Origin of the sequence: Bacillus marasmi (assembly GCF_902168435.1) — a bacterium.
Lineage (GTDB): Bacteria > Bacillota > Bacilli > Bacillales > Cytobacillaceae > Bacillus_BU > Bacillus_BU marasmi.
Genome location: NZ_LR656168.1, coordinates 57,672 through 115,342, shown reverse-complemented (window position 1 = coordinate 115,342; position 57,671 = coordinate 57,672). Strand labels below are relative to the sequence as shown.

Sequence of the window (57,671 nt, the reverse complement as noted above, 5' to 3'; positions counted from 1 at the left end):
GGTGGCGTGAAAATTGATGGAGCAGCGGAATATGCAGGTGGCTACGATGTTGAAATCGCCAAGAGAATTGCTGAAGGTTTAGGCAAAGAATTAGTCATCGTCAAAACAGAATGGGATGGACTTGTTCCGGCTCTAACTTCTGGAAAAATTGACGCGATTATTGCGGGTATGTCACCAACTGCAGAACGTAAAAAGACAATCGATTTCACTGATAACTACTATAAATCCGATTTGGTGATGGTTGTTAAAAAGGGCGGAAAATATGAAAATGCTAAAAAGTTAGCTGATTTTAATGGCGCAAAAATCACTGCACAATTGAATACCTTCCACTACTCAGTAATTGGTCAAATTACTGGTGTCCAAAAACAACCGGCAATGGATAACTTCCCAGCAATGCGTGTGGCGCTTGAGTCTGGAGTAATTGATGGATATGTGTCAGAGCGACCAGAAGGAGTAAGTGCATCCTCTGCAAATGATAACTTTGTCATGGTTGAATTTGAAGATGGCTTTGAAACCTCTGATGATGATACTGCAATCGCCGTAGGAATTGCTAAAAACAGCGATTTAACGAAGAAGATTAATGAGATTCTGGCAGGGATTTCAGAAGAAGAACGCCAAGAAATCATGGACAATGCTATTAAAAATCAACCAGCAGCTAAATAATAATACGAGCGAAACCGGGTGCAAAAGAACGCATTCGGTTTCGTAATTATAGGAGGAAAAAATGAGCTTTGAGTGGGTAGTACAAATTGTCTCGGAAAACTGGCCAATGTTTTTACGCGGTGCTGGTGTTACATTGTTAATTTCGATAATTGGAACGATTATCGGATCGCTAATTGGTTTATTGATTGGAATGATTCGTACGATTCCAAGCCCTGAACGTGGACCGAAGAAAATCCTGTTAAAAGTGGTTAATGCTATTTTATCTATTTATATTGAATTTTTCCGGGGTACACCAATGATCGTTCAAGCAATGGTCATTTATTATGGTTCGGCGTTAGCGTTTGGGGTTGATATGGATCGTTTATATGCAGCGGTGTTCATTGTTTCTATTAACACGGGGGCTTACATGTCAGAAATTGTTCGTGGTGGGATTGTCTCAATCGATAAGGGACAATTTGAAGCTGCCCAAGCGATTGGAATGACTCACTTTCAAACGATGTATAACGTCGTACTTCCGCAGGTTATTAGAAATATTTTACCGGCAACTGGGAATGAATTTGTTATTAACATTAAAGATACGTCAGTTCTTAACGTGATTTCTGTTTCTGAATTATTCTTCCAAACGAAATCGATTGCTGGGAACAATTTTAGATATTTTGAATCGTTCTTTGTGGCGTGTGTGCTGTATTTTGTCATGACCTTCACAGTTACGAGAATTTTACGATGGATTGAAAGAAAGATTGATGGTCCTGAGGATTATATTTTGATGGCGAATCAAATGCAAGTGGAAACGCCTGAGGATATGGCGCGGCGTGCGCAAAATCATAATGGAAACCGATAGTAAAGGAGGGATTGCGAGTTGGAAAAAGTAATTGAGATTCAGCATTTGAACAAGGCATTTGGTTCGCATGAAGTATTAAAGGATATAAATTTCTCCGTAAATAAGGGCGAAGTGGTTTGTATCATCGGTTCATCTGGTTCAGGAAAATCAACCTTACTCCGTTGTGTCAATCTCCTTGAAAAGCCAAGTGGCGGTCAAATTATATATCATGGGGAAGATATTTTAGACGATAAGCATGATGTTTACGAATACCGTAAAAATCTAGGAATGGTGTTCCAGCACTTTAATCTTTTTAATAACCACAATGTCTTAAATAATTGTGTCGTTGGACAAATAAAAGTATTGAAGCGCTCGAAGCAGGATGCCGAAAAAGTGGCAATGAAATATTTAACATTGGTGGGAATGGAGCGATTTGTTAACGCTAAGCCGAAGCAGTTATCGGGTGGACAAAAGCAGCGGGTGGCAATAGCTAGAGCTTTGTCGATGGAGCCTGATGTCATGCTATTTGATGAACCGACCTCAGCGCTTGATCCGGAAATGGTCGGAGAGGTTCTAAAGGTTATGAAGGACTTAGCTCAATCGGGCTTAACGATGCTCATCGTTACCCATGAAATGGAATTTGCCCGTGAAGTCTCAGACCGTGTCGTGTTCATGGACAAAGGTGTCATTGCCGAAGAAGGTCCTCCAGAACAGATTTTTAACAACCCTACTGAGGAACGGACAAGAGAGTTTTTGAAGCGGACATTAAAAGCATAGAAGTTTACCAAGGGGGTTATCCATTAAAATGGGTAACTCTTTTTTTTACGATGGGTGTGAGGGCGGATGACCCGGTAGAGGTCGCTATGGAACAAAAACAAGAAGAAATTAGCTAGAAGTGTCCCATAGAGATACTCTATGTGCCAAAACGAAAGGGAAATTGGCTGGAATCGTCCCATAGAGAGTCTTTATGAGCCAAAACGAAAGGAAAATTGACTAGAATCGTCCCATAGAGTTGCCCTATGAGCCAAAACGAAAGGGAAATTGGTTGGAAGTGTCCCATAGAGATACTCTATGTGCCAAAACGAAAGGGAAATTGGCTGGAATCGTCCCATAGAGAGTCTTTATGAGCCAAAACGAAAGGAAAATTAGCTAGAAGTGTCCCGTAGAGATGCCCTATGAGCCAAAACGAAAGGGAAATTGGTTGGAAGTGTCCCATAGAGATGCTCTATGAGCCAAAACGAAAGGGAAATTGGTTGGAAGTGTCCCATAGAGTTGCCCTATGAGCCAAAACGAAAGGGAAATTGGTTGGAAGTGTCCCATAGAGTTGCCTTATGAGCCAAGAGGAAAGGGAAATTGGCTAGAAGTGTCCCATAGAGATGCCTTATGAGCCAAAAGGAAAGGGAAATTGACTAGAATTGTCCCATAGAGATGCCTTATGAGCCAAAACACTATGAAAAATTTCACTAAGTGTCTTATAGAGTTGCAGTATGGGACAATGCACTATGAGGATAAGCAAAAAGTGTCTTTTAGAGAAGGTTTCTAGAGTTTACTTACACCTTGCGCCCTACATATCTTTTCATAAAAATGTAATATAATAGAAGCTTAGGAATACGTAATAGTATAAAGACGAGAAAACGAAACAATGAGGGATTTCTTATGAAAGAGGAGTTAATGATAAAAAATGAAACAAGCTATATAGTCGCAGAGCAGAAGGCTGCTCATTATTTCCAATGTCTGAAGGAACAGGTTATGCAAAAATCCTATATTCAGACCTTAACAAAAGATATCCACTCATGGAAACACAGCCATCTCCAAAAAATTCCTTTAATGTCCTTATTATCAAAAGGGATAGGGGAAGCAAATTCTGATGATTATCAGCTTTATATACAGTGGCTTAATTATCGGGGGAAATTGGATAGCTATCTAGAACGAAGTATAGCTTACTTATTTATGCGAGACCTTGGGAAGGAATTGAATTCACCTGAAACCCAAGCACGCGTCAGTCAGGTAGCAGCATATTTGAAGAAGCAACTGACACAACCTCAAAATAAAGAAAATCGCATCCTAAAAGAACCCTTCAGCATGGTGTCCATGTACCGGAAAGCACAACAGGACGGCGTTGAATTATCCTTTAATTGGTTAATGGGTAAATTAAAGACGGTATCTATGCAAATTCCCGAGGGATTGGATCCCGTCCATGCACAGCGGAAGTTGATAAAAATCATTGGCGGTGTTTACATTCATGCCGTTGAAGAAATGGACCCTCAATTAACGCCAGAACAGCGGGCAAGAAAGCTTGATGAGGCGGTTCGGCTTGGATATTGCTATGGTTTGACCTACCCCTTCATAGATGACCTATTAGATTCCCAAGTATTAACAAATGATGAAAAGCCACAGTACTCTGCGATGATTCGTTCGGCTTTAACAACGCGTATTGTGCCTGCATTGGCTGACTGGCCAGGCTTAAATGCAGACTTACTTGGCTTTATCCATCGTGAGCTGCAGCAAGCTTTTGAATATATAAAATCTCATCTGCAAGAAGTTCAATTGGATTCATTTTTCGAACAAGCCTATGTGTTCTTTCAAGCTCAGGAATTTGATCGCAACAAGAATTTAGCTAATCCGAACTATAGCGATGAAGAGCTGTATGTACCAATCATATTAAAATCGTCAGCGTCTAGATTAATTGCTCGTTCTGTACTAAGTGCCCCAGAGGATAAGGGGTTTGAGCAGCGAACCTTTGCGTATGGAATATATAATCAACTTGCTGATGATTTCACGGATATGTTTAATGACCTGGAGGCCGGAGCTGTTACACCATTTACCTACTATATTACACATCATGAAACCCGCTCCGATTTAATCAATCCATATGAATTATATTGGACCGTTATCTCCTATTTAATCCACCATGTTTACCAATCAGATTCCAAGGTTCGTGAGGTTATTTTAGCTCGGGCAATCAATGGATTGAAGCGGTTTAAAGAACGGAATGGAACCGAGAAGTATCAGGAAGTGATGGAGCTATTTTTCTCGGGAAGCCCAAGCTTTCGCAAGCTAGTCCAAACCATGGTAAATAAGGCTGTCGATATTGATTTCTTTGACAAATTGCTCCGAGACCACATGATTACGATTTTACAAAGAGAGCGTACAGAGCAGGAGCAATTTTTTGATAAAATAAAGACCGTTCGAGCTCAGATTAATCATTTGTTAAAAATCGAGCAAAATGGGGCTGATGCCTTGCTTGCGGAGCCAATTATCGATGCGGCAAATTATAGTCTTGAGAGTGACGGGAAACGGTTAAGGCCGATCATGACTTGGGTAATCGGGGTGGAGGAATATGGACTAAATGAATCTGCCATCATTCCGCTATTGAAATCATTAGAGTACATGCATACAGCGTCACTGGTCTTTGATGATTTGCCAGCACAGGATAATGCTTCAATTCGGCGTGGGCGACCAACCCTTCACAAAGTTTACAATACGGCGATAGCTGAATTAACAGGTTTATTTTTAACGCAAAAGGCTGTTGAGGAGCAGGCCGAACTGCAGGGCTTTGCCGCTGAAACGGTGCTGAAATTAATACATTATTCTGCTCATACTGTAGGCGATATGTGTCGTGGCCAAGCAATGGACCTCTATTCAAAGGGGAAGTGGTTGACGGTTGATCAGCTGAATGAGATGTGCTTTTATAAAACCGGAATTGCCTTTGAGGCCTCATTAGTCATGCCGGCTATTCTCGCAGGCGTAGAGTCGGCTGAGCTTAATGCTTTGAAAACTTTTGCCCGTCACGCAGGAATCGCCTTTCAAATTAAGGATGATTTACTCGATGTTGAAGGGGAACTCAGTCAGTTAGGGAAACCTATAGGTAACGATGCGGCAAACAATCAGTCGACTTTTGTGTCGATTCTCGGTGTGGATGATGCCAAAAAAGCTATGTGGGAGCATTATTGTTTAGCCATTGAAACGTTGGAGAGTGTGCCGAGAAATACTACGTTTTTTAAGCATTTAATGAATTACATTGTGAATCGAGATCATTAGAGTTATTTTTTGGGGGGCAGGTGAGGTTTGCTACGTCAGTCCATTAAACATGTGCACTTAGAGAAAATTGAGTTTCTCTAGGTGCTTTTTTTGTGTTCATATCTATTAGCTTTTTGTGCTCAAGTCGAAGCGATCAAAGGACGGAACGGTCACGTAGCCGAGCTCTATGTGCCCAAACTGTAGCGACAAACCTCGAAAAGGTCACGTAAACGAGCTCTACGTGCCCAAATTGAGTCGCCAAACAAAAAAACGGTCACGTAGCCAAGCTCTACGTGCCCAAATTGAGTCGCCAAACAACAAACCGGTCACATAGCCGCTCTCTACGTGCCCAAATCGAAGTGAAAAACCCCGGACCGGTCACGTAGCCGCTCTCTATGTGCCCAAATCGAAGCGAAAAACCCCGGACCAGTCACGTAGCCGCTCTCTATGTGCCCAAATCGAAGCGAAAAACCCCGGACCGGTCACGTAGCCGCTCTCTATGTGCCCAAACCGAAGCGCCAAACACCAAACCGGTCACGTAGCCGCTCTCTATGTGCCCAAATCGAAGCGAAAAACCCCGGACCGGTCACGTAGCCGCTCTCTATGTACCCAAATCGAAGCGAAAAACCCCGGACCGGTCACGTAGCCGCTCTTTATGTGCCCAAATCGAAGTGAAAAACCCCGGACCGGTCACGTAGCCGCTCTCTATGTGCCCAAATCGAAGCGATAAACACCGAAATGGTCACGTAGCCGCTCTCTATGTGCCCAAATCGAAGCGAAAAACCCCGGACCGGTCACGTAGCCGCTCTCTATGTGCCCAAAACGAAGCGAAAAACCCCGGACCGGTCACGTAGCCGCTCTCTACGTGCCCAAATCGAAGCGAAAAACCCCAGACTGGTCACGTAGCCGCTCTCTATGTGCCCAAACCAAAGCGCCAAACACAAAACGGTCACATAAAAGAAGTTTGAATAACAGCATCTATAAATATTTCCTAAGGGAATAATAAGCAAGCTCAAACAGAAACTAAAATTGCTACAGAGATTCAGTTCGTTAATAAGGTTTTGATAGTGAAAACCTGTTACAATCAAGACAAATGGCGAAAAGGGGATAGTATGATCAAAAAGCAATTAGTAGTGGAGCAAGGCTGGAACTTTGATAACAGCTATGCCAAGCTCCCCAATACATTTTATACAAGTCTTAATCCGACACAAGTAGCTTCTCCAAAGCTGGTGATTTTCAACGATGCATTAGCAGCAGAACTAGGATTAAACCAACAAGAGTTGGAGGGAAAGGTCGGAGCGGAAATTTTTGCTGGAAACATCATTCCCGAAGGTGCTGCTCCGCTTGCTCAAGCATACGCTGGCCACCAATTTGGCCATTTTACACGATTAGGTGACGGGCGGGCACATTTACTTGGCGAACATATCTCGCCTTCGGGGAAACGATACGATATTCAGTTGAAAGGCTCAGGAAGGACACCTTACTCACGTGGGGGTGACGGTCGCGCCGTCCTAGGTCCAATGCTTCGCGAATACATCATAAGTGAAGCGATGCATGCGCTCGGAATTCCGACTACCCGTAGTTTGGCGGTCGTTACCACCGGCGAGGAAGTGATTCGTGAAACAATCTTACCTGGTGCCGTATTAACTCGGGTTGCAGCGAGTCACATCCGTGTAGGCACTTTTCAATATGCAGCGGCTTGGTGCTCTGAAGATGAACTACGCAAACTTGCGGATTATACAATCCAGCGTCACTATCCAGAGCTTGAAGGTGAATCGGAGTCAAACCGATATCGGCGCCTGCTTCAGACGGTTATTCAACGCCAAGCGGAGTTAATCGCCAAATGGATGCAGATTGGATTTATCCATGGTGTGATGAACACTGATAATATGACAATAAGCGGTGAAACAATAGATTATGGACCGTGCGCTTTCATGGATATTTATGATCCTGCTACTGTGTTTAGTTCAATTGACCGTGATGGGCGATACGCTTATGGGAATCAGCCATATATTGGTGGATGGAACCTCGCCAGGTTTGCTGAAACATTGTTGCCGTTATTACATGCTGATGAAAATAAAGCGGTGGAAATCGCACAGGATGAGATTTCAAAGTTCAATGAGCTATTTAGTCAAAATTGGACAAAGGGTATGCGAGCAAAATTAGGCTTATATAGAGAAGAAACTGGGGATGAGGCACTAATTGAAGGCATCCTTAGCCTAATGAAAAAGCATCGTGCCGACTTTACCAATACGTTTCGCTCGTTAACTTATAATCTGCAGAGTGAAGCGATGTTTGGCAGTTCAGATTTTGGCAAATGGCATGAACAATGGCAAACGAGATTGGAGAAGCAACAGGAATCAAAACAGGATGTACAGCGGTTGATGCGAAGCGTAAATCCGGTCGTCATCCCTCGCAACCACCGAGTTGAGGAGGCATTAGAGGCTGCAACGAATGGTGATTACAATGTGATGATGAAACTGTTGAATGTTTTGACTCGACCTTATGAGTACATCGCCAATCATGATGAATATTGCCAATTGCCCGCACCGTCAGCACGACCTTATCAAACGTTTTGTGGTACTTAATCATGTCCGTGAGCACCTTTTAATTTAGGTGCTTTTTTATGCATGAACATTTTATAATTATTATTTTTTAAAAAATATTAAAATAGAACTATGCAATAAGAATGGCTATGAGTATAAAATCAACAAACTGAGGAGGAATGGTCATTGGAAATTGGAATTAGTACGTTCGTAGAAACAACACCTGATGTTAAGACAGGCAAGGTCATCAGTCATGCTGAGCGCTTGCGTGAAGTAGTTGAAGAAATTATCTTGGCAGATAAAGTGGGATTAGATATTTTCGGTGTTGGGGAGCATCATCGTGAGGATTTTGCAGCTTCCAATCCAGCAATCGTTCTCGCAGCAGCTGCACCGCAAACACAACGAATTCGCTTAACTAGTGCGGTTACCGTGTTGTCTTCAGCGGACCCTGTCAGAGTGTTCCAGGATTTTGCCTCGCTTGATGGGATTTCAAATGGAAGAGCAGAAATAATGGCAGGAAGGGGCTCCTTTATCGAATCATTTCCGTTGTTTGCTATGATTTAAAGGATTATGATGAGCTATTTGAAGAAAAGCTAGAGCTATTGTTGAAGCTACAGGAGTCTGAGGTCGTTTCCTGGCGTGGCGGACACCGTCCACCGATTCATAACCGGGGTGTTTATCCTCGGCCAGTTCAAGATCCATTGCCAATTTGGATTGGCAGTGGCGGTAACAGTGAATCGGTCGTTAGGGCTGGATTGCTAGGACTTCCGTTGGTATTGGCTATCATTGGTGGCAGTCCGGTTCGCTTTGCTCCTTTGGTTAAACTTTATTATCGTGCCGCGGAGAAGGCAGGACATGATATTACGAAATTAAAGGTTGCGTCACATTCCCATGGTTTTGTCGCAGAAGATAATGAGACGGCTGCTGATAAATTTTTCCCATCCACTCAGTATGTTATGAATGTGCTAGGTCGGGAACGTGGTTGGGGCCATTATGATCGATCGAGCTTTGATGCAGCGCGCAGTTTTGATGGTGCTTTATATGTAGGTGATCCGCAAACCGTTGCAGCAAAAATCATCCATCTTCGCAAGGAAGTGGGGATCACAAGATTTATGCTTCACGTGCCAGTCGGATCAATGCCTCATGCGGAAGTCATGCGGGCGATTGAACTATTAGGAACCGAGGTAGCCCCAATTGTCAGGGAAGAAGTGGGGAAATGGGAAGCTGAGCAATGATTGAAGGGGTTAATTCATAGGGACAATCTCCCTGTAAAAATCCGGAAAAGTGTCCCTGTGGATTCATAAGGACACTTTTCTTTAAAAATAAAGCAGAAGTGTCCTTATAAAAGCTTCATACGGACAAAACATCTCGAAAATTCCCCTGAATTGTCCCTTATATTCTAAAAAAATGTTAATCACGAATCCGCCTTATTAATAAAGACGAAAATACCACAATCCACAAACAGCCAATTACCATTGAAATCCTCTCGAATAAGCCACCAGGTCCGCCAACAAAAGTCTCAGTAAAGTCCAAAACCACAAAACCAACACATATTATAATACTCAAAAGGATGAGAGACCCAGAAATAATCGAATAAACCGAAAACCACTTGGAAAACCGAAAAGCCATCACAAAACAGGTAGCGATTAACGCCTCAAACATCACAAAGCTGCTAATGAAATGAAAAATGCCTATTAATGAGAGATGAGCCTGAGTTTCTGGAGGATAATCCAACATAGGGTCAATGACAAAGACACCACATAATAATAATCCAATTCCTAGTAATAAGATTAGTCTTGGTCCCCAACTAGTACGTTTACCACGTAAGCATTTTCTTGCTAAGATTCCTAAAAAAGTAATATTAATCCCCATAACAATTAGATTAACAATTCCAATCCAGCCTCGTTCACCCAGGCTCAAATGACTAATCCAATGATAGTATGGATCATAGTCTGGTCGAGTTGCTCCATCAATTAAAAACACAGTTACAAAGAATATTGGACTTAAGATTCCGCAAATAAAAATAGCGGGAGCTAAAGTGCTGGATTTCATTAATACCACCCAGACCGTTTTTATCTTACCTTTCCCGGATATTCTCGATTCGATTCATTAACCTCGTGTTTCCAATTGAAACCAAAAGGATTATGGATGTATCACAACAGGCGTACCATTCGGAACAATTGAAGCCAATTCCTCAACATCTTTGTTATACATACGGATACATCCCTTCGAAACAGCCTTGCCAATTGAACTTGGATCATTGGTTCCGTGAATTCCGTAGCTTTCTTTTGATAAACTTAGCCACATTGTTCCGTAAGGTCCACCTGGATTTGGGGCTCTATTTACGATGATAAAATTCCCTGTCGGAGTGTTATGGAGCATTCGCCCGACCGCTATAGGATATTGTTTTTGTAGCACGCCATTCCTAAATAATTTAAGCCATCGTTGATTAACGGAAACTTCAATTCGATATGGGATAGAGTTTATTGGTGGGAAGCCTGGAATCTCAATTTGCTGACCAGGGTAGAGGGAATTTGGATTTATTGAAGGATTGGCTCTTATTATTTCAGACAGCGGTGTCCGGTAATCTCTTGAGATCTGATAAAGTGTTTCACCTGTCTTAACTATATGAATCAATGAAAACACCTCCATTGATTTTATTTGATATGTTCATTTTATAAAAATCAACAAGAGAAGGTGCAAAGCTATAATTAGGTCAATGTTTTGAAATCCCAATCGAAGGGCAAGAGTTTGTTTCCATAAACGGTGGTCCACAATAATGAAAAAAGGATAAAAGGAAATGTATGATTTCAACATTTCCCTTTATCCTTTTTATATTTCGCTTAAAGCACTTTCAGGATCGTGAAAACCGTGATAATCTTCGCCCTCAGGTTCATCTGTTTCAATAGTCCAGTCAGCCTGAGCAGGTGCCAATTCACCGTTATGATTTTTTAAAAAGGGAGCATGAATGTGATAAGTTCTGCCTGCCTTTTTGGCTGTAAATCCAATAAAATACTGATTACCAGGTCCCTCCTCCTCATATATTCCAATGTCATCTAATCCGAACTTATTAATGTAAGTTTGGAAGGATTGCTGCAAATCGGTGATAATTTCTTCCCTCGATAGAAATTGCATCCACTTCACTCCTCAAGTATTCAATCATACCCATTAATATGGCTATTTTTCATAAAAATAATCGCTATGAAATCGGAGGGCAAAGCAAAGACTATACTAAGCAAAGAATAATAAGTGTCCAATTAGAAAAGAGTAACGAGAAAAGTGATACGTCCCTCGTTACTCTTTTTTCAGCTTTAGCTATAATGAAACAGTTTCCTCTGATGAAGTTTGGGCTAAACGCTGTTTTCGTGATTTTTTAAAATAAAGCATTTCATAAATACAAGGAATAACTATTAGTGTTAATAGCGTTGCCATCGCTAAGCCGCCAATTACGACAACTGCTAAGCTTTGTGAAACTAGGCTTCCGGCTGCCGCCTGTTTAAACAGCAATGGAAGCATGGCGCAGATGGTTGCTACTGCAGTCATCAGAATTGGTCTCATTCGTGTGGATGTTGCTTCGATAAGTGAATCGCGAATGGTCATGGTTTGTTCGTTTTGCTTCACGCGATCAAGTAAAACAATGGCGTTAGTCACAACAATTCCAATTAACATTAACGCACCTAATAGGGCGGTAATGTCCACAGAGATTCTGCTGACGATGATTCCTAGCACTGCCCCAATTGCTGCAAGCGGAAGTGAGAACAAAATAGCAATTGGTGTTTTAATTGATTTAAAGGTGATGACCATGATTAAGAAGACAATCCCAATCGAAACAAGCATGATAATAAATAGATCAGTGAAATCATCAGCTTGTTGCGCACTCGCACCACCGACGATTACTTCGACGTCGTCCGGGAGGTCAATTCCTTTTTTATCTTTCATATCTCCGAAAATTTCTAAATTGATCTTTGTTGAGATTTCCGATAGTTTGGCAGGGTCAACTGCCGCTGTAACTTGCAGATATGTTTCGCCGTCCTTATGGAATTGATTGGTTGAGCTTTCTTCGCTTTGTAAGGTGGCTATTTCAGAAACTGGTGTCATACCTGTTTCAGTCATGATTGGAATATTTCTAAGGTCATCTGGTGTATTTGTATCAAGAAGTGGCTCCAAGACAACTGCTGTTTGATTTCCATTTACGTTAATTGTGCCAAGTGGAGTGGTGTTAAGCATAACACCAAGCTGTCCGGCGATTTGCTCGGTATTTCCTTTAGTAGGATCTACTTTTAAAGAGTAAACCGTTTTCTTCTCATCTTGGTTTGTTGTTACCTTCTCAATGCCCTTTATATCGGTTATTTTTTCTTTAACTGTGTTGGCAACCTTTTCAAGTGCAGCTTGATTTTCTCCAATCACATCGATCGTAATATTGGCTCCGCCCCCACCCATCATAAATGATGCGGAAGCAACCTCTAAAGCAGCACCTGGATATTGATCCTTTTCCTTTTCAAGCTCCTCCAGCACCTTGTCGGTATCATCTTTATCCTTTAATAAAATACTAAAGGATGCTTCGGTTGGGGAACCAATCCAGCCATATTGAGCAGAATCAGCTGATGAACCTAATTGTGTATAGATATCCTTTACTTCATCCAACTCTTTAATTGTTTTTTCAAATTGTAATGTTTTTTGTGTTACTTCCTCAAACGGTGTTTCATTTGGATAGCTTAATGTTGCGTATACATAGTCAGCTGATGAGTTGTCAACGGCGCCCTTAGGTATTGTAAAATAAGCACCAATGGAACCGGCGAATAATAGTATTGAAATCGTAAAGACAGCCCACTTATGATTCAATGACCATGTAACAAGCTTCGGAAAGCGAACAGCAGGCTTGTGCTCTGGCATTTTTGTATTTTTCATTAGTCCGGCACTCATTAATGGAACCACTGTCAAAGCAACTAATAGTGAAGCAAGCAAGGAATAAGTAACGGTAAGTGCAAAAGGTAACAAGAACTCTTGTAGACCACCATTTAATAGACTCATTGGCAAGAATACGGCAACCGTTGTTAATGTGGATGCGGTAATGGCTACTCCTACCTGTTTTGTTGCCTCAATTACCATTCCGACAGAGAATTTCTCAGTTTGCATGCGGCGGTAAATATTTTCAATAACAACAATACTGTCATCAACTAAACGTCCAACAGCTACAGCAACGCCACCGAGTGTTAGGATGTTTAACGTGACTCCAGACCATGATAATAAGATTAGGGTGAAGCAAAGTGATAGTGGAATCGAAACAATCGTTATGAAGGTCGTTCGAATATTCCGTAAGAAAATCATGATAACAATTGTTGCAAATAAAGCTCCTAGCAACACTTCTTTAATCATCGTGTGTACTGAGGTCTCGACCATATCAGCTGAAGCTACATAAATCGTTGATTCCTGCTCGTCATATTTCTTATTAATTTCTTTTGTTACCTGTTCAATTTCTTTGCTAATGGCGACCGCATTTGAATTGCTATCTTTTGTAATCGAGATATCTAGGGCATCTTTCCCGTTAAAACGACTGACATAATTGCTACTTTTCTTTTCTTCGATTTTTGCGATATCTGCAAGTGTAACATTTGCTGTTACTGGGAGACTTTTTAATTTTTCGAGACTGTTCAAATCACCAATTACCTTAATATTGCTTGTTTTACCATCGATAATTTTCTCGCCGATAGCGATAGCAGTATTCTGTCCCTGAAGAATTGCCATGACGTCTTGCAGTGAAACTTGCTTTTCAGCCATTTTATTATTATCGATTTTTACAGAAATGGCTGAGGCATCTGCTCCATAAAGCTCAACCTGTGCTACGCCATCAATGTCTTTATATAAAGGCTGGATCTTTTCTTTGAAAAATTCAATGTTTTCAGGAGTGATTCCATCTTCAAACGTAACAGCGATGTTGGATATCGGAATCATCGAGGTATTCAGCTGAGATACGATTGGTTTGGCTATGTATGGAGGCAGATTCACTTTGCCTAGCGCCTCTTGTACATCCTGCTTGGCTTGCTTCATATCGGAGCCAGCCTCAAAGAAGATATCAACTTTTGAAAATCCATCTCCAGTTGTTGAATAGGTGGATTTTTTTCCTTTAATTCCGGTAACAGCATTTTCGATTGGCACGGTTACTTCTGATTCCATCGTTTTTGAATCTGTTCCTTGCCCCATTGAGATAATCGTTACTTGTGGGTTATCAGCAGATGGAAGAAACTCCATTGGTAACCTGAAATAACTGATCACTCCCACTATGAGAATTAAGAGCGTCATTAAAGTTATTGCGGATTTGTTTTTAAAGGACCATTTGGTGAGTAAAGACACGTAATCATCGCCTCCTTGAAAGGTATAGTTGTACTAAATAATATCACGGGTACAGTGATAATTTGACTTAATTTACAAAATTTTACATATAAATTTACATCATAGCTAGCTTATGACATCATTCCTTTCTGAAAAGATATTTGGTCAAGGTGTATATCTTGTTGTTTGGCGCTCTTAGGTTTTGTCTCACTGAGCACCTTTTACATTTATTTATTTCGTGTACCAAATATTACATAATTTTCTAAATTTGTAGAGACTGAATTTTCTCTAAGACTTGAGACGTAGTTGGAAATCGTGCCATGGCTACTTTATCGTTGATACTTGTTTATTTTAAAATTGAATTAATTTGTTCGTTTTTCTCAGAACGATATAATAAGAGTGCAATTATCATGATTTTTATATATGACCTCATATTTGATTTTTTGGGAGTGTTTTTATGGATTTACAATTACATGGGAAAAACATTTTAATCACAGGTGGTTCAAAAGGGATTGGTAAAGCAATCGCAGCGGAATTTGTTCGAGAGGGGGCTAATGTTTCAATTGTTGCGCGTGACCTGAAGGCTTTGGAGGACACTCGGATCGAAATGGGTGGGAATGTTTCCATTTTTCAAGCGGATTTAACTAGAGCGGTTGAGCGTGAAAAGCTGATGGCTAATTATATAAGTGAAAAAGGAACAATTGATGTGCTTATTAATAATGCGGGTGGCAGTAATGGCGGTAATGGGGCTGAAACGGCAATGGAGTTGTTTTATGAAGCAATGGAGCTGAATTATTTCTCGGCTGTCCACATGAGTAAATTAGCAGCAGAGGTGATGAAGGACGCAATGAGTGGCGCGATTATTAATATCACTTCGATTTTTGGTCGAGAAAGCGGTGGAAAGGTGACCTACAATAATTCCAAAGCTGCGTTAATCAGTTTTACAAAATCGTTTGCTGATGAGATGATTCCTTTTGGAATTCGCGTTAATAGCGTCGCGCCAGGGAGCATTCTTCATGATACAGGTAACTGGAAACGGCGTCTTGAGGCAGATCCTGAGGGAATTGGTCAATTTGTTAAAAACCAAATTCCAGCTGGTCGGTTTGGGACAGCCGAGGAGGTCGCCCATGTCGTTACCTTTTTAGCATCACCGAAAGCATCATGGGTGGTTGGTGCTAGTATCAACGTTGATGGCGGCCAATCGAAAATGAATTTTTGATAAATAAAAACTCATCCTCGGGCAAAAGGATGAGTTTGTTTATATTCGTTCAGCTCCAGCGCCTAGGGGGCTTCTGCTTTTGTTTTTTAACCGTTAACGTATGCGATAATACCTTCTTCGTCATCTAATACGAGTTCAATTCCTGCGAATGGGTCGCGGTTTAAATATTCATCAAGCCACAAACGTAAAGCCTCGATGATATTTGCGGCAATTAGGATTTGCTCGCGTCCGTCTACCCACGCCTCAGCAGAAAAGCCGTAATCATCGTCAAACATTAATTCCACTTCAACTTCTTCAGGCTTTACTTGTTTTTTGCGGGATACATAAACGCATAATGCATTGATGATATCCTGCTCAAAAATGACTAATTTCTCCATTGATTAGCAGCCTCTTTTTTCTTCTTATCCTTAATCATTGTGTAGATTTTACGGATAATACTAAAGAGAATAATAATCGCAAATACGTTAACCATCAGACCAAGAATAGAGCCAAGCAAGCCCATGCCACCAAATAAGCTACCAAATAACAAACCAGCGAGTCCACCGAGCATAAGCCCTTTCATCAGTCCGCTTGGTTTAAACTTCTTCGCACTAGAAGTTGTTGATTTTGTGCTGTTTGTGTTCGTGTCTTGCTTTTTATTTTGAAATAAAGAATTGTTATTTTTAGTTGTACTGTTGTTTGTGTTAAAGCTTCTCTTTCCTGATTTATAGCCTTTTGCCTCGACTGTTGTTGTTTGATCTTGGAAAACGATGTTTCCGACAGGTGAGAAGATTAACGCTGCTGTCAGAACGGCTGCTAGAAATTTTTTCAATGAATATTCCCTCCATGCTTTTTAATAAAAATAATTGAAAGTTGTCTACTAGTAATCTAGTAAGATTCACCTTCAAAACTAGGTTTGCAATGTATTTACGTTTTGGAACAATAAAGGTTTCATTTTTTTGCAAAAAAATGAAAACGTCCCAGAGAGGATTCGAACCTCCGACCTACAGTTTAGGAAACTGTTGCTCTATCCTGCTGAGCTACTGGGACATAAATTTTATTATAAGACTTTTGGAGCAGATGGTCAAAATAATGAATCGATCGTGTTTTGAAAAAATATAACCAATTTGTATGCAAAGCGCTTGATTTGAGAAGGATATTAGGAGAACAGGAGGGATTCAGGTGAGCTTAGAAGTATTTAATGGAAGCAATGGTGGAGAAATGGATAATTTAGAGGATGTAATAAAGCATTCCATCGAAATCGAAGAGGATTTAATGAGAACTTATTTAATTACGGCTGAAAGAATCCACGATGATGCCGAGCTAAAGGAACGCCTCGAAAATTTTGCGCAAGGAAATGCCAAACGTACGAAACAGTTAATGGATGAGTTAAAAGAATTAAAACAAAAATAAACGAAAGCTGAAGGGATGAACGGATCCCTCAGCTTTTTTTATGGATAATCGTAATTGTCAGATTTTGAATGCGATTTTTTAAAATATTGTTATAGCGTTATATTATGCTAATATGATAATATGGTAATATGTTAACGTACTAAAGCAAATCGAACTAATCATAATTTTATTAAAAGGTGGTAGTCATACTAATGAAGCGTTTGGCGATTATGTTATTTTCTCTCGTAGCAATCTTCGGACTCCTTGTGGGATGTTCAGATTCCGATTCATCTAAGAACGGTGATAAGGATAAAGGCGAAAAAATAGTAATTGGAATTGATGATGCATTTGCACCAATGGGTTTCCGTGATGAAAAGAATGAAATTGTTGGCTTTGACATTGATTACGCAAAAGCAGCAGCTGAAAAAATGGGCGTAGAAGTTGAATTTCAACCAATCGATTGGAAAACGAAAGAGTCTGAGCTTAGCTCTGGACGAATTGACTTAATTTGGAACGGTTACACTATTACTGACGAACGTAAAGAAAAGGTACTTTTCACAAAGCCTTATTTAAAAAATGATCAAGTTGTCGTAACTTTAGCTGACTCAAAAATTGAGAAGCTTGCTGACTTAGAAGGAAAAGTGGTTGGTCTTCAAGCGCTATCCTCAGCGGCTGATGCATTAAACGCAAATCCTATTAACGAAAAAATCAAAACCGTAACAGAATTCAAAGATAATGTCCTAGCATTAAGCGACTTAAAATCAGGTCGTATCGATGCAGTTGTCATTGATGAAATCGTCATTAATTATTTCATGACAAAAGAAAATGAAAAGTTCAAAGTAATGGATGAAGCACTTGCACCAGAGGAATATGGAATTGGTGTGAAGAAAGGCAATGAAGAATTGCTAGAAAAGCTTCAAAAAGCGCTTGATGAAATGAACGAAGACGGTACCGCAGCTGAAATTTCGAAAAAATGGTTTGGTGAAGACAAGGTTTTAAAATAATAGAAACGATGAAGCAGAACAGGATTTCCACCGGGAACCCTGTTTTGTTTTGAATGATGAGGTTAACTAAGTTCGCCTATTGGATGGCGGCTTGCCTATTTCTTTTTGGAGGAATCCTGTATGTCTTTTGATTACATTCGTACCATTCTTATGCCGATGCTTGAAGGCGCGCAAATGACGGTTCTTTTGTTCGTCATTTGTATCGTCTTATCTATTCCGCTTGGATTTATTTTAACATTGGCGGTGCGCAGCAGTATTAAGCCTTTTGCCTGGCTCGCACAAACTTATATTTATGTCATGCGTGGAACGCCGCTGTTGCTTCAATTATTGTTAATATGCTTTGGTCTGCCGATGATTCCGGTTATTGGAGAATACTTGGTGTTTGACCGATTTGTCGCAGCCTGTATCGGCTTTATTTTAAACTACGCAGCGTATTTTGCGGAAATCTTCCGCGGCGGCCTGCTAGCAATCGATAAAGGTCAATACGAAGCAGCAAAAGTACTTGGCTTTAACAAATGGCAAACAACGACGAGAATCATCCTTCCGCAAATGTTTCGAATTGCCTTACCCGCAGTTGCGAATGAATCAATCACGCTCGTGAAGGACACCGCGCTTTTGTATGCAGTTGCCGTACCGGAATTATTGCATTTCGCCCAAACCGCGGTAAATCGTGACTTTACGATTGTGCCGTTCTTTGTGGCGGGGGTCATTTATCTAGTAATGACGTTAATCTTGAGCGCATTCTTTAAATGGATCGAAAAGCGGTATACATTCCAATAAGGAGGAGGGAACAAAACATGGCGATCATTGAAGTATCGAATATGAAGAAATCGTTTGGCGACGTCGAAGTCCTCAAACAAATTACCTTTGAAGTAAATAAAAATGATGTAGTAGCCGTCATTGGTCCCTCCGGTTCAGGGAAAAGTACGATGCTGCGCGGATTGGTTCATCTCGAGGAAATAAATGGTGGAACAGTTAAAGTAGACGGAGATTACCTCGTCAAGGACGGCGTTTACTCGAAGCCACAGGAGCTAAAGCGGATTACAACAAAAATGGGGATGGTGTTCCAGCACTTCAATCTATTTCCGCATTTGACGGTAAAAGAAAACCTTGAACTTGCCCCGAAACTAGTCAAGAAGGAAAGTTCGGCTGAGATTTCTAAACGGAGCTCGGAAATTTTGCGAAAAATCGGTCTAGAGGAGCGTGCCGCAGCCTATCCTGCTAATTTATCAGGCGGTCAAAAACAACGGGTCGCAATCGCCCGCGCATTAATGATGAATCCGGAAATTTTGTTATTTGACGAGCCGACATCAGCGTTGGATCCCGAGTTAACTGGTGAGGTTCTTCAGGTAATGAAAAAGCTCGCAGAAGAGCATATGACGATGATCGTCGTTACGCACGAAATGGGATTCGCCCGTGAAGTTGCCAATCGTGTTATGTTCATGGATAACGGTGAAATCATTGAATCAGGTCATCCTGATGAGTTTTTTGTGAATCCTAAGTCGGAACGGACAAAGGCGTTCTTGCAGCGGAGTTATAAATGATTTTTTATCGTTGATTTTGAAGCACTCCAAGGTGGGGTGCTTTTTTTATGGGAGAGATTTGTGTTTTGAAAATTCACATAATGTTCATGTGAATAGCTATCTTTATTTTTATAAAATAAAAACAGAAAGGATGTGGAATATGGCTTATAAGAATCGTGAAGAATCTAAGGAATTAAAGATGTTAAGGTTATTAAATGCAAGAATGGAATTAACTACTCAAGAAAAAAACCGCTATCTATTTATGAAAAAAGGCTTTGATGGTGAGGTTCAATTCGATCAAGTATTAGAAAGGGCCGGACTCGATAATAGGTTTTATGTGCTGAATGACTTGCTATTAAAGTGTGACGGTACAATCTTTCAAATTGATTCAACGCTCATTACCCAACATTCAATCATCCCCTTTGAAATTAAAAACTCCGATGGAAATTACTATTACCAAGACAACAATTTTTATAGCTGCAAAACGAAAAGTGAAATCAAAAATCCTCTACATCAACTAGACCGCATTCAAACAATGCTACGAAAACTATTGCGTAAAAATGGATTTTCGCTTCATGTCGAAGGATATGTTGTGTTTATTAATCCAGAATTCTATTTATACCAAGCTCCCCTTGATGAACCCATTGTATATTTTCCACAATTAAATAATTTTATTAAGGAATTAAATTCGAAGCCAGACGTTCTTAATGACAGTCATCGGAAGTTAGCAGATTTTCTTTTGAAAGAGCATATTACGGATTTTCCTATAAGGGATTTACCGCGGTATTCTTGGGATTCGCTGCGCAAAGGGCTTATGTCAGCTTGCTGTGGTTCGTTGGCTGTTAATGTTAGTGGGTCTATGATGGAATGTTTGCATTGTGGAACCGTGGAAAGTGTTGAGTCAGCGGTTGTGCGGAGTGTGGAGGAAGTGCGGCTGTTATTTCCGGAGATAAAAATAACAACAAGTATAATTTATGAATGGTGTAACAAGCTGTATTCCAAAAAGGTAATTAGGAAAATTTTAATAAAGCATTTTAGCTTAATTGGATATGGTAAATGGGTCTATTATGAATAGTATGGGATGGGTTACATATGAGTTTTCTTTTATGTGCAGGATTTTTGGAGAGTGATTGGAGATAGGACACGTAGAGAGATTCTACGTACCCGAATTTCGGGGAGAGGATAGAAAATGGTCACGTAGAGAGATTCTACGTGCCCGAATTTCGGGGAGAGGATAGAAAATGGTCACGTAGAGAAGGCCTACGTGCCCGATTTTTGGGTAGAGGATAGAAAACGGTCACGTAGAGAGATTCTACGTGCCCGAATCACGGAAAGTGAGTGGAAAACGGTCACGTAGAGAGATTCTACGTGCCCGAATCACGGAAAGTGAGTGGAAAACGGTCACGTAGAGAGATTCTACGTACCCGAATTTCGGGGAGAGGATAGAAAATGGTCACGTAGAGAGATTCTACGTGACCGATTTTCAGGGAGAGGATAGAAAACGGTCACGTAGAGGGATTCTACGTGACCGAATTTCGGAAAGTGAGTGGAAAACGGTCACGTAGAGAAGGTATACGTGCCCGAATCATAGAAAGTGGATAGAAAACGGTCACGTAGAGGGATTCTACGTGACCGAATTTCGGAAAGTGAGTGGAAAACGGTCACGTAGAGAAGGTATACGTGCCCGAATCATGGAAAGTGGATAGAAAACGGTCACGTAGAGAGATTCTACGTGACCGAATCACGGAAGGTGGATAGAAAACGGTCACGTAGAGAGATTCTACGTGCCCGAATCACGGAAAGTGAGTGGAAAACGGTCACGTAGAGAAGGCCTACGTGCCCGATTTTCGGGTAGAGGATAGAAAACGGTCACGTAGAGAGATTCTACGTGCCCGAATCATGGAAAGTGAGTGGAAAACGGTCACGTAGAGAAGGCCTACGTGCCCGATTTTCGGGTAGAGGATAGAAAACGGTCACATAGAGAGAAACTATGAGGCAGTTACGACTCAATAGCGATTTTTGTAACGAGAGTAATAGAAACTAAATATTAGAGAGAAACGCGCTTGGGTGTGAATCCATGCGCGTTTTTTTGAGGAAAACTAAGTACATCTCTTCATATCCCATTCCAGCAAATTTCAAAAACCCCCTCACAAATGATAAAATTAACAGTAAATTCAGAAAAAACATTCAAAAAGGAGATCAGCATGACAAAGCCAAGGATTTTAGTTGTGGAGGACGAGGAGAAGATTGCCCGAGTTTTGGAGCTAGAGCTTACATACGAGGGTTATGAAGTAGGCAAGGCGTTGGACGGACTAAATGGATTTCAGCTGGTTCAGGAACAAGATTGGGATCTTATTTTATTGGATGTGATGCTGCCGGGCATAAGTGGAATAGAGCTGCTCCGCAGGATTCGCAGCAATGATCAATCGACGCCAGTCATTATGCTGACGGCAAAATCATCTGTTGAAGATAAAGTATCAGGATTGGACCTTGGTGCGAATGACTATGTTACTAAGCCATTTCAGATTGAAGAATTATTGGCGCGAATCCGCGTTGCCTTAAGGTTGAATCAACCCAAGCCGAAGCAACAGCAAATTGAAATAGAACAGAATTGGCTGCAAATCGCTGAATTAAAGCTAAGTGAAATGACTCATGAAGTGCAAATAATGGGAGAGTCAATCGAACTCACACCGAGAGAGTTTGATTTATTGGCATATTTGTTGAAGCATGCTCGCCAAGTCCTCAGTAGGGAACAAATCTTAAATGGTGTTTGGGGCTACGATTATTATGGGGATACAAATATTGTTGATGTGTATATTCGTTATTTAAGAAACAAAATAGACAAGCCTTACAATACGACACTTATTCACACCGTACGTGGTGTAGGCTATGTATTAAAGGATGCTTAATGCATATGAAGCTAAAGAATCGAATCAATCTTTATACAACAGTGCTATTTATCATTTTACTCATCTTTATTAATGGGTCTATCTATTTTTCTTTTAGTAAGATGATGCTTCAAAAGGAATTGGAACGGACTATGGATGAGGCGGCACGGGCAGTTAAGGGAATAAACCAAACTGAAACCCCAGTTCCACCTAAAGAGCTACTGCAGGCATATGTACCGATTAATGGGATGCTGCAAATGGTGAAAAGTGACGGTAAGCGAGGAGCGGGTGTTGTTGTACCCGAACAGCAAAGTCTCCGCGACACACCAGTTAAATTTTATCAAAAAGAAGTAAATGAAATCGTTGAAATGAATGGGATTCCCCATGCATTTGTATCTATGCCCATCGTTTGGAATGATGGAGAAGTAGTGGCGATGCAACTGACCGAAAGCCTAAAAACGACTGCTGACATGCTTGCTATGCTAAAAATAATATTAATTGCTGTGACAGTCATTGCGACGGTTCCGGTTATAATTTCATCGCGGCTCCTCGGGAATTTTATTACTCGTCCCATCACATCTATGATCATCACTATGAGTGAAATCATTGAAAGTAGTCGCTTTAAGCGAATTAGCTTGCCTAAGGAATCAAAGGATGAACTGTATCAGATGGGAAGGACGTTCAACAGGATGATCGAATTGCTAGAGATGAACTACGAGAAACAAGGCAGGTTTATCTCGAATGCTTCCCATGAATTGAAAACACCTTTAACAGTGATTGAATCTTATGCCTCTCTTTTGAAACGAAGGGGGAAGGAGCAGCCTGAGCTGTTTGAGGAATCGGTTCAGGCGATACATTCTGAAGCGATCCGGATGAAGGACTTAACGGAGCAATTACTGTTAATGGCCAGGCATGATGAACAATGGAAAATAGAGCTAGAAGATATACGGTTGACGCCGATTATCACCGAGCTGGTGCGTTCCTTTCAGAAAGCTTATCAGCGCGAAATTAAACTGCGAATTGAGGCGGAGGATTATGTAAGAGCCGACCAACAAAAGTTGAAACAACTATTATACATTTTGTTGGATAATGCCCGAAAATATAGCGAAGATTTTATTGAAGTCGTTATTTTGAAAAATAAAGAAAAGGTTGCTGTGGAAATTTGTGACCGTGGAATTGGGATTCCGCCAGCTGAATTAGAAAAAATATTTGATCGATTTTATCGAGTTGATAAAGCCCGCACTCGACAAACAGGTGGATTTGGTCTCGGTTTAGCACTTGCGAAGGAGATTTCCGAGGCAACCTGTGCAGAGCTTCAAATCGAAAGCACGGAAGGGGTTGGTACGAAGGCTAAAATATTGCTGCTGCCCGCCAATCCTCAGTAAATTCTCATTTTAAATTAGTATAGTAAACGAAAAGGAATGAGTGAGATAGGTGGGATATAAATGACTCAAATACAACCGAAACGCCTTGCGCTTATAGCAGTGGTCATAATTATTGCTGGAGTGGTGGTTTGGCAGCTTTTTACGAATCTGACCGCAGCCGAATTGTTAACGGAAAAACAAGCAAGGAGTAAAGTTGAAAGTTTATATAATGGTAAAATCGTAAAGGTTCGCGAGCAAAATCAATTATTTGTGTTTGAATTAGAACTTGATGCAGGAAGCTTTGAAGTAGAAATCAATCGGGAAACAGGGGAGATTGGTAGTTTAACAAAGCTTAATAATCAGATTTCCAAGCAACCAGAAAATAAGGGGAACAAGGAGGGGCCAACTGAGCAACAAACGGATACAAATTCTCCGCCAACGGATCATCAGGCTCAACTCATTTCTGAGGAAGAGGCGAAGGAGATCGCTTTACAGCAAATTAACGGCACAATTGATGAGTTCGAAACAAAGGATATCGATGGCGTTATTTATTATTTTGTTGAAGTGGAGCGGGACGATGGCGAGGAGGGAACCGTTCAAATTCATGGACTTACCGGAGAAGTTGTATCAATTTCCTGGGATGATTAAAACTTTTAGCCTTTTCTCATCAAATTCTCATTTTACTTTATGAGTTTCCTCATTTTCGTTGTTTATATTGTAGATAACAACAATAAAGGGGGAAAACAAATGAAACGTAAACTGATAATTGGGGTTATGACTGGATTAGTGTTGTTTGGTGGAGTTGTAGGTGTCGGTGCACTTGCAAGTGAACAAGATAATACAAAGATAGAAAGTGCAAAAAATGATATTAAGGTTAAAATTAATAAAGTTGATGATTATTTGGATGACGACCGCATTTTTGGTGACGATAGTGACATCGCAATTGAGCAAATAAAGAATGTAGAAATTACGAAGGATGAAGCGATTAAGATTGCAACAGATGATACACCTGGAGAGGTCGCAAAAGTTGAATTAGATGATGACGGCTACTATGAAATTGATGTCGTTACGGGTCAAGCAAAAGTCGAGTACAAGATTGATGCTAATACTGGTGAGATTTTATCAAAAGAGCATGATGACGACCGATATGACGATGATTGGTACGATGATGACAGATACGATGATGATCGTAATGACGACAAATATGATGACAACAACGATGATGATTAACAATATATAGATTTGAGCTTAAGCATAGCCCAGCCGAGTTGGCAGGTTATGCTTTTTTTCTCTTAAAATTAGTGAACAGACTGTAATTTTTGTAAAATGATAACGAGGAGGAGGTTGCGTTATGTTTATCGCTGGGCAAAAGGAAATGCAGCAAATGGACCGTTATACGATGGATACACTTGGTTTGCCGGGGATTGTGTTAATGGAAAACGCCGGGGCTAAAGTGGTTGATGAAATCCTAGATAGCGCCCCTTGTGAAAACGCACGAATCGTTGTACTAGCAGGTGGAGGGAACAATGGCGGAGATGGGTTTGTGATTGCTCGAAGATTAATTGATTTAGGTAGGGATGTAATTTTGTGCCTATTGGTTCCCCCTGAGCGAATTACAGGGGATGCCAAGGTTCATTTTGATGTATACATAAAGCGGCAATTACCCATTCTGCACCTTCAAGATTCCGATTTTGAAAAAATAAAGACAGAATTGCAACGTGCTGATATCATCGTTGATTGTATTCTGGGAACTGGTGTGAACGGTCCCGTTCGTGAGCCATTCAAAGCGGTAATTGAACTGGTAAATGAAATTGCGCCACAAAAATCAGTCATTTCCGTTGATATTCCTTCAGGGGTCAGCAGTGACACCGGTAAGGTTGAAGGAGTAGCGATAAAAGCGGAAAAGACGGTTACGTTTGTTTTTCCGAAGTTGGGCTTTTTCCTCCAGGATGGACCGAAGTATATCGGGGAGTGGAAAGCAGTAGACATTTCTGTGCCACCACAAATTGCTGCGGATTTAGGCTTTATTTTACCAAAATTAATCACAGAAGCACTCGTTATGCAGGCTATTCCAACTCGAACACAGCATGGTCATAAAGGTACGTTTGGTCATGTTCTAGTTGTAGGTGGTTCAAAATCATATGTGGGAGCACCTCTATTCACGGCAAAATCGGCGCTAAAATCAGGAGCAGGTTTAGTAACACTGGGTATTCCTGAGAGCATTTATCATATGGCAGCTGCTCAAAATCCTGAAGCATTATTTTTACCACTACCAGAAACTGATGGACATTTTGCTTTTTCAGCAATTGAAAAGTTGTGCGAAAAGCTACCTCAAATCGATTGCATCGCGATAGGACCAGGAATGAGCCGTTTTCCTGATGGAGAAAAGTGGATTAGGTCGTTTTTTGAAAAACTTACAGGTCAATCTATTGTTGTTGATGCTGATGCACTTTATTTATTAAGGAATGATTTTGAGTTGGTTAGACGATACAATGGCACTGTCATTTTTACCCCACATCCAGGCGAAATGGCAACATTACTTAATACTACCGTAAAAGAGGTAGAAGCAAACCGAATTGAAATAGCTAAAAACTTTGCAAAAGAAAACCAGGTTTATTTGCTGTTAAAAGGTCATCGCTCAATCATCGCTTCACCAGACGGTGAACTCTACATAAATCCACATGGAAACGATGCATTAGGTAAAGGCGGTAGCGGAGATGTGCTGACCGGTTTGATAGCGTCGTTTCTTGCTCAACGGGCACAACCGATGGACTCACTAGTAGCTGCTAGTTATTTGCATGCGAGGGCAGGAGTAGAGAAAGGAAAGGAATTATCAAGTTACGGGGTATTACCATTAGATATAATTAATGGTGTTTGTGAGCAGTTAAAAAGATTAATATATTAACCTTTATCAAGGGAGCCTCAGCTGAGGTTTCTTTTTTTTATATAGACAAAAAATTAATAATATAATAATATATATAAAATAAGTAAAACATATAAGAAAGGTCGGGATTAAAATGACCAATATGATTAAGTCGATTCCTCGTCCGCTGGTAACAACAAATCAATGGGTGATTGTGTTAAGTGTTGTTTTCACCTGGCTAACTGGCAAGGAATGGATATTGTTAATCCCGTTTGTTTCGGGACTCCTCGGTCTTTTGTTTCAATTCAATCCAATTATGAGAGTTGCTAAGCTATTTCTAACAAAGGACATTAACGCCTATGTACCAGAAGATTGGGAACAACAAAAGTTTAATCAGACGATTGCAGTCATTTGTTTAGGATTAGGTTATAGCGGCTTCTTGTTTAATATTGATCTACTTGGATATATTTTTACTGCTATGGTCGGGATTGCGGCGTCAGTTGCATTACTTGGTTTTTGCATCGGCTGCTTTATTTTGTTTCAATGGAAGCAATTCCAATATCGTCGAACACAACATTAAAAGAGGCTGGGACATAAGTATTTCAGCTAAATAAAAAACCGAACTATTAGGAAATTCTTACATAGAATTCCCAAATAGTTCGGTTTTTTTATTCTTTTTTTCAATAGGCACTACCTTGAAATAACTGTGTGCAAATTTTTTTGCACGGGAGTTTGTTAACCCGAATGTTGATTTACTTGTATTTAAAAATAAGCGGAAGAATTCCGCTTATTTTGGGAAATACCCATATTTCCCTTTAAATAACAGGAGTTTTTCCCCTTATTTCATAAAAATCACTTTATTTTGTCTTTTTGGGAGCAGTTAAGCGGAAATTCTCCTCTTATTTCGGATTAATTAGCGCCCCTTACATACAATAACGGGAAATTCTCCGCTTATTTTTTCTCATACCTTCCTGAAAATCACCAATGAATTTAAACATAAAATCATTTAGTTCTGTCCCAGCTTCTTTTAGTTAAATTTCTGAAGTCTTTCATGCACCAATTTAACTCCAGATTAAATTTAAATCCCTATACACATTTATCGAGAGATTTAAACCGCTCCGCGAACAGAGACCAATTCATTGAATCGTTCTGTTGCCGCTTTAATGTCCACCTCAAACCCTAGCTCATTCATCGTTTCGCCGATTAAACCGATTGCTTTTTCGAGCATTTCTTCGGTAGTGTTACCCATATGACCAATCCTGAAGGCTTTTCCGGCTAAATGAGCAAGTGCTCCAGCGACGACAACGCCTTTCTCAGCTAATGTTGAACGGAATGCGGCGTCATCCATTCCTTCCGGATATAAAATACAGCTTAATGTAGCAGCTGCTGCATTTTCATCAGCTAATGCCTTCATTCCGTAAACAGATAGTGCTCCTCGAACTGCGCGCCCGAAGGCCTCGTGGCGCTTATATCTCGTTTCTAAGCCTTCCTCCAAAACTAATCTCATTCCCTCATCGTAGGCGTAGATTAGGTTTACTGGTGGAGTGGCAAAATATTTCTGTGGATCGTTCATGATTGGAATCCAATTTTCGATATCGCAATAATATGCAGGAACATGTGTCAATTGCTTACGGGCAGCTAATGCAGTTTGGTTAAAAGCTACAACGGCTAAGCCTGGTGGAACACCAATCGCTTTTTGTGAGCCAGTTAAGACAATATCAATTTTTGCATGAGGAGCACCGTATTCTTTACTCATATTTTCTTCCATCGCTGCAGTAGCACAAACCCCGTCTAAAATAACCAAAGCACCATGCTCCTTTATAATAGGAACAAGTTCTTCTATATTTGCCGCTACCCCAGTTGAAGTATCAGCATGGGTGATTGTAACCGCTTTAAATTGTTGGGATGACAGTTTTTCTTGTACAGCTTCAAGTGAAACTTGTTTTCCCCATTCAGCCTGAACAACATCAACTTCGATGCCAAACGCTTCGCCAAGTTTAATAAAACGATCACCAAAATAGCCATGGCTAATGACTAATAGTTTTTCCCCGGCAGCAATTGTATTGACTAGGGCCATTTCCATCGCTACTGTTCCCGAACCTGCAATTACAAATACTTCTCCGTCAGTTTTGAACATATCCTTTGTTTGCTTAATAGCATTGCGATAAACCGCTGCAAAGCGAGGGTCTGTGTGACCTAAAGTTTCTTGTGCCAACGCATCGTAAATCGAGTCAACAACAGGTGTTGGTCCAGGTATAAGCAACAGTTCTTTTTCCGTCATATATTATCCCCCTAATTTTTTTACCATAATAAAAAGTAACCATTTCTAAAAATAGGCACAATAAACATTTCGCTATACTAAAGCAAATATCCTCTTAATTCTTCTAATTTTGGACAAAATAATACCAAATTATGTATAGGGGAGAATGCAACGTCCAAATAACTTTTCTATATTAATATTATTTCTCGGCGTTAAATAGAATAAATTTCAAACATCCATACTAAATGAAAAGGAGTGTGTTTATTTTGAGAAAAGCTTTGTTGGGATTTGGGGTTGTGGTGGCAGCGTTAGTAATCATGGGCGTGATGTTAATGAACAGCTACAACAATTTTGTTGACTTGGAGGAAAATGTTAATCAGTCTTATGGTCAAATTGAAAATCAATTGCAAAGACGGCTCGATTTAATTCCGAATTTGGTGAATACCGTAAAAGGGTATGCGAGCCATGAAAAAGATGTTATTTCAGACATTTCAGATGCACGAGCAAGACTTGCAGGGGCAAAATCCCCAGAAGAGGAGGCAAACGCTAACGCTGAGCTATCAGGAGCATTAAGCCGCTTATTGGTTGTTGTTGAAAATTATCCGGATTTAAAAGCAGACAAGCAGTTTACACAGTTAATGGATGAATTGGCAGGTACGGAAAATCGAATTTCCGTCGCAAGGAAGGATTATAACGATGAGGTAGCGATTTATAATAAAAAAGTAAAAAGCTTTCCTGGAGTAGTAGTGGCCGGTGTTACTGGCTTTGACGAGAAAGAATATTTTAAAGCAGATCCAAAAGCGGAAGAAGCTCCTGAAGTGGATTTTGGAGGAAATGAATAATGATCGGGTTGCGGTTCTTACGTGGAATCGTCATGCTCAGCATTTCTTTGCTTCTTTTTGGGGGAATAGGGCAGGCTGAAGAACTAAACATACCAGCACCGGTTGGAGATATTTACGTTCAGGATTTTGCCAATATATTAACAGCTCAGGAACGTGCCGATTTAATTAACATGGGTCGAGCGCTTGAGCAGCAAACCTCTGCCCAAGTGGCAGTTTTAACAGTGGATACAACCGGAGATATTCCGATTACCGATTTTGCGAATGAGGCGTTTCGTAAATATGGCATTGGGGCAGCTCAAGAGAATAACGGAATTATGCTAGTTCTAGCATTGAGTGATCGTCAAATAAGGATTGAGGTTGGGTACGGTTTAGAGGGGCGAATTCCCGATGGAAAAGCAGGGAGAATCCTCGATCAATATGCCATTCCTTACCTTCAAAATCAACAGCCAAATAGAGCCATTATAGAAACTTATAAAATATTGGCAAATGAAGTGCTGTCTGAGTATGGACAAGAAGGATTACAAGCACCGTCAGGAGGACAAGCGCAAGTACCTGTAGCGAATCCTGGAGATGGCGGTGGGGGGATTCCTTCCTGGCTATTCATCATTATTGTTGTTGTCGTTTTGTTTCTTGATTTTAAGTTTTTCGGAGGCTTTCTTACTCACATTCTCTTGTCAATTCTAATGCGTGGTGGCAGAGGTGGTGGTGGTTCCGGCGGTGGTGGTTTTAGCGGGGGCGGAGGCGGCTCCTCTGGAGGTGGCGGTGCAGGGCGTGGTTGGTAAAAAAAGGACAAGTCTCACCGGAATTTTAATTTGGTGAAGACTGTCCTTTTTCTTGAATTAACCACTTATGGTTGTTTTTTTATGTTTAGTCTCTACAATTACCATTGTTAAGATAATGGTTCCAATCAATAGTAATTGAGGAAGGAGTGTTTCCCAGGTTGGGAAAAAACCGATTAAATCTATTACTGGAAAGTCCTTAATCAAATTGGTGCTAATCACATTTGTAAGCTGCAATGCGTGAAGGCTTACGCCTAGTATTTTAAAGGCTAATGCATAGATGAGCACTGTTGCCACTTTGAAAAATGGACCAAGTGGAATCTTTGTACTAAATTTAATAAAGACAAAAGCAAAACCCACAAGGATTAATATCGCGATGCCAATACCAGTAAGTAATTTTTCAGTTGAAATGGAGGGCGCCATTCCGGTGTAGAAGATGATTGTTTCAGCACCTTCTCTAAAAATAGATAAGAAGCTGATAAACGCCATAGACAGTACACTACCAGTAGATAATGCTTTGCCCATTTGCGAATTAATATATTTGTTCCACGCGTTTATGTTGGATTTATTATGAAGCCATATGCCAACACCGAGCATCATGAGTACCGCAATAATTCCTGTCGCGCCCTCAATGATTTCTCGATTTGCTCCTGCCATCGCTGCTGAAAAAATCGTATTGATGATAATGGCAGCAACGACACTCATAACAACTCCCAAACCTGCACCAATCCATATCCATTTCTGTTCTTTTGTTGCATTCATTTTCTTTAAAAATGCGATTAGGGCAGCGACAATTAGGAGAGCTTCAAGGCCTTCGCGTAGCATGATTAATGCTGCATCCCAAACACTGTATTGTTTCTTTTCGATTAAACTAATCTCTTGTAGATATTGCTGAATCTTAGCCTTAATCTCTTCCAAATCAGTATTCTTAGATGAAAGCTTACCAGCGAGAATTGGAATGTTATTTTCAAGCTCCGTATACAATCCGCCGTTTCTTGTTTGGATTTCTCCTTCAACAGATGGCCATACCGTTAGAAATTCTTCTAGTGATGTCGTTGCCTGTTCAGGTTCGCCATTATCAATTGATTTTAGTGCTTTTTCCAATAAGTCTACTAGAGTCTGAACCGAATGATTTTGGTTAGAAACCTGTTTTGTTTCTTTTCCATCGATAAAATCATTAATGGTTTGTGAAAGGTCCGAATAAATCCGTTCTATCTCGGAATAGTCCTTAACATCCTTTGTTATGGCGATTCGCAAGAAACCCATTTTTGTTTCAATTTGACCATAGTAATCAATGCTTTGCTCGCGGACGATTTTTTCCTTTTTAGTCCAAGTAGCAGATAGTCGTTTATACACTATATTGAGTTCTTCCTCGTCCTTTGTTGCGATCGCTCCCTCTAGGGAAGTCATGACAGGGGTAATTGCTGTTTTAAACTCCTGACGCTTCGCCTCAACGTCAACTGGATGTAACTTTTTGTCATAGGCTAAAAGTGCGTTCGATAGATTAGAAAGTTTCTCGAGCAGGAGTTTTTGATCCTTCGCATTCAAGGCTTTCTCAGCGGCTAAAAGGGAATCTATCACATCTTTTTCTTCCTTGCTGCCAGTCTTTGTGATTTTTTCCCATTCTAGTTTTAACTCTGTTATTGCTGTCTCGGCGCCGGTCCAATCTGATGCCTTTGTAACCATTATCGCTTCACCGATTCTGATGAACATTGGACCGAAATCAACTTTTTCTTCAGCAGCGAAATGGTGCATTGGTGAGATAAATATAAATAATAGAGCAAAAATCATAATGATTTTTTTCATAAATAAGACTCCTTAACTGAATAATCCTGCCCCGAGGAAGCTACCTTCTTTTATTCCTGGAAAACAGGCAAATAAAGCACTGCCACGATGAGTAACATACTCATTCATTTTATCGAGCGCACCTAGGCTATTTTGGATATTGATGAATTGACTAGGATTTTTTTGAAAAGAAATAAATAATAAACCGGCATCAAACGCACCAGTTTCTGAGTGAATTCCATTAGAATATGAAAAAGCACGACGAAGCATCCTGTCCTTCACTTGTTTAGCAAGAAATACATGGGAGTCTATTGGTACAACTGGATTACCAGCCTCATCTTTACGATCAATATCCATATCAGCAAATTCATCCGTTTTTCCAATTGGTGCCCCGCTATCTCGATGACGACCAAATGTGGCTTCTTGTTCTTTAAGCGCTGTACGATCCCAAGTTTCTAGATGCATTTGAATTCGTCTTACAGCGAGGTATGTTCCTCCTGTAAGCCAATTTTTTGAATCACCTGATTGCACCCAAACTACTGAATTCATATCCTTTGCATCATCTACATTTGGATTTACTGTTCCATCCTTAAATCCAAACAGGTTTCGAGGGGTTTCTAGTTTACCACCCATTTTAGGATAAGAATTGAATCCAGCTTGGGACCATTTCATTGTTACTTTCCCACGGCCATTGCGTATTAAATTCCGAACAGCATGGAAAGCCACCTGTGGATCGTCCGCACAGGCCTGAATACAGATATCCCCGCCGGTATAATGAGGGTCGAGCTGGTCCTTTGGAAAATGAGGTAAGTCCTGCAATTCCTTCGGTTTTAGTTTTTGAAGACCTAATTCAGGTTTTTCAAAAAGTGAAGGTCCAACACCAAATGTGAGGGTTAGATGTGAAGCTTCTAAACCTTCTGTTTCTCCAGTATCCTTCGGTGGAAGAAGAGTGTTGCTTCCATCTAGTGCTACTTCGCCATTCATGAGACGGACACTATCCTCTGTCCACGTTTTGAAAAGCTCTTTCAGTTCGTTATTAGATTTAGCGATGCAATTTAAGGAAACAAAATAAACATGCTGAGGGTTCTTGGTGGCGATGCCGGATTGATGGGCACCGTAGAAGTTGATTTTGTTTTTTGATTTAGGATTATCTTTAATATTTAAGTTAACGCCCATTGCCGATAACGCACCACCGAGACCGGAGGCGCCTAGAATAATGCCGGCGCCGCCAATCCCCGCAGTTTTTAATACATTACGTCGGGATACTTCTTTATTAAAAACGGATTGTTGTTTCATTTCTTATTCCACCACGATTGCCATTTGACTTAATGGTTCACCTAATTGATCGACTGCTTCTGATAATGCTTTAGTATCTTCTTTTGTTAATTGCTCAAAAGAAACATAGCCACCTTTGCCATCTTCATATTTTGCTAATAGGTCGTTTACTGCTTTAAATTTAGCATCCAATGTTTTTACAAGGTCAGCATCTTTCTTTTTAAGTTCTGATTTAAAAATTTCAAAGATTTTCTCTGCACCTTCAATATTTGCTTTGAAGTCGTAAAGGTCAGTGTGGGAATAGATTTCTTCTTCTCCAGTGATTTTAGAAGTAGAAACCTCATTTAATAAATCAACTGCACCAGTAATCATTAAATCAGGAGTGACTTCAACCGTTTCTACTTTGGCACGGAGCTCTTTCGTATCATTTAATAATTGTGTGGCAACTTCTTCGTAACCTTTAGTTGTATTTTCAACCCATAAACCGTACTCAATTTTATGGTAACCAGACCATTCATCTTCGCCTTTGCCTTCATCTTTAACATCAGCAAGACGTGCATCAATGCGTGGGTCTAAGTCGCCAAAGCTTTCAGCAACAGGTTCTGAGCGTTCGAAGAACATCCGTGCTGGAGCATAAAGCTCTTTCGCTTTTTCAACATCGCCTGCTTGTACGGCTTTTACAAATTCCTCTGTGCTGATGACAAATTGATCTAATTGTTCTAAAGCAAAATCCTTATATTCTTGTTGTTGTTTAGTTAAATCCGCTTTTGTTGTTGTAGATTTAGATTCATCTGTATTTGATGTTTCATTACTGCTGCAGCCAACTAATAAACTAGCAGCAAGAATAAGAGATGCTGTAATGCGAGTGATATTTTTCATACTTTATACCTACCTTTGTGAATTATCTGTTAATAACGATAATCATTATCAGTTAGGAAGTCAACTGTTTTTTTCTAACTTTTTCAAATATTGAATATTATCCCTATGAGTATAGTGTTAAAGGGGTGTAAAGGAGAAAGGCTCCTAAGTGATAATCGCTGCTGCTTTTAGCGATACTAAGACAGTGATGCTACAACCTCGTACAAAACTGGTACAAATATTGAAATATAATGACAGTCGATAATGTTTATGTAGATAATGATAGTAGTGAAAATGGTGAAATAGAGGAGGGAGTAAGAGTTTGGGGGCAGAAGTAATCATATTAATTGTTCTTATACTGATAAATGCTTTCTTTGCTGCTTCAGAAATGGCGCTTGTTTCATTAAATGACAATAAAATAAAGTTGATGTCAGACGGCGGAGATAAAAGAGCGAAGCTAGTCTTAAATCTTTTATCTGAACCAAGCCGGTTTTTAGCAACAATTCAAATTGGGATTACCTTGGCTGGTTTTTTAGCGAGTGCATTTGCAGCAGGTAGTTTCGCAAGCAGTTTTGCTGAAGTATTAGCCGATTTAGGAATCCCGCTAGATGAAGCGGCGCTGGAGACGATTTCTACGATTATCATTACGTTAATCCTTTCATATTTTACGCTAGTATTGGGGGAGCTAGTACCGAAGCGGCTAGCGTTGCAAAAGGCTGAAGCTATTTCTTTTGTTTCCGTTATGCCATTAACATGGCTATCGAAACTGACGGCACCTTTTGTAAAATTTTTAACGATGTCAACGAATCTCGTTGTTCGCTTATTCGGGGTTGACCCGAATTCTCATGATGAGGAGGTTACTGAGGAAGAGATCAGGATGATGGTCGATGCTGGTAAAGAAAAAGGGACAATTCAAGCAACAGAAAAGGAAATGATTAATAACATTTTTGAGTTTGATAATAAGACGGTCTCCGATATTATGACACACCGGATTAATATCGTCGGGATACCTGTGGATACGGATTTGCCAGGAGTCCTAAAGCTGGTGAACTGTGAAAAATATACAAGATTCCCCGTCTATGAAGAGAATATTGACCAGATCATTGGAATTATACATATGAAGGATTTACTTCAGTTTATCGAAAGTGGGAATGCTGGGAACTTCAAATTACGTTCACTGCTTCGTGAACCGTACTATGTGCTGGAATCAATCCGAATTGATTTTTTATTTAAAGATATGCAAAAAAATAAGGTACATATGGCGATAGTCTTGGATGAATATGGTGGTACGGATGGAATTGTGACGATGGAGGATTTAATTGAGGAGATTGTCGGCAATATTTTTGATGAATATGATGATCCCGAAACAGAAATCATCCAAGTCGAAGAGCTTGCTGAAGGTGTATATATAATGGATGGTATGACCAATCTTTATGAGATTGAAGAAATCCTAAAGGTGGATTTCCCTTCCGATGATTACGATACTTTAAGTGGATTTCTTATTGGTCAATTGGGGTATTTTCCCGCCCCGCAAGAGCGACCTAGTATTGAATTTGGCAATATTACATTTTTAATTGAGGAAATGAATGAAAGACGAATAGTGAAAGTGAAGGTAATCGTAAAAGATGAATGACCAGTATTATGATGAATTGCTTAATATAAAAACATGTGGAGACCAGAAAGGATTTACGAAATCGTTTCATTATCATCGCTATGAACCAACGCCATATCATGCCTTGGAAGCATTATTCCAGTATTATCCCTTAACCTCGAACGACCGGGTTGTCGACTTTGGATGCGGGAAGGGACGCTTAAATTTCTTTATTAATCATTTGTTTAATAGCCAGGTCGTAGGGATTGAAATGAACGAGGAATTTTATCAAGAGGCTATTAGTAATCGGGAACGATATTATCGTAAAAATAAACATCGAAAAGGGAACATAGATTTTTACTGCTGCTTAGCTGAAGAATATCTGATAGACCCAAGCGACAATTATTTTTACTTCTTTAATCCTTTTTCTATTCAAATCTTTAGGGTGATTGTTAATCATATTTTAGTCTCACTAGAAAGCCATCCCCGTGAGATTCATTTAGTTTTGTATTATGTTTCTGAAGACTATATTTATTTTTTAGAAAATCAAACAAACTTTGAATTAGCTAAGGAAGTCATTGTGCCGGGCTTATATGAGCGTAATCAGAACGAAAGATTTTTGATTTATCGATTATCATTCTAATATTGTTCATATTAAGTTTGGTTAACGGTGATTAAAATTGTTGAAAAGTTGTTGTCTTTGCTCCAGTTATGTTGCTTATTCTGATGCTATTCTTTAATTATTGGGATAACGTCGGAAATTGAAGTAAATCAATGACTTGGAGGTTTCGACGATGGCTACAAAAAGAAGAGAACCTAACAATGGACCTGTTATCCAGAAGGAAAAAGAGATGGTAACAAAAATGGTTCAGTTGTATTGCAAAAAGAAACACCATCAGCATGAATTGTGTGAAGAGTGCCAAGCTCTTATAAATTATGCATATAAAAGATTAGCCTACTGTCGGTTTGGCGAAGAAAAGACTGCCTGTTCAAATTGCTCGGTCCACTGCTATAAGCCAGACTACCGTGAACAAATGAAGGCGGTTATGAGATATTCCGGACCTTGGATGCTGCTTTATCATCCTGTGTATTCGGTTAAGCATTTGTTGAATAAATAATGATATTACTTTAACAAGCCTAATTCCTTCTATAGGAGTTAGGCTTGTTTTGTAATAAGCTGTTGGATCAGTTCAACTAATTTGTGCTGATTTTCATCAGCAAATACTTCGTCTGGAATCATTTCGTAGCTGCAGTTGCTACTAGTTAAGTAGCTATAAATTATCTGTGCTTCATCGATTTCGTCTCGATTCAGTTTTTTTGTTTGGTTAGAGTGATGGCTTTTTATATAAGAATTCATTACTGATTTTATCCATGTACTGACAGTCTTTGTAACCTGATTATCGAGGCGGATTTTTTCGTTTAAAAGGATTTTATTTCTTTTAATAAGAAAAAGCTTGCAAGAGGATTCCTGCAGTTGTTCTAGTACTAGGATCGTTTGATTTTCTCCAATAAAATCAATCACTTTTTCTCGATGACGTAGGAACTGTATCATTTCAATTGTATCACGTAGTTTTGCGGCCTTTTCAAATTCAAACCCATTCGCACAAGCTTCCATTTTACTTGTTAAATCCTCGAGGATCCATTCGTCCTTACCGCTTAACAGGTCGGCTATTTTATCGATTATGTGATTGTATTGCTCGAGAGCAGGACCTCCTAGACAGATGCCAATGCATAACCCCAACGAGTAGTTTAAGCAGGCCGACTTCGACTTGCTTTTACTAGGATTCGTACAGTTAATTTGATAGCTTTCCTTAAGCGCCTGAATTACTTTTTCAACCGTGCTCTTGCTTGTATATGGTCCAAAGTATAAAGAATTCTCATTCATTGATGGAGTGCTGGTTGTAGTAATTCTCCGTAACTCCGCACCATCTGGCTTGATTTCGATATATGAGTAGGACTCTGGGCTTTTCATTTTTCTATTATAATATGGCTTAATTTCATGGATCAGCTGACATTCCAGCATGAAAGCCTCAAATTCTGTATCAGTAAGAATGACGTCAAAGTCAGTTAAGTGTTTTACTAGTTTTTCAGTCTTAGGTGTGTGGTTTTTGTTGTTTTGAAAATAGGATTGAACTCTACGCTTTAAGTTTTTTGCTTTGCCAACATAAAGAATTCCGCCTGATGCATCCTTCATTAAATAAACTCCAGGCGTGGTAGGGAGTTGTTTTATTTTCTCCGAAAGCTTGATAATGAGCCCTCCCTTCTATATAGCTTGGTTGATGAATTAGGGAAATAGGAGCATAAATAAGCACTGTTATTACCCCTCAATATATTCGATAAATTTTTTGACTAATATGCTATGTGGGTGACTTTTAGAATGAATCCACCCAAAAGAAAAACTTTGGTACAAACTATAGTCTGCCAACGGTATGCTTGAGATTCTCTGACTTTCCACATAAGGGTCATCAAGTAGCATCAGACTTGATAATAAGCTAATTCCCAAGCCTTCGGCAACCGTCCTTTTGATGACTTCAGTGTTTGTCGTTGCAAACATAATATTTATTGGTCCGAAATGGCTTTGAATATATTCGCTGAGATTTTCCCAATAACGACTGGCATACATGACAAACGGATAATCGATAATATCCTTTATGGTTAATTCTTTATAAAAGGCTAAAGGTGAGTCCTGTGGCACAATGACCTTGATTCCACCTTGATAATGTAAGGATTGAAAGGCAATTTCATCCGTTAACTTCGGTTTTAAATCCGCATTAATTCCAAGAAAACCTAAATCAACCTCATGTTTCTCGATTTTTTCAATGATTTCCTTACTTTCCATTTCTAAAATTGTCATTTTTATTTGCGGAAAATCCTTTTTAAAGCGAGATAGGCTTTTTGGTAAAATCGTTAAAAACAAGCTTGATATAGTAGCGATTTTTAACTCGCCTTTGTAGCTTGAGGTAATTGCCTGGACTTCCCCTTTCATTTCGTCGACCTTTTTAAGGATTTCTAGCACCTTTTTAATGATATTCTTACCTTCTTCAGTTGGGGTTGTTCCAAACCGAGAACGCTTAAAGAGCTTAATTCCGATTTCTTTTTCCAATAAGGAGATCGATTGGCTGATAGCTGATTGAGAAACGTGCAGGTTGTGAGCAGCAAGAGACATGGATTTTGTTTCAACGACTTCCTTTATGTACTCCATCTGTTCAAAATTCATCGCTAAACCCCTTTGATCCTTTTATATAAGTGAATCTTATAATACCATTAATAATCCATGTTTTACATATCGAATAATAATACTTAAAATGAAAAATACTTTATAACGATTACAGGAGGAAGTATGGATAAAGAAAAATTATGGACAAAGGATTTTTTCATCGTATCCGGTATTAATTTCTTTGTGACCTTAATCTTTTATTTATTAATGGTCACGATTTCAACATACGCAGTCGAGAAATTTGATGCAAGTACTAGTCAAGCTGGGCTTGTCACAGGAATATTTGTCATTGGAGCACTAGTCGGGCGGTTATTCTCTGGAAGAATGATAGATCAGTTTGGCCGAAAAAAACTGCTGTTTATTGGCTTAGTGCTTTTTACTGCTTCGACTTGTTTGTATTTTGGTGCCAATAATTTATGGCTCTTACTGGTAAATAGATTAGTGCACGGAATTGCACTAGGGATGGCAAGTACAGCAACTGGAACGATTGTTGCGCAAATTATTCCGTCATCAAGGAGAGGCGAGGGAATCGGCTATTATGGATTAAGTGCAATATTAGCGACAGCCATCGGTCCGTTTTTTGGAATGTATTTAAGGGAGCATACTAGTTATGAAGTCATTTTCTGGTTCTGCCTGGTTTTAGGTGTATTTAGTTTAATTACCGCCTTTTTCCTTAAGGTCAGAGCAAACGTAACTTCAGTTAGTAACACTTCTATTCATAAAGGATTTCATTTTAGTAGTTTTATTGAAATCAATGCTCTACCAATTTCAGTTGTCACCTTTTTTGTTGGTCTTGCATATTCAGGTGTGCTTTCATTTATGAGCTTTTATGCAGAGGAAATAGATTTAATGGACGCTGCCAGCTTTTTCTTTGTGGTTTATGCGGCTGCTGTTCTTATTTCAAGACCATTTGCTGGTAGGCTATTTGATATAAAGGGAGCTAACTTTGTCATCTACCCAGTCTTAATTATTTTTGCAGTAGGAATGCTGCTCCTTAGTCAGGTCCAAAATGGTTGGACGCTGCTATTAGCAGGAGCCATTATCGGTTTTGGATATGGGAATTTTACCTCTTCAGCGCAAGCTGTTGCGATTAAGCTCACGCCACCGGACCGGCTGGGACTGGCAACCTCAACATTTTTTATTTTAGTAGACATGGCATTTGGTATAGGTCCCTACTTATTAGGATTATTTGTACCTTATACAGGCTTTAGCGGCCTTTATTTATTCTTAGTAGGTGTAATTATTCTTGCGATCATTCTTTATTATTTTTTGCATGGAAAAAAAGAAAGACAGACAATCACGTACAAGATGACATCTTAACATTATCTTAACATTTCCCCGACAGCTTCCTGAAACTTGTTCGCTACAATGAAGTTGTCAAAGAGATAGACATTAGAATTACAAGGAGATGTTATTATGAAAATGAAACAGGTTTTAATAGCTGGTGTGTTTGTAGGAGCTTTTGGATTAGGAGCTATGTTTGCCCCGATTGGAGAGCCGGCAGCGACAACAAGTAATAATCAAGTCTTGAAAGCAGTGAATACTGCAACCGAGCAAACTCCTAAAGATGATGTGAAGGGGTATACTTGCCCGATGACTGGTGAAGAAATGGGACGTGGCGGTGCTGGTATGGGTAAAGGAATGGGCATGGGTATGCAATTTGGCGGGGAAATGCATGAAACAGTCGCTGATGTGCTTGGAATGACAGTGTACGAGTTGCAAGCAGCGCGAAGTGAAGGAAAAACCATTGCGGACCTTGCTACCGAAAAAGGGATTAGTACGGATGATTTAGTAGCAAAGCTTGTTGAAGTTCGTAAAGCCAATTTAGACCAGCTTAAAAAAGAAGGAAAAATTACGCAAGAACAAATGGATAGAATGCTTACTAATATGGAAAGCAGAATGAAGGCGATGATTGAAAATGGCGGCGGTGCTAGCCCATTGAATGGTAATTGTGGTGGGAAAATGGGTCAGAATGGCCAAGGTGGTTGGTTCAATAAAAATGTAGAAAACCAACAGATTGATTAAGTTGCTTCATAGGAAATTTTCTTAAACAAAACTCTGGAGATTCTCCGGAGTTTTTTAATCGTTTAACTTGTAAATTAACGATTGGTATAATGAAGGGGAATGAGGAGGGGTAAAGGTGGAAAGAGTGATTGCAGTCGTCGACGATGAAGAAAAAATCCGCAATATGATTAAAGCTTTCTTAGTTAATGAAGGGTTTAAGGTAGTTGAAGCGGAAAATGGTGAAGTTGCTGTAAAACTCGTTAAAGATCAAACTGTTGATCTCGTAATATTGGATGTAATGATGCCAATCATGGATGGGCTACAAGCTTTACGCGAGATTCGCATGATTAGTAAAAATATGCCGATAATTATGCTGACTGCGAAAGCTGAAGAAATAGACAAGCTGTTAGGATTGGAAATGGGGGCAGATGATTATATTACGAAACCATTTAGCATGAGGGAATTGGCTGCAAGAATTCGAACTGTTTTACGTAGGAGTACTCCCGAAGACGAAACGAAAGAACTGGATGAACTACTTATTCGAGGAGAAATTGAAATCAATTTAAGTACCTATGAAGTAAAGGTGAATCGGCAAGAATTAAATTTAACTCCAACAGAATATAAAATTTTGGTTACTTTGGCGCAAAAACCTGGCCGCGTATACAGTCGCCTCCAATTAATGAACAGTGTGATGGGCGAAGCGTTTGTCAATTACGAGCGGTCGATTGATACACATGTCAGTAACTTAAGGAAAAAAATCGAGAATGATCCAGCTCATCCGGAATATATTCACACAGTATATGGGATTGGCTATCGCTTTGGTAAACAGACATGAAGCTTCAAACAAAACTGATTATCGCCTTTATTGCGATTGTGTTGTTAATGGGAATAGGTCAGTCCATATTTTTACAAGCAAGAATTGAAGCAACCTTTAATCGTTATTTGGAACAATATAATTTTGGATTCATGGAGCGGATGAAACAAAATCTCGAGCTATATTTTGAAGAAACCAGTTCATGGGAAAATGTACAAGAAACATATTTCGAAGGAAATTCAGGAATGGGTCAAGGTCACGGCATGATGATGCAAGGTATGCTCATGAATATGGCGATGGCAAATGCCGATTTATTGCTATTGGATTTGGATGGCACAGTAATTGCTGATACATCAGGAACAAGAATTGGCAATAGTGGCGAAGATGTTAATGGTAAATCGCAAGAAATAATCATTGATGGTGAACTTAAGGGGACTCTTATTCTTTATCAACATAAACTTCAAAATTTAGAGAAAGAGTTTATCCGTGCTGCTAATCTTGCCATTTTCTTTAGCGGGCTAGCAGCTGCAGCTCTTGCTGTATTGTTTAGTATTTTGATTGCTAAGAAAATCACGAAACCACTTCGTATATTAGTAACGGGTATTAGAAAACTTGGCAGTGGTGAAAAGGTAAATGAAGTCAGGATTGAGACAGAGGATGAATTTCGTGAATTAGGTGATGCATTCAATCAGATGTCGCATCATTTAGCACGAAACGAAGAAATCAGACAGACGCTTGTCGCAGATGTTGCACATGAATTACGAACTCCGTTGGCAATTTTACAGGGAAGGCTGGAGTCGATACAAGAGGGAGCCATTCAAGCCACAGAAGAAGTTATCCTTGAACTAACAGATGAGGTGTATCGATTAAATCGTTTGGTGAGTGACCTGCAGCAATTAAGTCTTGCTGAGGCGGGGAAGCTTCCTTTAAATAAACAACCTGTTAATCTAAAAAAACTGATTGTCCGAGTATGCACTCATTTGCAGTGGCTGGCAGATGAAAAAGGTATAACGCTACGATTTGAAAAAATTCCAGAAGATTGTATGGTGGAACTTGATGGAGATCGGATGGTGCAGGTTTTTGTTAATTTAATCGGAAATGCGCTAAGACACACTCAAGAAAATGGGGTAGTTGAAATAACCGTTGAGATAACAAAGGATATTATAATAAATGTAGCAGATACTGGACCGGGTATACCTGAGGATGCTTTACCATATATTTTTGACCGGTTTTATAAAAGAGATTCCTCTAGAAATCGAAATGAAGGTGGAACCGGCCTTGGACTTTCAATTGCTAAAGGATATGTTGAAGCCCATGGTGGAACGATCTCAGTAAATAGTAAAATGGGCAAAGGGACAATTTTTACAATTGAATTAAAGCAATAATAAATAAAACTAACACTCGGCAACCATTGCCGAGTGTTTTATTTAAATCTACTACTTGGAGGAGATAGTAGAATCTAACAAAATCAAGAAACTGTTATCGCTTGATTAGCTTTTGTTGGAGCTTGCGCAGGTTTAAACCAATATTTATTCGAAACTCGCGCATAATAGGCAATACTTTGCTGTTGGACGATAAAAGCAATTGTGACGATTAAGGCAGCTTCTGCACCAAATGAAGTTGCTGCCAAGCCAACGGCGATGGATAAATTTCGTAACACAGTACCATTAACTAGAGCAATTCCGTCTTCACGATTTAAAAGTGTTTTAGCTGTTATAGTACTAATTAAGTAATTTAGACCATAAAAAGCAATCAATACAATTAATGCAATCGCGATTAATTCTAGGTTGGCTAAAATCATTTTCGCTTTCATACTAATGCTAACAAAAACAACATAAAGCATACCCCAAATACTTAATGGTCCAAAATTTGGCTTGACCTTCTTTTGGAATTGCTCAGGCGTATATTTCTTCATTAGCATTTTGAAAGTAAAATGACCTAATAGCATTGGTAAAAACACAACAAGTGCAATCGTTCTAAAGGTCTCAAAAATGTTGACATCAACATATTTGCCGACCATTGCTAATAAGTACCAAGGTGTTAAAATTGAGCCGAGTATCAACCCGAATACGGTTAACTTAATCGCAGACGGAACGTTTCCCTTTTGGATTGATGTCCAGGATATTGTCATTCCGCTCGTTGGTAATAATGCCGATAATGCCAGGCCAGCAAGCATGATAGGATGGTCGTTTAAAACGAGTTTACCAAGAACAAGTGCAACTAAAGGAATAATAACAAAATTGATTACAAGTGAATAAGTAAGTACCTTCGTCCCTTTAAAATTAGTTAACTCTTTAAATTTAAACCCGACCATTGTGGCATAAATCATGACGATTGTCCCAAAAAGAATGGTTGGTTGCAGGAAGCTTGTGTCAGTTAAAGTTCCAACGATAAAACCAAGAATTAGCGTTAATGGAACGCTCAATAGTAAATATTTTTGAGGGAAGGTATACAGTTTTTTCATTAGGTATACTCCTTTCAGAATTGATTCACCGACAATTTATTATACCCTATAGGGTATATAAAAGTGATAATTCAACTTTACTGCCGTTCAATTATTTTGTCAAACCTTTCAGGAAACAAAAAAGGAAATGAGGGAAAACACGTAGTAAAAAAGAAAAAACACTCGGTGCAATGAAGGCCGAGTGTTGGGTTCCTCAATTGACTAGGGGAATAACAGTAAACTGTTACAAATAACGCCAATAGAGGGGTTTGGAAAAAATGCAATATATTAAAAAATACTCATTAAGTATTTCCGACAACTTAAATTTATCTCTATTTTCGACAAATTTCAATTTAATTTTTACAATTAAATGGAATATGAGGGTTTTACCCTATAAGCATTATTAGATTGTAAAAACACCGTATTAATAGTTAATTTCCTCGGCAGCGTCCCATGCCGCCACCTGTTGAGCCACCTTCAGCCTGAGCTACTTTGTTTTCAAAAGCATTTAGGTGGTTGTATGATGCATCTCTAAGTTTAATAAATACGCTTCTGACATCATAAGGAAGGTCCTGTTTTAGAAAAGCATCATACATGGCAATGTTATAGATTTCTGCTTGGACACCTATTTTATAGGCCTCTAACAATGAACCTGGTACGACAATATGGTCCGCTGCGGTATCGGCTGGGAGCTCAAATCCATATTTATCAAACAATGGTACTAACATAGCGATATGATTTTCTTCTGACATTTTTATGTTGGAAAAAGGTTTTTGGACACCGTAGACGTCCATGATAGCTACATACTCAGCTCTTGCTGTATATTCGTCCTGGATAGCATAGGTAAGCATTTCTAACAGCGTATAATCAGTTTTGGCAAGTGCTCCTGATGAACCATAATCGCTGTTTTCTTCTGCCTTAGTAATAGAACCAGCAGAAAAAATTAATAGTAAAGTAAATGAGAGTATTGCAGTGAAGATTTTTTTCATTTGACACACTCCTTTGTTTTTTTTTCAGATTCATAATAACTAATATTTGTGAGATAAGAATGAAAACTTAGTGAAGTATAGATGAAGTTAGGGAATCGTCAATAAAGTAAGTGGTGTAGGGATAAAATCCGACAAATTTCAAACTTTTTTAACATTTTAGGTTTAAAATATAAATTAGGAAGCGATATGTAAATTTGATTAAGTTAGATAGTTGATTAACTTTGAAAGCAGGTGATTTAAATGGCAAAGGAAAGAATCCTGATTGTCGATGATGAAGAGCGGATGCGCGAGATGATTAGCGAGTATATAAGTGTTGAGGATTATGAAGTTGATGAAGCTGCAAACGGTGCAGAGGCGTTAAATAAATTTATGAGAAACCAGTATTCCTTGATTATTCTTGATGTCATGATGCCAAAAATTGATGGCTGGGGTGTGTGTAAGGAAATTCGAAAAACCTCACAGGTTCCAATCATTATGTTAACAGCACGAGGCGAGGAGTATGATAAGCTGTTTGGATTTGAATTGGGTGTGGATGACTATCTTGTTAAGCCGTTTAGCCCTAGAGAATTATTAGCAAGAATTAAGGCTATCATTCGTAGAAGTTCAACAGTAGATGAGAGTCCGTCAATACCGGAAACAATTACAATAGAGGGCTTGGTAATTGAATGTGCATCGAGAAATGTGTACGTCGATGGTGAACCTGTTAATTTAACTCCAAAGGAATATGAATTACTTTGTTTATTTGCCCAAAATCCAAAGCGTGTGTTCACAAGAGAACAGCTATTGAATGCGGTTTGGGGCTATGATTATAAAAGTGAAGATAGAACAGTAGATACCCATATTAAAACATTGCGTGAAAGTTTAAAGGATTATCGGAGATTAATCGTAACCGTTTGGGGAACAGGCTACAAATTTGAAACAACTGCAAAGTAGCACTATGCTGTTGCTTCGAAGCCTTTCGAAGAGAGGAGCAGATGATGAAGAGTATTCGCTTTAAGCTTTGGGCTGGAATGGTAGTATTAGTTTGTTTTGTCCTATTCCTGTTGTGGCTTTTTCAAATTGTATTTTTGGAAACATACTATAACAGGATGTGGATTTCCTACATTAAGTCAGAGGCAGTGAAGATAAATTACGTATTGGAAAAAGGATATAATGAAGACTTTGAAGAAAAGCTAGCTACCTTTGCATTTAATAATAATATATATGCTGAGGTCATTGATAAAAACGGTGAAAGTTTATATGTGACAGGATCGTCTGTGTCGGCAGGCAAAATGCCGATTATTGACAGTGGGGAACTGGAAGGAATTGTTGACGAAATTTTATCTGGTGAAGAAGTTGAGTTACCAGTTACTCATCCTCAGTTTGGTAGTGAATTTTCCTTGATTGGAATACCAATAGAAATTTCTGGTGAGATTACTCATGCTATGCTGATTATTACACCATTAGCTCCTATGGAGGATACTGCTTCAATTTTGAAAGGTCAACTTATCTATATTACAATTACGTTGTTATTTGCTGCTTTATTAATAACTTTATTTTTATCCCGCAGCTTTAGTAATCCGATTTTAGATATGAAACGAGTTTCTGAGCAGATGGCTTCGGGTAATTTCTCGGCTCGAATTTCAACTAAAAGAAAGGATGAAATAGGCCAGCTAGCTGAAACAATTAATAATATGGGTGAACAGCTATCTAAAATTGATCAACTGAGAAAGGATTTAATCGCAAATGTTTCCCACGATTTGCGAACACCTTTAAGCTTAATTAGGGGCTATGCAGAAACATTAAGAGATGTGACAGGAAAAGACCCGCAAAAAAGAGAAAAGCAGCTAGGAATTATCATTGAAGAAACTGAGCGTTTAAGTAAAATTGTTGATGATATTCTCAATCTTTCACAGCTGCAATCAGGGAATGTGTTGTTATCCATAAGTAAGTTTAATATGTCGGAATTAATTCAAACAACGGTAAAAAGCTACAGTCTTCTAAGTGAAAAAAATGATATTAACATTATTAAGCAAGATTTATTTGATGTATTGATCGAAGCTGATGAAGTCAGGATAAGTCAGGTTTTGCATAATTTGATTAACAATGCTTGTACTCATACACCGAGAGGCGGAACAATTACGGTTAAAATGATAGATAAAAATGACTCGGTGAGGGTTGAAATAGCTGACACGGGTAGTGGAATCTCAGCTGAAGAGCTACCACATATTTGGGAACGCTATTATAAAGCAGATAAAACAAGTGAGAAGAAAACAACAGGAACTGGTATTGGACTGGCGATTGTTAAAGGTGTAATGGAGGCTCATAAGGAGCGCTTTGGTGTTAATAGTCAAAAATGCAAGGGCACGACATTTTGGTTTGAGCTTAAAAAGGTAGAATAGATGGAAAAAGGCAAAGTCGTAATTTTTTAAACGACTTTGCCTTTTTCATTTTATAAAATCTATTTACCAATTTTAAACTGTTGCATTTCCTGTAGCGCTTGTTGAAGGTCTGATTTTGTTTTTAACTCATTATCAATTTCAATTCCAAGTTCAATCATCGTATCAGCGATTTCTGCGCTAATTCCGGTAAGGATAGTAGAGCAACCGAGTAATTTAAGACCTTTTACAATCTTAAACAAGTGGTTAACAACAGCAGTATCTACAAATGGAACTCCTGAAATGTCGATAATTAATTGATTTGCCTTAAGTTCTTTCACACGAACAAGCGTTTTTTCACGGATTTTCTTCGCACGATACGTATCCACATTACCCACTATTGGTAGAATGCAAACTCTTTCCGCAATTGGAATGATCGGCACAGATAATTCATCAACGGTTTCACGGTGGCTCTTTAATAAATCTTCTTTATAGTTAACGTAGTAAGCAGTATATGAATCGATATATAAATCAATGATGTCGTTAACATTTCTTTCTAACGTGAAGAATTCCTCAGTTGAAAGAGTGTTTTGAGATTCTTGATAGAATGATTTAATAGCATTCCAAATAATTCCACGTGATGATTGGAATAGCTCCCAAGCTAAGTGCATCGGGAATTCTGTTTTTGCACTTTTGACGCCTCTCTCTTTCGCCACATCCATAATTAATTCCGTTTTCAATTCAAGGATGTTTTGAGCAACAAGCTTCATGATTGGGTTACCTGCTCGGTCATACTGTTCCATCTCACCATTTTCTTTTAATAAAGAGGTGATATAGCTTTTATTTTTTTCTAAGTATTGAACCCATTCTCTAGTGTAGAAATCTAAGTTTTTAAATAAGAAATCAGTTAAATCAGTTTTTGAATCAACCACTTGTAACATTGAATTACCTCCTATATATTGAGTGGAATATTGGCTTGTTTTTGGAAAAGAAAGATAAAAAGTTGTTCCAATCCCTTCCTCACTAGTAACGCGTATCTTTCCGTGATTGCTTTGGATCGCATTAAAAACCTGGGCAAGTCCCATTCCTTTACCGTCTTGCTTTAAAGTAAAGAAAGGTGTTCCTAGCAATCTTAGCTTGTCCTTAGGAATTCCGACGCCTGAATCAGAAATATTGATATGAACTTCATGACCGTCCTCATATTGTTCAATCATCAATGTGCCGCCTTCTGACATGGCCTCGATTGCATTTTTAATTAGATTAAACAAAGCCTTCTTAATTTGATCTCTTCGGCCAACGATTGTAGCTGTCTCATCTTGAAAGCTTTTAATAACATTAATGTCATAAAGCTGGTTTTGAAATAATAACAAAATAGATTCAATTTTTGAGCAAACATTGAAGGCTGTTTTTTCTTCCTGAACAAATTCCGGTTTTGAGACACTCATTAAATCGTTAAGGATATGGATTGCCCGATCTAATTCACTTTGCGCAATATGTGAATACTCTTCCTTATAGGTCTGTTCCATTAATTGAAGAAAACCTTTAACAGCTGTTAAGGGATTGCGAACCTCATGGGCAATACCTGCTGCCATTTCTCCAATAGAGGATAATAAATGATTGTTCCAGTTATTATGATCGTGGAGAGTAAGTAAATTATAGATGTTGAACATATAAACATGGATTTTATCCTGTGCCTGTTCATTGGTTGAGCGATGAAACAAAAAGAAGATTGGTTGATTATCGATTGTAACAATAAACTCATTTGCTCTTCCCATAAAGCATTCATGGAGCTTTGTTTTTATTTCGTTGTTCTTAATTCTGTGAAATAGGTAATTAGAATCCCCATTCTCAGAAATTAACACCCGTTTTGCTTCATCGTTAGCTCTTTGTATTGTGCCATCGGGATTGAGCTCGACTAATCCGTAAGAGATTTCGTGAGCGGTGGGTGATTTAATCAATTTGACTAACCTGCCCTTCCTTAAACCATTTAACTGCTCTGACTTTTGTGCCGAGGTTAACGGTACTAGTGATTTCAAATTCATTCATTAAACGTTTGACTCCAGATAGGCCCAACCCTAAGCCTGTTTTGGAGCGCACTTTATTATTTAAAATATGCTCAAGATTTGGAATGCCAGGACCTTGATCTACAGCAACTATTTCAATTCCATAAGAAGGAATTGGCTTGATAAAAAGCTCACCTTTGCCAGCATAAAAGACAATGTTGCGGGTTAATTCCATGATGGAAACAACCAATTTGGTTTGTTCGCTTTTGTTTAAGCCGAAATCTTCAGCAACGCGTTTACCGATTGTACTCGCCATGTAAACATCATCTTCTCGTTCAATTACAATCCTGTACAAATTCTTCTCCTATCCTTATCTCAATTAATATATATTTCCACAGAGTATTTTAGCATATTTGAAACGGGTTTTGATAATGTTTTTTAAAAATAAAGAAAATTCGTATTATCCTGACAAAAATTCCTATATAAACATTCGATTTATGTTGAAAAATGTCGATATTTTTCATCTCGAAAAGAGGTGGAACATTATGGCTAAAAATAAAAAGCAGCCACTGACGAACCAGCAACTGCCAACTTTTATTAAACACATTAATATCCACCAGCACGTTTTTTCTGAGGCTTAATATGGGTAATAATGCCGTTATATTCTGTTAAATATAGCTCTATTTCTGGTTTCTCCAGAAGGTAGTGCTCCTGTAAGAGTTGATAATAGTTTACTCGGTGCATAGGATCATAAGGCATTAAGGGATACTTCTCATTAGCTCTATAAAACATATTCACCGCTCTTTGAACGGTATCCATAATAGGTGGTATATGTTTATCTTTTTCTTCAAAAATATCATAGGTTTCTTTTGACATATAAAAGGATTTACTCGGAATTCCTTTTAAATATGGAGCAAGTTTTTGAAAATCCAAACTATAATCCTCTTTTACTAGGATGGTTCGACTTATGCCTTTTGGTAGATCTGCAGCATAATTTCTTACCGCTCGTTGTACATCATATAAAGTGGCTTCAATCACTAGCCATTCAACATTTTCTGGACTGATTTTTCGCTTGTCTAAACTTTTAATTTGCTTTTTCGAAAGAATTCCTAAGTATTTATACATCATTACATAGCCAATGAGGCAGCCTACCACTAGCCCGAACATTAAACCGATAACGGTAAAGGATGGATAATTATTTAACCGCTCGTCCAACCTTGCTCCAAGCAGGTATCCAGCAAAAATAGACAGACCTAATGCGAATGCTCCCATGATATGGACCGAGGAAGTTTTAATCAGAAAATTAATAAATTCTTGGAAGTTTTTTTCCGCACTTTTCACATCTTTTTTTAATGGATTTTTTAGGTCTGCAATAATTTCCTCAGATGCATTACAGTCTCGAAGGAATTTTTCAAGCGTGTCTTGGGCAACTTTTTGGTCATTTCTAAGGATATAAGCAGTTTTATGGAATGATCCCCTCGCATATTTGATATGAATCCATTTTGCTTCTTCCTCAAGATCAATCTTCTCAACGACTTTACCGAGTTCCTTAATGAATACATATTTCATTAGGCACCACGCACCCCTTGCACCGTCTTCTTCTTCTTAGGGTGACCATCATTGAATGCTTGTGTGCGAATCATTAAAGCCTCTTTCCTTGCTTCTTTTACAATACTAGTTGCTTCGGCACGACCTGCGGCAATAGTTTTTCGAGCTTCATGGGTTGCCTGTTCCGTTAACTCACGTTGTCTCATCATATTCGCTTCTGCTTCCAATTTATATGTTTCGGCAAGGTTCAGTTCATTTTCGATGGTGTCACGTCGCTTTTCCATCGCTTCGACCACTTTATTGAGTAGTTTGTTTTTTAAAATAAAAATGAGCACCGTAAATAATATAGCTTGATAAATCATTGTACCCAACGAGACGGGCATTCCAAAGATTTCAAAATCCCCCATTAATAACACCCCCTTAACCCGATTCGTTTAATCTTTGACCAATATAAACCATGAAAAGTGTGACAAAAATGTATGCTTGGATTGCACCGATAAATAAACAGAAAGCTTGCCAAATAATCATTGGAAACGCAGTTAATAACCCAGCGCCTATCCCGGTTAACCAGCCCGAGTCAAAGCCGTTAGTAACGGCTCCTGCAAGGATGGCAAGCATCACTTCTCCAGCATAGATGTTACCGAACAGCCGAAGTCCTAGTGTCAGTGTGGTAGCAAATTGCTCCAAAATATTGATGATAAAGAGTGCTTTAAACGGCCTAAAGAACCCTTTAATATAATGTTTGAATCCATTTAAGCGAATATCGATAAAGTGGGTGTAAACAATCATCATGATTGCTAAGGTGAGTGTTACGTGCGCATCAGCTGTAGGGGATTTCCACCAAGAAGTATGATCTTCACCAATCAAAACAGCAAATGGAATACCCATAATGTTGGCAATCATTAAATAAAGGATTAATCCAACTCCGGCTGCTAAAATAAAGAAATTGTCTTTACTGCCAATGGAGTTCATCATAATATCCTGAACAAAATTAATGATCCATTCTATGATATTTTGCATTTTTCCAGGTTTTTTGTTGGTAATATTTCTTGTGCAGGCGTATACGAAAATGAGCACGATAAGTGCTGCGACTGTACTAGTAAGAATGATTGATAGGTCGAAAGTCAATCCAAATACATGTACGAGCGGACGGGTTGAATGCATAATGTAACCTCCTTTCTGAAAAGATTTGACAGAAAGTGGTGAGGAATTATGTGGAGGAGTTTGAAAATGATCTATTTGATAATTTTATTATACATAAAAAAGTAGGGAAAAGGTACTAGGATCAGAGTAATAAATTAAAAATTCAGAATAATTATGTTGTTACTATGCTTATGAGGTTAATAATGTCTGAACCTGTTTCAGAGTTTATCAAATAACGAAACAGGCTCTTAATTATTATATTAGTAGTTATTTTGAAAGATATTTCATTTAGGTTTTATTCATTAAAAGCTTTGTATTCATGGACCCAGACACGCATTTTTGGCAGCCACGGCATCCCGGGGTGGTACGATAAAATGGATTCTTTATATTCCTCAATTGTATTAAATCCTTCTTGTTGAGCGTGTTCATCAGATAAATCTCCAAGTGTTTGTGAGTAAACACGTACAATGACGAATTTTTCCCCATTTATCTCCATTACCTCTCCTACATCAGCATAACGTCCGTTTCGGCGAGTGGCTGTTTTTTTGCCTTGGATGACTTTTTGGATATCTTCAGATTTCGTCACAAGTCGGTCAATCGTACAGGTTTTTGGTGGTAAATCTTCAAGATTTTTATGTTGAGTCATGATACATTCCCCCAGTGTAAATATTTTCTAGTTTTTACTTTTTTTCTATCAATTATTCGCATCTAGCGTGTAGTATGGGAAAATTGTAAATGATGAAAAAAAAGGCTGACAAGTTCGTGTCAGCCTTTTTTATGAAGCATTTGGTGATTTGAATGGTGTGTCAATTTTCCACTTTTTTGCTTCTTGTAATATGCTATTATACTTCGCTTGAAACTCGTCGGCAGGTAGTGGCTTACTAAAGTAATAACCTTGTATTTCATCACAGAGATGTTGTTGTAAATAATGAACTTGTTCTATTTTTTCTACGCCTTCAGCAGTTACACTTAGCTTTAGATTCTGAGCCATTGTAATAATGGTTGAAACCAATGCTTTACTATTAGAATCAATTGTCATATCCCTAATAAATGACTGATCAATTTTTACTCGGTCAATTGGTAATCTGCGCAAATAATTAAGTGAACTGTAGCCTGTTCCAAAATCATCAACACTAATTTTAACACCTAATTGCTTCATTTTATTCAATATCTCTAAGGATCGATCAATATCCATCGTCATACTTTCGGTAATTTCTAATTCAATTAGTTCTGGTTGAATTCCGGATTCGTTTATAATTTTTGCAACCGTTGCATGTAAATTTGATTGGAGTAGCTGTCGAGTCGATAGATTAATCGAAATCTTAATTGGAAGCATACCCTCCTTTTGCCAAGCAATCGACTGATTACATGCTTCACGTAATACAAATTCGCCGATTGGAACAATCAGCCCGTTTTCTTCGGCAAATGGGATGAACTCACCTGGAAAGACGATTCCTTTATGCGGACTATTCCAGCGCACCAGCGCTTCTAGACCGGATATGGTACCGTTCTTAATATTTATTTTTGGCTGATAGTAAACTACGAACTCATTTCTTTCTAACGCTTTCCGCAAATCATTCTCTAGTACAAGTTGATTTACAGATTTATCTTCCTGACTTTCGTATATTGCATAGCTTTTTTTACCATGTTCTTTAACACGGTACATGGCCCGGTCAGCATTTTTTATCAATCTTTCCGCATCGAGTCCGTCAGTTGGGTAAAAGGCAACCCCAATGCTTGCAGATACCGGAATTTCGTATTCTTTAATGTTAAAAGGAGTTTCAAACATTTTGATGATTTTTTCAACCATTTGGATTGCTTCATATCGGCTCTCTATATTCGGTAGTAGAATTGAAAATTCATCTCCGCCGAAACGCGTAACCATGTCACCCTTATCTAACGTGCTTTCTAGTTTGTTTCCAACTTGCTTAAGTAATATATCACCGTTGGCATGACCTAAAGTATCATTGATCATCTTAAAACGATCTAGATCAAGGAAAATGACAGCAAAAATAGCTTTTGGATTTTTTTTTGCCTTTTTGATGATGGAATTTAAGCTGATTTTAAATAAACGATAATTCGGTAACCCAGTCAGATAGTCATGATATGCAGAATATTGAAGCGACTCATACGCATCGATTCTATCCAAGGCAAGTGCTATTTGGCTTGTATAGGCAGATAATGTTTCGACCATTTTTTCGGTGAAAAAGTTAGTAGTTTCACATGAAATGTTAAATGTACCAATCGGTTTGTTTTTTATAATAATTGGAAGTATTAATAGAGAATGCATTCCTTCATTATACAATCTCTTACCAAAATACGATAAATTCTCATAATCAAGATTGTTATGAATATAGACTTTATGAGTTTGCATAACCCTGTGAATGGCAGTTGTATCGTCATCAAGCTCAAGAGTCATGAATTCATTATTTTGATCAAGTTCATGAAGGAATAATCGCTCCTGTTTATTTTTTATGGCTAATGAAATTCTACTCGCTTTACTTTGATGTTTTATACTTGTAAGGATGTTTTTTAGTATTGCGGTTCTTTCAATGTTATCACTTAAAACGGAACTAGAAATTTTCTGGAGCACCTCTAGCGTTGACACTTTATCAGATAAGTCCTTCGTTGCTTTATTGATTTCTTCTACTAATATCTTTTCATGATTATTAATTGTTTTGGTCATGTCGTTAAAGGCAATGGCCAATTGTTGAATTTCAAAAATCTTATCTTCCTCAACAGCCACTTGGCGATTACCAGCAATCATTTGCTTCGTAGCCAAAATGAGTCGATTAATGGGTAGTGCTAATCTTCTTGTAATTAAATAAGAAATGACTAGTGATACAATTGAAGTTGAAATGGTTAACAAAATGATGTCAATTAATAACGCATGTTTCTGAGCATGAAGTGTATCAGTTTTCAGCGCAATTTCTACCTCGCCAACATTCTCCTGAAAATACTCTAATGGTACCTTTTCTATGATAATGGCTTCTTTGTCAATTGAGGTATTTCCTTTTTGAATAACCGTATTTCCCTCGATATCTTTAATTCTTACATATGCGATATTTGGTTCAGTCAGCAAAGAATAAGCGAGTGGAGTAATCTGTGAGTAGTCCTCCTTTAACATGTATAAACCAATCGCTGAGTTTAAAGTATTAGCAGCGGTAGTTCCTTCATTCCGTAAAGCATTTTCAAGATGTGACGATTCTTGATATAGATTCATGGCACTGAACGAAATAATTCCGGTTAGTACCAGACTGTTTATGGCTAACCAAAATCGGAAGGCTAACTTATTGTGCCAGGTCATTATGGTTTACCTCCTCCAGTTGCCTTAACCATTGCTGATAATGGGCCGCTTGTTTATCACGACCATTTCTTTCGGTAATTACCTCCCATTCCTCTGCCGTTTTTTCGAGGGCTTGAGTAGCTGTCAGTTTATGAAGTAACGCAAATGAAATATTCTCATCTAAAACTTGCATATATTCCCAACCACTTGGAATCATCATATCAGCATTAGTCTGTTTTAAGCTCTCTTTAACCGCTGCTAATAAATCTTTGTTCAATTCTTCACGTGGGAATGCGCCTTTACCACCTGATGAAAAATGGCTATATCTAAATGGATCATTGATTGTTCCGAAGCTCGAGATTGCTTCTTGACTTACTTTCTTTGAGGTTATATGGGAAATAACTTCCCAAGCTTTATCTGCATGATTAGATTGCTTGGAAATCGATAAAACTCGTCCAATCCAAATCCCACCACGCGGATTGTTCGGCTTTTCTGCAGGAACTAAAGTCCATCCTACTTTATCCTGTACAGTGGATCCCCAATTCTCTTTATCATAAGAAAAACGAGCTGTATCACTCCACTGAATTGTCATGGCAATTTCGCCGTGAAGGAAGGCATTATTTAAATCAATCCAATCGTACATAGAGTTAGGCGGAGTTGCTCCGCTATCATTTAAGTCTACTAAGTCCTGCAAAGCTTGTACTGCTTCGTTGCTTGTAATTAAAGGCTTCATATTTTCATCAAAGTATTTTCCACCCATTGAAGTGTAGCGTTCTGCAAACCAAATGTATCGTTTAGCTTCACCACCAAAGATGGCTGTGCCATATAAGTCAATTTCTCCATTCTTGTCAGTATCCTTCGTGAGAAATTCAGCAATTTGATCATACTCTTTCCAAGTTTGTGGTGGAGTTAAATCCTTTCCATATTTTGATTTGTATTCATCGTTATATTTTTTGAAAATATCCTTTCGATAAAACAAAAGATGAGTATCGCCGTCGTAGACCATACCATAATCATGATTATCAAACTGCATATATAAATTGCGGTATACAGGGAGGATATCGTCAATATCCTTTGTATCTTTAATGTAATGATCTAATGGGAGAAGCATGTCTCGTGTTACATATTCAGGGATTTTCCCTGGAAATAGCATGTAAATATCGTAGGTCTTTTTACTAGCAAACAAAAAATCTTCAAGATTGTCGTTTAAGCGACTTGGGTAATGATATTCGAGTTTAACGCCAAGTTTATTTTCAATATTTTTTTCTTCTCGCTTAAATAGTGCTATGGAATCCTCTGAATCGGCAATGATGGAGATAGTGGTTAATTTTTTATTAGTATTTTTTTCTTTATTAGTAGTCTCGTCCGCTGAGCAACTTACTAGAAAGACGAATATCAGGATAACAAATATTATTTTAGTTTTCATAATACAGTCTACCCCCATTATTATTCTAGGTTTATTATATCAGTTAAACCTTGTCTAGTGCGGAAGTCACATACTTGTCAAAAAAATGACAAAATTAATAAAACTTTATTTCTATAATAATTCTTTTGCAAAACGTAAAAATTTAGTTCCTCCATTTTTAGCTTTTTTGATCATTTGTGCATATTTTTTGAACAGAATGGGAAAATTTTATCAGTATACACAAGTACTGTTAAAAGATATTTGGGGGAAATCTAAATGATTTTAAACAAAGAACAGCTAAGAGAAGAGGCGCATAAGACGGCCTTAAGTCATGATCCGTTTTTACGCCGCAAGTCTTCAGCCCATTTTTTGCAAGCAATTGAATCAGATTTTGAAAATCTACGAAGTTTTGTAAATGATTTACATGGAAATCGTTCCTCCTGTTCTCAACCAGCTGAAGA

The 57,671-nt window shown here is 38.8% G+C and carries 51 protein-coding genes, 1 tRNA gene and 1 pseudogene (2 of these 53 cut by a window edge); 30 read left to right on the top strand and 23 right to left on the bottom strand.

Annotated features, from left to right (window positions below):
• The 6 genes and pseudogenes from FXW34_RS08065 to FXW34_RS08040 form a co-directional block, all read left to right on the top strand.
• On the top strand, positions 1 to 663 hold the 3' portion of the coding sequence (locus FXW34_RS08065) for a transporter substrate-binding domain-containing protein (RefSeq protein ID WP_147533464.1). The gene continues 186 nt to the left of window position 1, outside the view; the window shows 663 of its 849 coding nt (coding positions 187-849); its start codon lies off the left edge, out of view; its stop codon occupies positions 661 to 663.
• Between the two features lie 61 nt (positions 664 to 724).
• Complete coding sequence (locus tag FXW34_RS08060) at positions 725 to 1,504, top strand: amino acid ABC transporter permease (RefSeq protein ID WP_147533463.1); 780 nt, start codon at positions 725 to 727, stop codon at positions 1,502 to 1,504.
• An 18-nt stretch (positions 1,505 to 1,522) separates the two neighbouring features.
• Entirely contained in the window at positions 1,523 to 2,260 is a 738-nt protein-coding gene (locus tag FXW34_RS08055) for an amino acid ABC transporter ATP-binding protein (RefSeq protein WP_147533462.1), read from the top strand.
• A gap of 879 nt (positions 2,261 to 3,139) precedes the next feature.
• Positions 3,140 to 5,524: a polyprenyl synthetase family protein gene (locus FXW34_RS08050; RefSeq protein ID WP_147533461.1), complete on the top strand. Its 2,385-nt coding sequence runs from the start codon at positions 3,140 to 3,142 to the stop codon at positions 5,522 to 5,524.
• 1,091 nt (positions 5,525 to 6,615) lie between these two features.
• Positions 6,616 to 8,091 carry a protein adenylyltransferase SelO gene (locus FXW34_RS08045; RefSeq protein WP_147533460.1) on the top strand — a complete coding sequence of 492 codons (1,476 nt, stop codon included), beginning with the start codon at positions 6,616 to 6,618 and terminating at the stop codon, positions 8,089 to 8,091.
• Positions 8,092 to 8,235: 144 nt separating this feature from the next.
• Positions 8,236 to 9,284: pseudogene (locus FXW34_RS08040) on the top strand (LLM class flavin-dependent oxidoreductase).
• 175 nt (positions 9,285 to 9,459) lie between these two features.
• On the opposite strand, the gene FXW34_RS08035 reads toward FXW34_RS08040, so the two are convergent.
• The 4 genes from FXW34_RS08035 to FXW34_RS08020 all read right to left on the bottom strand — a co-directional run bounded on the left by FXW34_RS08035 (position 9,460) and on the right by FXW34_RS08020 (position 14,400).
• Positions 9,460 to 10,101 carry a DUF998 domain-containing protein gene (locus FXW34_RS08035; RefSeq protein ID WP_147533459.1) on the bottom strand — a complete coding sequence of 214 codons (642 nt, stop codon included), beginning with the start codon at positions 10,099 to 10,101 and terminating at the stop codon, positions 9,460 to 9,462.
• Between the two features lie 90 nt (positions 10,102 to 10,191).
• Positions 10,192 to 10,686, bottom strand: coding sequence for a L,D-transpeptidase family protein (locus FXW34_RS08030; protein WP_147533458.1), 495 nt, complete (start codon positions 10,684 to 10,686; stop codon positions 10,192 to 10,194).
• 195 nt (positions 10,687 to 10,881) lie between these two features.
• Positions 10,882 to 11,184 carry a DUF5634 family protein gene (locus FXW34_RS08025; RefSeq protein ID WP_147533457.1) on the bottom strand — a complete coding sequence of 101 codons (303 nt, stop codon included), beginning with the start codon at positions 11,182 to 11,184 and terminating at the stop codon, positions 10,882 to 10,884.
• Between the two features lie 180 nt (positions 11,185 to 11,364).
• Entirely contained in the window at positions 11,365 to 14,400 is a 3,036-nt protein-coding gene (locus FXW34_RS08020; protein ID WP_147533456.1) for an efflux RND transporter permease subunit, read from the bottom strand.
• Positions 14,401 to 14,836: 436 nt separating this feature from the next.
• On the opposite strand from FXW34_RS08020, the gene FXW34_RS08015 reads away from it, so the two are divergent.
• Complete coding sequence (locus FXW34_RS08015; RefSeq protein ID WP_147533455.1) at positions 14,837 to 15,598, top strand: SDR family NAD(P)-dependent oxidoreductase; 762 nt, start codon at positions 14,837 to 14,839, stop codon at positions 15,596 to 15,598.
• Positions 15,599 to 15,684: 86 nt separating this feature from the next.
• On the opposite strand, the gene FXW34_RS08010 is transcribed toward FXW34_RS08015, so the two are convergent.
• From FXW34_RS08010 to FXW34_RS08000, 3 genes are all read right to left on the bottom strand, one after another.
• Positions 15,685 to 15,975, bottom strand: a complete 291-nt coding sequence (locus FXW34_RS08010; protein ID WP_147533454.1) for a YxcD family protein — start codon at positions 15,973 to 15,975, stop codon at positions 15,685 to 15,687.
• On the bottom strand, positions 15,963 to 16,409 hold the full coding sequence (locus FXW34_RS08005; protein ID WP_147533453.1) for a hypothetical protein: 447 nt from the start codon (positions 16,407 to 16,409) through the stop codon (positions 15,963 to 15,965). Before FXW34_RS08005 ends, FXW34_RS08010 begins: the two co-directional genes overlap by 13 nt.
• 144 nt (positions 16,410 to 16,553) lie before the next feature.
• Positions 16,554 to 16,627, bottom strand: a tRNA-Arg gene (locus FXW34_RS08000).
• A 132-nt stretch (positions 16,628 to 16,759) separates the two neighbouring features.
• On the opposite strand from FXW34_RS08000, the gene FXW34_RS07995 reads away from it, so the two are divergent.
• The 11 genes from FXW34_RS07995 to FXW34_RS07945 all read left to right on the top strand — a co-directional run bounded on the left by FXW34_RS07995 (position 16,760) and on the right by FXW34_RS07945 (position 27,191).
• Positions 16,760 to 16,990 carry a hypothetical protein gene (locus tag FXW34_RS07995; protein WP_246140933.1) on the top strand — a complete coding sequence of 77 codons (231 nt, stop codon included), beginning with the start codon at positions 16,760 to 16,762 and terminating at the stop codon, positions 16,988 to 16,990.
• Positions 16,991 to 17,181: 191 nt separating this feature from the next.
• Complete coding sequence (locus FXW34_RS07990; RefSeq protein WP_147533452.1) at positions 17,182 to 17,973, top strand: amino acid ABC transporter substrate-binding protein; 792 nt, start codon at positions 17,182 to 17,184, stop codon at positions 17,971 to 17,973.
• A gap of 120 nt (positions 17,974 to 18,093) precedes the next feature.
• Positions 18,094 to 18,753, top strand: coding sequence for an amino acid ABC transporter permease (locus FXW34_RS07985; protein ID WP_147533451.1), 660 nt, complete (start codon positions 18,094 to 18,096; stop codon positions 18,751 to 18,753).
• Between the two features lie 17 nt (positions 18,754 to 18,770).
• Positions 18,771 to 19,517: an amino acid ABC transporter ATP-binding protein gene (locus tag FXW34_RS07980; protein WP_147533450.1), complete on the top strand. Its 747-nt coding sequence runs from the start codon at positions 18,771 to 18,773 to the stop codon at positions 19,515 to 19,517.
• Positions 19,518 to 19,656: 139 nt separating this feature from the next.
• A complete protein-coding gene (locus FXW34_RS07975) occupies positions 19,657 to 20,571 on the top strand; it encodes a nuclease-related domain-containing protein (protein ID WP_187118883.1) in 915 nt (304 codons plus the stop codon).
• Positions 20,572 to 21,700: 1,129 nt separating this feature from the next.
• Positions 21,701 to 22,405: a response regulator transcription factor gene (locus FXW34_RS07970; protein WP_147533448.1), complete on the top strand. Its 705-nt coding sequence runs from the start codon at positions 21,701 to 21,703 to the stop codon at positions 22,403 to 22,405.
• A 5-nt stretch (positions 22,406 to 22,410) separates the two neighbouring features.
• Positions 22,411 to 23,769, top strand: coding sequence for a sensor histidine kinase (locus tag FXW34_RS07965; RefSeq protein WP_147533447.1), 1,359 nt, complete (start codon positions 22,411 to 22,413; stop codon positions 23,767 to 23,769).
• Positions 23,770 to 23,829: 60 nt separating this feature from the next.
• The gene (locus FXW34_RS07960) at positions 23,830 to 24,396 is read left to right on the top strand and encodes a PepSY domain-containing protein (RefSeq protein ID WP_147533446.1); all 567 of its coding nucleotides are present in this window, start codon (positions 23,830 to 23,832) and stop codon (positions 24,394 to 24,396) included.
• A gap of 99 nt (positions 24,397 to 24,495) precedes the next feature.
• Positions 24,496 to 24,978: a PepSY domain-containing protein gene (locus tag FXW34_RS07955; RefSeq protein WP_187118882.1), complete on the top strand. Its 483-nt coding sequence runs from the start codon at positions 24,496 to 24,498 to the stop codon at positions 24,976 to 24,978.
• Positions 24,979 to 25,099: 121 nt separating this feature from the next.
• Positions 25,100 to 26,653, top strand: a complete 1,554-nt coding sequence (locus tag FXW34_RS07950) for an NAD(P)H-hydrate dehydratase (protein WP_147533444.1) — start codon at positions 25,100 to 25,102, stop codon at positions 26,651 to 26,653.
• Positions 26,654 to 26,765: 112 nt separating this feature from the next.
• Positions 26,766 to 27,191 carry a DUF4395 domain-containing protein gene (locus tag FXW34_RS07945; protein WP_147533443.1) on the top strand — a complete coding sequence of 142 codons (426 nt, stop codon included), beginning with the start codon at positions 26,766 to 26,768 and terminating at the stop codon, positions 27,189 to 27,191.
• A gap of 528 nt (positions 27,192 to 27,719) precedes the next feature.
• Here the strand turns inward: FXW34_RS07945 and FXW34_RS07940 are convergent.
• Entirely contained in the window at positions 27,720 to 28,892 is a 1,173-nt protein-coding gene (locus tag FXW34_RS07940; protein ID WP_147533442.1) for a pyridoxal-phosphate-dependent aminotransferase family protein, read from the bottom strand.
• Positions 28,893 to 29,188: 296 nt separating this feature from the next.
• Here FXW34_RS07940 and FXW34_RS07935 point away from each other — a divergent pair, with 296 nt between their 5' ends.
• A complete protein-coding gene (locus tag FXW34_RS07935; protein ID WP_425457412.1) occupies positions 29,189 to 29,713 on the top strand; it encodes a LemA family protein in 525 nt (174 codons plus the stop codon).
• Entirely contained in the window at positions 29,713 to 30,495 is a 783-nt protein-coding gene (locus tag FXW34_RS07930; protein ID WP_187118881.1) for a TPM domain-containing protein, read from the top strand. Before FXW34_RS07935 ends, FXW34_RS07930 begins: the two co-directional genes overlap by 1 nt.
• A gap of 57 nt (positions 30,496 to 30,552) precedes the next feature.
• Here the strand turns inward: FXW34_RS07930 and FXW34_RS07925 are convergent, their stop codons facing one another.
• The 3 genes from FXW34_RS07925 to efeO are packed head-to-tail and all read right to left on the bottom strand — an operon-like array spanning position 30,553 to position 34,431.
• Positions 30,553 to 32,298, bottom strand: a complete 1,746-nt coding sequence (locus tag FXW34_RS07925) for an FTR1 family iron permease (RefSeq protein WP_147533440.1) — start codon at positions 32,296 to 32,298, stop codon at positions 30,553 to 30,555.
• A 12-nt stretch (positions 32,299 to 32,310) separates the two neighbouring features.
• On the bottom strand, positions 32,311 to 33,573 hold the full coding sequence (gene efeB, locus FXW34_RS07920) for an iron uptake transporter deferrochelatase/peroxidase subunit (protein ID WP_147533439.1): 1,263 nt from the start codon (positions 33,571 to 33,573) through the stop codon (positions 32,311 to 32,313).
• 3 nt (positions 33,574 to 33,576) lie between these two features.
• Positions 33,577 to 34,431, bottom strand: a complete 855-nt coding sequence (efeO, locus tag FXW34_RS07915) for an iron uptake system protein EfeO (RefSeq protein WP_147533438.1) — start codon at positions 34,429 to 34,431, stop codon at positions 33,577 to 33,579.
• A gap of 301 nt (positions 34,432 to 34,732) precedes the next feature.
• Between efeO and FXW34_RS07910 the strand changes: the two genes are divergently transcribed.
• The 3 genes from FXW34_RS07910 (at position 34,733) to FXW34_RS07900 (ending at position 37,119) form a co-directional block, all read left to right on the top strand.
• Positions 34,733 to 36,043 carry a hemolysin family protein gene (locus FXW34_RS07910; RefSeq protein WP_147533437.1) on the top strand — a complete coding sequence of 437 codons (1,311 nt, stop codon included), beginning with the start codon at positions 34,733 to 34,735 and terminating at the stop codon, positions 36,041 to 36,043.
• Complete coding sequence (locus FXW34_RS07905) at positions 36,036 to 36,644, top strand: methyltransferase domain-containing protein (RefSeq protein ID WP_147533436.1); 609 nt, start codon at positions 36,036 to 36,038, stop codon at positions 36,642 to 36,644. Before FXW34_RS07910 ends, FXW34_RS07905 begins: the two co-directional genes overlap by 8 nt.
• A 151-nt stretch (positions 36,645 to 36,795) precedes the next feature.
• On the top strand, positions 36,796 to 37,119 hold the full coding sequence (locus FXW34_RS07900) for a nitrous oxide-stimulated promoter family protein (RefSeq protein ID WP_147533435.1): 324 nt from the start codon (positions 36,796 to 36,798) through the stop codon (positions 37,117 to 37,119).
• Between the two features lie 38 nt (positions 37,120 to 37,157).
• Here FXW34_RS07900 and FXW34_RS07895 read toward each other — a convergent pair whose 3' ends face one another.
• Positions 37,158 to 38,195, bottom strand: coding sequence for a UvrB/UvrC motif-containing protein (locus FXW34_RS07895; protein WP_222705317.1), 1,038 nt, complete (start codon positions 38,193 to 38,195; stop codon positions 37,158 to 37,160).
• A 123-nt stretch (positions 38,196 to 38,318) separates the two neighbouring features.
• Complete coding sequence (locus FXW34_RS07890) at positions 38,319 to 39,218, bottom strand: LysR family transcriptional regulator (protein ID WP_147533433.1); 900 nt, start codon at positions 39,216 to 39,218, stop codon at positions 38,319 to 38,321.
• Positions 39,219 to 39,341: 123 nt separating this feature from the next.
• Here FXW34_RS07890 and FXW34_RS07885 point away from each other — a divergent pair, with 123 nt between their 5' ends.
• The 4 genes from FXW34_RS07885 (at position 39,342) to FXW34_RS07870 (ending at position 43,421) form a co-directional block, all read left to right on the top strand.
• Positions 39,342 to 40,538, top strand: coding sequence for an MFS transporter (locus tag FXW34_RS07885; RefSeq protein WP_147533432.1), 1,197 nt, complete (start codon positions 39,342 to 39,344; stop codon positions 40,536 to 40,538).
• Positions 40,539 to 40,634: 96 nt separating this feature from the next.
• Positions 40,635 to 41,243: a DUF2680 domain-containing protein gene (locus tag FXW34_RS07880; RefSeq protein ID WP_147533431.1), complete on the top strand. Its 609-nt coding sequence runs from the start codon at positions 40,635 to 40,637 to the stop codon at positions 41,241 to 41,243.
• Between the two features lie 115 nt (positions 41,244 to 41,358).
• A complete protein-coding gene (locus tag FXW34_RS07875) occupies positions 41,359 to 42,057 on the top strand; it encodes a response regulator transcription factor (protein ID WP_147533430.1) in 699 nt (232 codons plus the stop codon).
• On the top strand, positions 42,054 to 43,421 hold the full coding sequence (locus FXW34_RS07870) for a sensor histidine kinase (RefSeq protein WP_147533429.1): 1,368 nt from the start codon (positions 42,054 to 42,056) through the stop codon (positions 43,419 to 43,421). Before FXW34_RS07875 ends, FXW34_RS07870 begins: the two co-directional genes overlap by 4 nt.
• An 83-nt stretch (positions 43,422 to 43,504) precedes the next feature.
• On the opposite strand, the gene FXW34_RS07865 is transcribed toward FXW34_RS07870, so the two are convergent.
• Together FXW34_RS07865 and FXW34_RS07860 are read right to left on the bottom strand one after the other, a co-directional pair.
• A complete protein-coding gene (locus FXW34_RS07865; RefSeq protein WP_147533428.1) occupies positions 43,505 to 44,500 on the bottom strand; it encodes an arsenic resistance protein in 996 nt (331 codons plus the stop codon).
• 410 nt (positions 44,501 to 44,910) lie between these two features.
• Positions 44,911 to 45,468 carry a ferritin-like domain-containing protein gene (locus tag FXW34_RS07860; RefSeq protein WP_147533427.1) on the bottom strand — a complete coding sequence of 186 codons (558 nt, stop codon included), beginning with the start codon at positions 45,466 to 45,468 and terminating at the stop codon, positions 44,911 to 44,913.
• 240 nt (positions 45,469 to 45,708) lie between these two features.
• Between FXW34_RS07860 and FXW34_RS07855 the strand changes: the two genes are divergently transcribed.
• Together FXW34_RS07855 and FXW34_RS07850 are read left to right on the top strand one after the other, a co-directional pair.
• The gene (locus FXW34_RS07855) at positions 45,709 to 46,401 is read left to right on the top strand and encodes a response regulator transcription factor (protein WP_147533426.1); all 693 of its coding nucleotides are present in this window, start codon (positions 45,709 to 45,711) and stop codon (positions 46,399 to 46,401) included.
• Positions 46,402 to 46,442: 41 nt separating this feature from the next.
• The gene (locus FXW34_RS07850; protein ID WP_147533425.1) at positions 46,443 to 47,849 is read left to right on the top strand and encodes a sensor histidine kinase; all 1,407 of its coding nucleotides are present in this window, start codon (positions 46,443 to 46,445) and stop codon (positions 47,847 to 47,849) included.
• 59 nt (positions 47,850 to 47,908) lie between these two features.
• Here the strand turns inward: FXW34_RS07850 and FXW34_RS07845 are convergent, their stop codons facing one another.
• From FXW34_RS07845 to FXW34_RS07810, 8 genes are all read right to left on the bottom strand, one after another.
• Complete coding sequence (locus FXW34_RS07845; RefSeq protein WP_147533424.1) at positions 47,909 to 49,783, bottom strand: ATP-binding protein; 1,875 nt, start codon at positions 49,781 to 49,783, stop codon at positions 47,909 to 47,911.
• Complete coding sequence (locus FXW34_RS07840) at positions 49,776 to 50,183, bottom strand: ATP-binding protein (RefSeq protein WP_147533423.1); 408 nt, start codon at positions 50,181 to 50,183, stop codon at positions 49,776 to 49,778. The genes FXW34_RS07845 and FXW34_RS07840 overlap by 8 nt, the downstream gene beginning before the upstream one ends.
• 251 nt (positions 50,184 to 50,434) lie before the next feature.
• Complete coding sequence (locus FXW34_RS07835) at positions 50,435 to 51,397, bottom strand: AtpZ/AtpI family protein (protein ID WP_147533422.1); 963 nt, start codon at positions 51,395 to 51,397, stop codon at positions 50,435 to 50,437.
• Positions 51,397 to 51,783, bottom strand: a complete 387-nt coding sequence (locus FXW34_RS07830) for a F0F1 ATP synthase subunit B (protein WP_147533421.1) — start codon at positions 51,781 to 51,783, stop codon at positions 51,397 to 51,399. The genes FXW34_RS07835 and FXW34_RS07830 overlap by 1 nt, the downstream gene beginning before the upstream one ends.
• 13 nt (positions 51,784 to 51,796) lie before the next feature.
• Positions 51,797 to 52,540, bottom strand: a complete 744-nt coding sequence (gene atpB / locus FXW34_RS07825) for a F0F1 ATP synthase subunit A (RefSeq protein ID WP_147533420.1) — start codon at positions 52,538 to 52,540, stop codon at positions 51,797 to 51,799.
• Positions 52,541 to 52,814: 274 nt separating this feature from the next.
• On the bottom strand, positions 52,815 to 53,165 hold the full coding sequence (locus FXW34_RS07820) for an ASCH domain-containing protein (RefSeq protein WP_147533419.1): 351 nt from the start codon (positions 53,163 to 53,165) through the stop codon (positions 52,815 to 52,817).
• A gap of 129 nt (positions 53,166 to 53,294) precedes the next feature.
• Positions 53,295 to 55,826: an EAL domain-containing protein gene (locus tag FXW34_RS07815; RefSeq protein WP_147533418.1), complete on the bottom strand. Its 2,532-nt coding sequence runs from the start codon at positions 55,824 to 55,826 to the stop codon at positions 53,295 to 53,297.
• Entirely contained in the window at positions 55,810 to 57,231 is a 1,422-nt protein-coding gene (locus tag FXW34_RS07810) for an ABC transporter substrate-binding protein (RefSeq protein WP_147533417.1), read from the bottom strand. Before FXW34_RS07810 ends, FXW34_RS07815 begins: the two co-directional genes overlap by 17 nt.
• 255 nt (positions 57,232 to 57,486) lie before the next feature.
• Here FXW34_RS07810 and FXW34_RS07805 point away from each other — a divergent pair, with 255 nt between their 5' ends.
• Positions 57,487 to 57,671 carry the start of a glycoside hydrolase family 94 protein gene (locus FXW34_RS07805; RefSeq protein ID WP_147533416.1) on the top strand. 8,038 nt of this gene lie beyond the right edge of the window, so the window shows 185 of its 8,223 coding nt (coding positions 1-185); the start codon lies at positions 57,487 to 57,489; its stop codon lies off the right edge, out of view.

Excerpts from the sequence above, each read along its gene's own strand:
- FXW34_RS08060 (WP_147533463.1), top strand. The coding sequence starts at position 725 with ATGAGCTTTGAGTGGGTAGTACAAATTGTCTCGGAAAACTGGCCAATG.
- FXW34_RS08050 (WP_147533461.1), top strand. The coding sequence starts at position 3,140 with ATGAAAGAGGAGTTAATGATAAAAAATGAAACAAGCTATATAGTCGCA.
- FXW34_RS08045 (WP_147533460.1), top strand. The coding sequence starts at position 6,616 with ATGATCAAAAAGCAATTAGTAGTGGAGCAAGGCTGGAACTTTGATAAC.
- FXW34_RS08035 (WP_147533459.1), bottom strand. The coding sequence starts at position 10,101 with ATGAAATCCAGCACTTTAGCTCCCGCTATTTTTATTTGCGGAATCTTA.
- FXW34_RS08025 (WP_147533457.1), bottom strand. The coding sequence starts at position 11,184 with ATGCAATTTCTATCGAGGGAAGAAATTATCACCGATTTGCAGCAATCC.
- FXW34_RS08015 (WP_147533455.1), top strand. The coding sequence starts at position 14,837 with ATGGATTTACAATTACATGGGAAAAACATTTTAATCACAGGTGGTTCA.
- FXW34_RS08010 (WP_147533454.1), bottom strand. The coding sequence starts at position 15,975 with ATGGAGAAATTAGTCATTTTTGAGCAGGATATCATCAATGCATTATGC.
- FXW34_RS07990 (WP_147533452.1), top strand. The coding sequence starts at position 17,182 with ATGAAGCGTTTGGCGATTATGTTATTTTCTCTCGTAGCAATCTTCGGA.
- FXW34_RS07985 (WP_147533451.1), top strand. The coding sequence starts at position 18,094 with ATGTCTTTTGATTACATTCGTACCATTCTTATGCCGATGCTTGAAGGC.
- FXW34_RS07980 (WP_147533450.1), top strand. The coding sequence starts at position 18,771 with ATGGCGATCATTGAAGTATCGAATATGAAGAAATCGTTTGGCGACGTC.
- FXW34_RS07975 (WP_187118883.1), top strand. The coding sequence starts at position 19,657 with ATGGCTTATAAGAATCGTGAAGAATCTAAGGAATTAAAGATGTTAAGG.
- FXW34_RS07970 (WP_147533448.1), top strand. The coding sequence starts at position 21,701 with ATGACAAAGCCAAGGATTTTAGTTGTGGAGGACGAGGAGAAGATTGCC.
- FXW34_RS07965 (WP_147533447.1), top strand. The coding sequence starts at position 22,411 with ATGAAGCTAAAGAATCGAATCAATCTTTATACAACAGTGCTATTTATC.
- FXW34_RS07960 (WP_147533446.1), top strand. The coding sequence starts at position 23,830 with ATGACTCAAATACAACCGAAACGCCTTGCGCTTATAGCAGTGGTCATA.
- FXW34_RS07955 (WP_187118882.1), top strand. The coding sequence starts at position 24,496 with ATGAAACGTAAACTGATAATTGGGGTTATGACTGGATTAGTGTTGTTT.
- FXW34_RS07950 (WP_147533444.1), top strand. The coding sequence starts at position 25,100 with ATGTTTATCGCTGGGCAAAAGGAAATGCAGCAAATGGACCGTTATACG.
- FXW34_RS07945 (WP_147533443.1), top strand. The coding sequence starts at position 26,766 with ATGACCAATATGATTAAGTCGATTCCTCGTCCGCTGGTAACAACAAAT.
- FXW34_RS07940 (WP_147533442.1), bottom strand. The coding sequence starts at position 28,892 with ATGACGGAAAAAGAACTGTTGCTTATACCTGGACCAACACCTGTTGTT.
- FXW34_RS07935 (WP_425457412.1), top strand. The coding sequence starts at position 29,189 with ATGGGCGTGATGTTAATGAACAGCTACAACAATTTTGTTGACTTGGAG.
- FXW34_RS07930 (WP_187118881.1), top strand. The coding sequence starts at position 29,713 with ATGATCGGGTTGCGGTTCTTACGTGGAATCGTCATGCTCAGCATTTCT.
- FXW34_RS07925 (WP_147533440.1), bottom strand. The coding sequence starts at position 32,298 with ATGAAAAAAATCATTATGATTTTTGCTCTATTATTTATATTTATCTCA.
- efeB (WP_147533439.1), bottom strand. The coding sequence starts at position 33,573 with ATGAAACAACAATCCGTTTTTAATAAAGAAGTATCCCGACGTAATGTA.
- efeO (WP_147533438.1), bottom strand. The coding sequence starts at position 34,431 with ATGAAAAATATCACTCGCATTACAGCATCTCTTATTCTTGCTGCTAGT.
- FXW34_RS07905 (WP_147533436.1), top strand. The coding sequence starts at position 36,036 with ATGAATGACCAGTATTATGATGAATTGCTTAATATAAAAACATGTGGA.
- FXW34_RS07900 (WP_147533435.1), top strand. The coding sequence starts at position 36,796 with ATGGCTACAAAAAGAAGAGAACCTAACAATGGACCTGTTATCCAGAAG.
- FXW34_RS07895 (WP_222705317.1), bottom strand. The coding sequence starts at position 38,195 with ATGAAGGATGCATCAGGCGGAATTCTTTATGTTGGCAAAGCAAAAAAC.
- FXW34_RS07890 (WP_147533433.1), bottom strand. The coding sequence starts at position 39,218 with ATGAATTTTGAACAGATGGAGTACATAAAGGAAGTCGTTGAAACAAAA.
- FXW34_RS07885 (WP_147533432.1), top strand. The coding sequence starts at position 39,342 with ATGGATAAAGAAAAATTATGGACAAAGGATTTTTTCATCGTATCCGGT.
- FXW34_RS07880 (WP_147533431.1), top strand. The coding sequence starts at position 40,635 with ATGAAAATGAAACAGGTTTTAATAGCTGGTGTGTTTGTAGGAGCTTTT.
- FXW34_RS07870 (WP_147533429.1), top strand. The coding sequence starts at position 42,054 with ATGAAGCTTCAAACAAAACTGATTATCGCCTTTATTGCGATTGTGTTG.
- FXW34_RS07865 (WP_147533428.1), bottom strand. The coding sequence starts at position 44,500 with ATGAAAAAACTGTATACCTTCCCTCAAAAATATTTACTATTGAGCGTT.
- FXW34_RS07860 (WP_147533427.1), bottom strand. The coding sequence starts at position 45,468 with ATGAAAAAAATCTTCACTGCAATACTCTCATTTACTTTACTATTAATT.
- FXW34_RS07855 (WP_147533426.1), top strand. The coding sequence starts at position 45,709 with ATGGCAAAGGAAAGAATCCTGATTGTCGATGATGAAGAGCGGATGCGC.
- FXW34_RS07850 (WP_147533425.1), top strand. The coding sequence starts at position 46,443 with ATGATGAAGAGTATTCGCTTTAAGCTTTGGGCTGGAATGGTAGTATTA.
- FXW34_RS07835 (WP_147533422.1), bottom strand. The coding sequence starts at position 51,397 with ATGAAATATGTATTCATTAAGGAACTCGGTAAAGTCGTTGAGAAGATT.
- FXW34_RS07830 (WP_147533421.1), bottom strand. The coding sequence starts at position 51,783 with ATGGGGGATTTTGAAATCTTTGGAATGCCCGTCTCGTTGGGTACAATG.
- atpB (WP_147533420.1), bottom strand. The coding sequence starts at position 52,540 with ATGCATTCAACCCGTCCGCTCGTACATGTATTTGGATTGACTTTCGAC.
- FXW34_RS07820 (WP_147533419.1), bottom strand. The coding sequence starts at position 53,165 with ATGACTCAACATAAAAATCTTGAAGATTTACCACCAAAAACCTGTACG.
- FXW34_RS07815 (WP_147533418.1), bottom strand. The coding sequence starts at position 55,826 with ATGACCTGGCACAATAAGTTAGCCTTCCGATTTTGGTTAGCCATAAAC.
- FXW34_RS07810 (WP_147533417.1), bottom strand. The coding sequence starts at position 57,231 with ATGAAAACTAAAATAATATTTGTTATCCTGATATTCGTCTTTCTAGTA.